This window comes from Pseudomonas saxonica (assembly GCF_007858365.1).
Classification (GTDB): domain Bacteria; phylum Pseudomonadota; class Gammaproteobacteria; order Pseudomonadales; family Pseudomonadaceae; genus Aquipseudomonas; species Aquipseudomonas saxonica.
In genome coordinates, this window is sequence record NZ_VFIO01000009.1 from 1 (window position 1) to 57,671 (window position 57,671).

Sequence of the window (57,671 nt, forward strand, 5' to 3'; positions counted from 1 at the left end):
TGAAACGATGCATCGCCGATGGTAGTGTGGGGTTTCCCCATGTGAGAGTAGGTCATCGTCAAGATTAAATTCCAAACCCCCTGTCTGCTCACGCAGACAGGGGGTTTGTTTTTGTGCGCGAAAAAGCCCGAGCGATCGACAAGCAACACGTTTGAATACCCTCTGCATGCCCCACGCTGTTCGCTTGCAGCTTGCGCAACTCCCCCCCATGCAATGTTAAGGTTCGTCTTTGGATATTGCCTTCCCTAAGGATGCCTTCATGCCGGTCGCTACTTCTCTGAATCCAGGTTTTATGGTCGTTCACGGTAATCGCCTTGATGAATTGCGAGGCTTGGTCGTGAGCTGGATGCGGCGCTATCCCTTGGCACCTCTGGAGAACGAAATTGCACTGGTACAGAGTAATGGCATCGCTCAATGGCTGAAGCTCGCTCTGGCCGAAGATGCTCAGGATGACGACTTGGGTGGCTGCGGGATTGCCGCCGCTGTTGATGTACAACTGCCCGGCAGTTTCATGTGGCAGCTCTATCGCATCGTATTAGGCACAGAGCACATTCCCGCCAAATCCTTGCTTGATAAAGCCCCGCTCACTTGGCGTTTGATGCGTTTGCTGCCTGCGCTTATTGATCAGCCGCACTTCGAACCGTTGCAGCGGTTTCTGACCAACGACTCTGATCTGCGAAAGCGCTATCAATTGTCAGAGCGCCTCGCCGACCTCTTTGACCAATACCAGGTTTATCGCGCTGATTGGCTTGAAGATTGGGCGGCAGGCCGTCACCAGCTGCGCAATGCACGAGGCGAAACCCCCGCCCTGAGTCCGGCCAATTGCTGGCAAGCGGAGCTATGGCGTGCACTTCTGCTCGACGTAGGGGAAGAGGGCATGTCGCAGAGTCGTGCCGGCGTGCATCAGCGTTTTATGGACAGGATCAATAGCCTCGAACAAGCGCCGCCCGGCTTGCCGGCCCGAGTCATCGTTTTTGGCATCTCATCGTTGCCTGCTCAGGCACTCGAAGCGTTGGCAGGTCTGGCCCGCTTTAGTCAGGTGTTGCTGTGTGTGCACAACCCTTGCCGTCATCATTGGTCTGACATCGTGGCGGACAAAGATCTGCTGCGCCACCAGTACAAACGCCAAGCCCGCAAAGCCGGAATGCCAGCCGCGCTGGATGTCGATATCCTGCATCAACATGCTCACCCTTTATTGGCTGCGTGGGGCAAACAGGGCCGTGACTACATCAACCTGTTGGACAGTTACGACGATCCGAACAGTTATCGGGCCGCCTTTCGCGATGGACGGATTGACCTGTTCAGTGAAGTAGAACCACTCAACCTGTTGAACCAACTACAAGACGACATTCTTGAGCTGCGTCCTCTCAATGAAACACGTGAGCTATGGCCTGCTGTTGATTTAGATACGGATCGTTCAATCCGTTTTCACATCGCCCACAGCGCGCAGCGTGAAGTTGAAATCCTTCACGACCAATTGCTGGCCCGCTTCAGCGAAGATCCTGGGTTACAGCCACGCGACGTGATTGTAATGGTGCCGGACGTCGACAGTTACGCCCCTCATATTCGAGCCGTATTTGGCCAGATTGACCGCGACGATCGCCGTTTCATCCCCTACACCCTCGCCGACCAAGGCCAGCGGGGCCGTGATCCTCTGCTGATTGCCATCGAGCACTTGCTCAAATTGCCTGACAGTCGTTTCCCGGTCAGCGAAATCCTCGACCTTCTGGATGTTCCCTCTCTACGAGCACGCTTCAACGTTAAAGAGCGCGACCTACCAACCTTGCATCGCTGGATCGAAGGCGCAGGGATTCGCTGGGGATTGAATGCGCAACAACGCGCCGGCCTCGGCTTACCGGCGCAACTGGAGCAGAACAGTTGGCGATTCGGCCTGCGCCGTATGCTGCTTGGCTATGCCGTAGGCAGTGGTCAAGCCTGTGATGGCATTGAACCTTACGATGAAATCGGCGGCCTGGATGCGGTATTGATTGGCCCGCTGGTGGCTCTGCTCGATGCGCTGGAAATTGCCCATCAGGAACTCTCGCAACCGGCCTTGCCTCAACAATGGGGCGAACGACTGCAAGCGCTGGTTCAACTCTTCTTTCTGGCGGAAACCGAGCACGACGACTACCTGCTGGCCCAGCTTGAAGAACTTCGAGAGAACTGGCTCGAAACCTGTGAGTTGGTTGGCCTGCAAGATGAGTTGCCGCTCACGGTTGTTCGTGAGGCGTGGCTGGCAGGTCTCGACCAAGGCAAACTGTCCCAGCGATTCCTGGCCGGTGCGGTCAACTTTTGCACCCTGATGCCGATGCGTGCCATCCCGTTCAAACTGGTGTGCTTGCTCGGTATGAATGACGGCGACTACCCACGTGCGCAACCGCCGCTGGATTTCGACTTGATGGGCAGTGACTATCGCCCCGGCGATCGCTCGCGCCGTGAAGATGACCGTTATTTGTTGCTTGAAGCGCTGCTCTCGGCACGTGATCAGCTGTACATCAGTTGGGTAGGGCGCAGTATCCGCGACAACAGCGAGCGCCCGGCCTGCGTTCTGATCGGACAACTGCGCGATCATATCGCCAGTGGCTGGAAACATCAGGGTGGCAGTGATCTGCTTGAAGCCATGACGCAAGAGCATCCGTTGCAACCTTTCAGCACCCGCTATTTCCATGAAGGTAACCCCAGCCTCTTCAGCTACGCCCGTGAGTGGCAGCAATTGCACGAATTTCAGGATGCCCCGGCTCAACCCGGGTCACTCACGGCACACGAACAAGAAGAACCCCTGAACCTGACTCAACTGCAGGACTTTTTGCGCAATCCGGTGCGCCACTTCTTCAGTCAACGTTTGAAAGTGTTCTTTGAAGCCGCAGAAGTGCCTCTTGCGGATGAAGAGCCTTTCGTCCTCGATGCTTTACAGCGTTACACCCTGAGCGACAGCTTGCTCGAAGCCGCCTTGGCGCAGCCCGATCAACTGGAGCAAGCCTTGCACAACCGCGCCCTGCGCCTGCAAGGCAGCGGCCTGTTACCGATGGCCGGGTTTGGAGAGTGCTTGCAGCACGAATTGATAGAACCGTTGCCCGACGTATTGCAGCGCTATCAACAGTTGCTGACGCTTTGGCCTAAGCCACTGAGCAGCGCCTTGCCTGTCAGCCTCGAAGAACATGGGCTGAAACTGGAAGGGTGGCTCGGCAATCTGCATCAGCGAAGTGACAACGGCCTACTCTCCGTCACCACGATTCCCAACAGCATTGGCGCGATCAAAACCCGTAAATGGCACCGCTTGACCCGTCCGTGGGTGAATCATCTGGTTGCCTGCGCCAGCGGCTTGCCCATGTCCACTGCATTGGTCGCCAGCGATGACACCTTGTTGCTTGAGCCTATGCAGCCTCAACAAGCCCGGGACATTCTCGGCAATCTGTTGCTGGCCTGGAAGGTCGGGATGAGTCGCCCGCTGCCTATCGCGGTCAAAACAGCCTTCGCCTGGTTGGCCCAGAGCGATCCGGCCAAAGCAGAGGCGGCAGCACAAAAAGCTTACGAAGGTGATGGGCAGACCAGTAATGGCGAGCGCCGCGAAAGTGCTGCGCTCGCCCGTCAGTTCCCGGACTATGCGGCGCTGATTGCCACCCATGAATTTGAAGACTGGTGCGACGCCCTGTATCGCCCCTTGTTTGACGCCCCTTGGCGTTCACTGACCAGCGAGGTGGCACGCTAATGAATGCGCAAAAAGAACCCTTGGCGCTGGCCTTTCCCCTGCACGGCAGCCAACTGATCGAAGCCAGCGCCGGCACCGGCAAGACCTTCACCATCTCGGCCCTCTATCTGCGTTTGATTCTGGGGCACGGAGCGCAGGGCGCCGGGTTTGGCCGCGAATTGTTACCGCCACAAATTCTCGTTGTGACCTTCACGGATGCTGCCACCAAAGAGTTGCGCGACCGTATCCGCACCCGCCTTGCCGAAGCTGCGCGGTTCTTCCGCGACGAGATCCAGGCGCCGGACGCTTTGGTTGCGCAACTGCGAGACCAATTTTCGCCCGAACAATGGCCAGGATGCGCAGGTCGGCTCGACATTGCCGCACAATGGATGGACGAAGCCGCCGTTTCGACTATCCACAGTTGGTGTCAGCGGATGCTGCGAGAGCATGCATTCGACAGTGGCAGCCTGTTCACTCAGACACTGGAAACCGACCACAGCGACTTGCTGGGCGAAGTTGTGCGCGATTACTGGCGCCTGTTTTGCTACCCCATGCACGGTGACGCGCTGAACTGGGTACGTGCAAACCTGAGTGGCCCTGATGCCTTGTTGCCGCGTATACGTGCGCTGTTTGGCAGTTCGCGGGCGGGCGTAGACCCCGCACAAAACCCCGCGCAGATTATCGAGACGTGCCTGCAGGAGCGCCGTCAGGTGCTCACGCAGCTCAAAACCCCGTGGCTGCAATGGGCCCAGGAACTGCGCGACATTTGCCTGCAAGGTGTAGCCAGTAAAAGTGTCGACGGTCGCAAGATGCAAGCGCGTTACTTTGAGCCCTGGTTCGAGAAACTCAGCTCATGGGCTGAGGACGACACACTGGAACAGTTGGACCTGAGCACGGGATTCACGCGTCTGACACCCGACGGTATGGCCGAAGCCTGGAAAGGGCAGCCGCCTCAGCATCCGGGTCTGGATGCCATGGCCGGCCTGAAAGCCGCACTGGACGCTTTACCCAGCCCTGACGCTGCGGTGTTGGAGCATGCTGCGCGTTGGGTGAGCGCGCGTTTTGAGGAAGAAAAACGCCGCCGTGCCGAGATGGGCTTTGACGATATGCTGCTCAGGCTTGATGCCGCATTGCAGGCTGATGGCGGTGAGCGTCTGGCGACCTTGATTCGCGAGCAGTTCCCGGTGGCCCTGATCGATGAGTTCCAGGACACCGACCCGGTGCAGTACCGCATCTTCGAAACCATTTACCGTATCGAAGACAACAGCCCTGAGACGGGGTTGTTTCTGATCGGCGACCCGAAGCAGGCGATCTATGCTTTTCGCGGTGCCGACATTTACACCTACCTGCGCGCCCGTCATGCCACTCAAGGCCGACTGCACACACTGGACACCAACTTTCGCTCCAGCCACGCGATGGTGGATGCGGTGAACCACGTGTTTGCACGAGCTGAGCAGCGCGACACAGGACGCGGTGCGTTTTTATTCCGTGACGGCTCTGAAAACCCTGTGCCGTTTGTCTCGGTTAAATCCCAGGGCCGAAAAGAAATCCTGCAACTGGATGGGCAGCCGGTGTCCGCCATGAACCTTTGGCAATTGCCCTCCGAACAGCCCGTTTCCGGTGCGGTGTATCGTCAGCAACTGGCGGCCGTGTGTGCCAGCCAGATTGTCGAGTTGCTCAATGGCGGCCAGCAAGGTCGATGCGGGTTTGCTCAGGAGGGACATCCGCTGCGCGGAGTATTGCCGGCTGACATTGCGATTCTGGTTCGTGACGGTAAAGAAGCACAGGCTGTGCGGCGCGAATTGTCGACCCGTGGCGTGCGCAGTGTTTACTTGTCAGACAAAGATTCGGTCTACGCCGCGCAGGAGGCCCACGATGTGCTGGCCTGGCTTAAAGCCTGTGCCGAACCGGATGTCGAGCGCCCACTGCGCGCCGCACTGGCCTGTATCACGTTGGACCTGCCCCTAATTGAGCTAGAGCGTCTGAATCAGGACGAACTGGCGTGGGAACGTCGTGTTATGCAGTTTCGGGGTTACCGCGAAATCTGGCGCAAACAAGGCGTGTTGGCCATGTTGCGACGCCTGCTGCATGACTTTGAATTACCCCGCACATTAATTGCCCGCCCGGACGGTGAGCGCGTGTTAACTAACGTCTTGCACCTGTCTGAACTGTTGCAGCAGGCTGCTGCCGAGCTGGATGGTGAGCAAGCGCTTATCCGCCATCTGGCCGAGCATCTGGCCTTGTCGGGTCAGGCCGCAGAAGACCAGATCCTGCGCCTTGAAAGCGATGAGCAACTGGTAAAAGTGGTCACGATCCACAAGTCAAAAGGGCTGGAATACCCGCTGGTGTTCTTGCCATTTATTTGCTCGACCAAGCCGGTGGATGGCAGCCGTTTGCCGCTGCATTACCACGACGCGGCGGGTAACGCCCAGGTCAGTTTGAAAGCCACACCCGAACTGATCGCTCAGGCCGATGACGAGCGTCTGGCCGAAGACCTGCGTTTGCTTTATGTGGCCCTGACCCGTGCCCAGCATGCCTGCTGGCTGGGCGTTGCCGACCTTAAGCGCGGCAACAATAATCGCTCGACTCTGCACCTGTCTGCGTTGGGTTATTTGCTTGGGGGCGGCGCCGTGCTGGCCGAATCCGTAGGCCTTGCGCGCTGGCTGGCGGACGCACAGCAAGATTGCCCGGCCATTGATTGCCAGCCGGTGCCATTGCCCAGCCCCGCGTACTTTGTTCCGCCAATTAACCAGGCCACATTACTCAAGCCGTTGATCCCGGCTCGGCGCGCAGCCGAAAACTGGTGGATAGCGTCCTACAGCGCGTTGCGTATTGGCGACAGCCTCAGCCCTGCCGAGGCACCGGAAAGCGCATTGGCTCAAAAGCTCTCGGATGATGAGCGACTCGATCCTGATGCGCCCCGTGACGTGTTACTCACCGGCGGCGACATTCACCGCTTCCCTCGTGGGCCCAATCCCGGCACCTTCTTGCACGGTCTGCTGGAATGGGCCGGCGGCGAAGGTTTCAAGGCTGACGCTACCGCCGTCAACGATGCCGTCGCGCGACGTTGTAATCGACGTGGCTGGCAAGGCTGGATTGAGACCTTGAGCGACTGGTTGCTGCATCTGCAACACGAACCCCTGCGCCTGAACAATGGTCAACCCGCAGTGGTACTGAGCGGCTTGAATCAATACCAGATCGAAATGGAATTCTGGTTTGCCAGCCACAAGGTCGACGTGCTGCAACTCGATAAACTGGTGCGCCAACATACCCACGGCGGTGCGCCACGTGCGGCGGCTGAACCGAGCCTGCTCAATGGCATGTTCAAAGGCTTTATCGACCTCACGTTCGAGCATGCAGGGCGCTATTACGTCGCGGATTACAAATCCAATTGGCTGGGTATCGACGATGCGGCCTACACCGAACAGGCGATGACCACCTCGATCCTGGATAATCGCTACGACCTGCAATACGTGTTGTACCTGTTGGCCCTGCACCGTCAACTCAAGGCGCGGCTGATTGACTACGACTACGACCAGCACATGGGCGGCGCGTTGTATTTATTCTTGCGGGGCACTCGCTCCCAAGGGCAGGGGGTGTTCTTTACGAGGCCGCCCAGACACTTGATCGAAAGCCTGGACCTGATGTTCCAGGGCAAACCTCAGCCTCAGCAGGCTGAACCGGCATGGGAACAGGGAGAATTGTTATGAGTCGTTCGTTTGCCGAACTGTTGCCCACGCCGTTGACGGCTGAAAGCCTTGCCCGTTTACAACCTTTGACGCGAGCCGATGATCTGTTGCTGCTATTGGAGCGTTGGGTAGAGCGCGGGTGGCTACGGGCGCTGGATAAAGCGTTTGTCGCTTTCCTGCATGAGCGCGACCCCGAAGGGGATCCGTTGGTGCTGCTGGCGGCGGCGCTGACCAGCCACCAACTGGGTCACGGCCATGTCTGTCTGGATCTGTTCGAAACCCTGAAAGAGCCCGACTTTGCACTGTCTCTGCCCCCTGAAGGCGATGTGCAGACGGGCGCCATGCTGCTGCCTTCGCAATTGCTCGAAGCGCTGGAGGGTGACGCGTGGTGTGCTGCCTTGCAGGCCAGCGCTTTGGTTGAGCACGCAGGACACTGCTCAGAGGCGAGCAGTCGTCCCATGGTGCTGAGCGACCGCCGTCTGTATTTACGTCGTTATTGGGCGTATGAGCGGCGAATCGACAGCGCTTTGCGCCAACGTCTGTCTGCCCCGCAGGTCACGCCTGAGGATTTGCCGGCGCGCCTCAACAGTTTGTTCGGCAGCCCGGCACAGCCTGCACCGATTGACTGGCAAAAACTGGCCTGCGCCTTAGCGACCCGAGGGGCCTTCAGCATCGTAACGGGCGGCCCCGGCACCGGCAAAACCACCACCGTAGTGCGCCTGCTGGCCCTGCTGCAGGCCCCGGCCGTGGAGGCCGGAGCGCCGTTGCGAATTCGTCTGGCTGCACCGACCGGCAAAGCGGCTGCACGCTTGACCGAGTCCATCAGCCTGCAAGTCAAATCATTGGAAGTGGCTGACAGCGTTCGCCAAAAAATCCCGAGTGATGTCACCACGGTTCACCGCCTGCTGGGCAGCCGACCGGGTACACGGCACTTTCGCCATCACGCGGGCAATCGGCTGCCGCTGGATGTGTTGGTGGTCGATGAAGCCTCCATGATCGACTTGGAGATGATGGCCAATTTACTCGATGCATTACCTGACCATGCGCGGCTGGTGCTGTTGGGGGACAAGGACCAGTTGGCCTCGGTTGAAGCCGGCGCGGTGCTGGGCGATTTGTGTCGCGATGCCGAAGCGGGCTGGTACACCCCGCAGACCCGGGCATGGCTGGAGCAGGTCAGTGGGGAAAACCTTGCGGGCAGCGATTTGCAACAAGACCTGGACGGTACTCATCCGCTCGCCCAACAAGTGGTCATGTTGCGTCACTCGCGTCGTTTTGGAGAAGGCAGCGGTATTGGCCAGCTTTCTCGTCTGGTGAACCGGCAACAGTCCCATGACGCGCGGGCGTTGCTGGTCGCGGGCCATCACGAGGATCTGTTTACCTTGCCCCTCAAGGGGGAGCAAGACCGGGGGTTCGAGCGTCTGGCGCTGGAAGGGCGCGGTGCGCAGGCCAAAGGCTATCGGCATTACCTTGAGGTACTGCGTGACCGGCGTCCATCAGCCGATGCAGGCCTTGAAGACCCTTGCTGGTCCGTTTGGGCGGGGCAAGTACTGGAGGCATTCGAAGCGTTCCAGGTACTGTGCGCCGTGCGTAAAGGTCCTTGGGGTGTGGAAGGTTTGAACGAACGCATCACACGCACGTTGTTTGCCCGCAAGTTGATAGACGGTGATCAACAGTGGTACGAAGGGCGCCCCGTGCTAATGACCCGCAATGATTACGGCCTGGGGTTAATGAATGGTGATATCGGCATCGCACTCAAACTGCCGGAGCGTGATGGAGACAAGCAGCGCCATGTGCTGCGGGTCGCCTTTGCCCGCAATGATGGGCAGGGCGGTATTCGTTTTGTACTGCCGAGTCGGCTCAATGATGTCGAAACGGTGTACGCCATGACGGTGCACAAATCTCAAGGCTCGGAGTTTTCGCACACCGCGCTGGTGCTGCCGGAAGCCCTTAACCCGGTCCTGACCAAAGAGCTCATCTATACCGGCATCACGCGGGCCAAGCACTGGTTCAGCCTGATAGAACCGCGGGCTGGAGTGTTTGAGGAAGCCGTCGCACGCAAGGTCAAACGCCTGAGCGGGTTAATGTTGGGGCTCGGGTAGCTCAACACGACTCATTTGCAGGCCCGCGCAGGGAAGCGGTACCCTTTAAACGCAGTGTATAAACAGTACGGTTACCTACTTTTGGATAGCCGGTTATGTGAAGTCTGTCACAGTTAATGCGAAGCCTGTGATACATTCCCGGCATTATTCCTACAATGTTTACCGAGATTTCCTGCATGGATGTGGCTGTTTTCTCGATACGACAAGGTTGGAGAAACGGCCTGAAACGCCTGTCTCTTCACCTCCTATTGCTAGGCACCCCCTGCTTGGCTCAATCCGAAGTGCTTCTGAATCAGGTCGATCAACGTGCCAAAAATGTCGCCCAAGTGGTGCTTGGCATTCTCAGCTATGCGCGTTGGCCCATCGAACCGGCGTATTTGCAGCTGTGTGTGGTTGGCCCGACCGAGTACGCCGATGACCTGCTAAAAGGCGCGACTCAGGCCAGCGGCAGGGCGTTGCAGGTGCGCCGAGTGCTGGTCACTGATCCCTTGCTTATCAAACATTGCAACGCGCTCTACTTAGGCAAACTCAGCGCTGAAGACCGGCGAAGTGTGTTCGATCAACTGTCGGGCCAAGCGGTCCTGAGCATTAGCGAACAGGTGGATTCGTGCAGCGTCGGCAGTTTGTTTTGCCTGAAGGTGGGCGATGAGAACGTGTCGTTTGAGGTCAACCTCGATTCTGTCGCCCGCAGTGGCGTGCGGATCCACCCTCGGGTGTTGCAATTGTCACATCGTCGGGGTGATCAGACATGAGCCGGGATAAAAGGCTGCCTGTTCATCGCCAATTGCGTTCGGTGCTGCGCCGCGGGCATTTGAGCGTGGCATTGGTCGCCGTCGTGCTGGCCAGCACCTCGATGACGCTGTTGGGCACGTTGGCACTCAAGGTGTACGCCGACAACAACGTGCACTTGCTGGCGCGTGCCATCAATTACACCGTCGAAGCGGCAGTGGTGTTCGATGACAAGGCGGCTGCGTCAGAAGCGCTGGCCTTGATTGCCTCCACAGCCGCTGTCGCTGACGCTCAAGTGTTCAAGGCCAATGGTCAGTTACTGGCGCAGTGGCAGCGTCCGGAAAACGGGTTGTTGTCCAGGGCAGAGATGTGGCTGGCAGATCACTTGTTGAATCAGCCGGTAACGGTTCCGATTGAGCGTCAAGGTCAGCAGATCGGTGAAGTGAGGATCCGTACCCACGGAGCCAATTTGTTGCGGTTTTTGATCAGCGGACTGTTAGGTGTATTGCTGTGCACGGCGCTGAGTGTATGGAGTGCACTGCATCTTTCGCGGCGCATGCATGGCGGTATAACCGGCCCGTTACAACAACTGGCCGAAGTGGCGCATGCGGTACGCATCGAGCGCGCATTCGATCAGCGCGTGCCTGCGGCGCAGATTGCCGAGCTGAACAGCCTGGGCAATGACTTTAACGCGTTGCTCGATGAGCTGGAGTCGTGGCAAAGCCATCTGCAACATCAAAACCAGGCGCTGGTGCATCAGGCCAATCATGACTCACTGACCGAATTGCCCAACCGTGCCTACTTTGAAACACAGTTGGCGCGCACGCTGCGTTCTCTAAACACCACCCATGAAAAAGCCGCTGTGCTGTTTCTCGATAGCGACCGCTTCAAAGACATCAATGACACCTATGGCCATGCGGCGGGTGATGTGGTGTTGATCACGGTGGCCGCCCGCATCCGCGCCTTGCTACGTGAAAACGATGTGGTTGCGCGACTGGGCGGGGACGAATTTGCGATTTTACTGACGCCGCTGCACAAGATCGAAGACGCCCAGCGTATTGCGGAGAAGATCATCGCCAGCATGCGTGAGCCTATTTCTCTGCCGGGGCAATTCAGCGTTGTCACCTCTTTCAGTATCGGCATTGCGGCTTACCCTGAGCATGGCACCCACCCGGACTCGCTGCTGTGTGCAGCAGACTCAGCGATGTACCATGCCAAACGCCTCGCCCGTGGCGGCCAACACGTTGCGAAGCTGGAGTGCTCCGTAACCCCCAATACTTCAGGAGCTGTTCCACCATGCGTGAGTTGACTCAGCGTTATGTGCAGTTATTTAGCGTTGCCCTGTTACTGGCCGCAGTGTTGTTAACCGGTTGCCAGACCACACCGCCTAAAGGCCTTACTGCAGCGCAGATCGCGGTGTTGAAACAACAAGGTTTTGAGTTGACTGACGAAGGCTGGGCATTTGATTTGTCGGGCAAGGTGCTGTTCGGCAGTGACCTTGAAGTGCTCAATGCCCAAAGTCAGGCCATCGTGGAGCGCATCGGCACTGCCTTGGTCGCGGCAGACATCCCGCGTGTGCGGGTAGAAGGTCATACCGACAGCTCGGGCAAAGACTCCTACAACCAGCAGCTGTCTTTGCGCCGCGCCAACAGTGTGGCCAACGTGCTAATCAGCGTGGGGATGCGCCCGGAAAATATCCAGACCCTCGGCCTGGGCAGCAGCATACCGGTGGCGACCAACAAGACCCGCGCCGGGCGAACCGAAAACCGGCGGGTGGCCATTGTGGTGATTACGGATTAACACCGATGGGTGAGCCCGCAAACTTGAGCTCCCGCGTTTCCCCCCGCAATAAAGGTGCATTCAGCTCAGTCACCTCACGGATGTAATCCCACAGCAGGGTGATCCGCTTGAGTTTCCTCAGGTCCTCCCGGCAGTACATCCAGAACTGTCGGGTGAGGTTGATTTCGTTGGGCAGTACAGGCAATAGCCGTGGGTCCTGGGCCGCCAGAAAACACGGCAGTATCGCCAGCGAACGCCCTTGCTGCGCGGCCACGAATTGCGCAATCACGCTGGTGCTGCGCAAGGTGGCGCTGGCGCCGGGCACCACATTAGCCAGGTACAGCAGCTCTGAACTGAACGCCAGATCGTCGACGTAGCTAATAAAGGGGTGTTCCTGCAAGTCAGCCGCCCGGCGGATGGGCGGGTGTTTGTCCAGGTAGTCCTGAGTGGCAAACAGTTGCAAGCGGTAGTCGCACAGTTTGCAGCACACATACGGCCCATGCTCCGGGCGCTCCAGCGCAATGACGATATCGGCTTCGCGTTTGGACAGGCTGATGAAGTGCGGCAGCGGCAGGATATCTACCGAAATCGCCGGGTAGGTGTCCACAAAGTGGCTTAACTGCGGGGTGATGAAGAAGCTGCCAAAGCCTTCGGTACAGCCCATGCGTACATGCCCTGATAACGCTACCCCTGAACCTGACACTTGTTCGCAAGCCATGTGCAGCGTGCTTTCAATCGACTCGGCATAACCCAATAAGCGCTGGCCTTCAGGGGTCAGAGTGAAGCCATTGGTGCGCGACTTCTCAAAGAGCAACGTACCCAGCGCGCTTTCCAGCGAACTGATCCGCCTCGACACGGTGGTGTAGTCGACTGCCAGGCGTTTAGCGGCGCTGCTGGCTTTGCGGGTGCGGGCCACCTCCAGAAAAAACTTCAGGTCGTCCCAGTTCAAAGCGCTTAACGAGGTGATGTTTTTTTGCATGTTTGACCGGCTTATATGTGCGTTCTTATTAGAAGAACGCACACCTATACTCCAAAAACTGTCCTGCGACCAATCCGGGCGTACGTACTCATAAAAATAATGTCGGAGACCTCCATGAGCGTTCCTAACACCCCGTATCAAAATGCCCGCTTGCTGATCGATGGCGAATGGATCGAGTCGCAGACCACCGAGTGGCACGACATCGTCAACCCGGCCACTCAGCAGGTGCTGGCCAAAGTGCCTTTCGCGACAGCCTCTGAAGTCAACGCGGCGATTGCTGCTGCCCAGCGTGCCTTTCAAACCTGGAAGCTGACACCGATTGGCGCGCGCATGCGCATCATGCTCAAGCTGCAAGCGCTCATCCGTGAACACTCCAAGCGTATTGCCACTGTGCTCAGTGCTGAGCAGGGCAAAACCATTGCCGACGCCGAGGGTGATATTTTTCGGGGCCTGGAAGTGGTCGAACACGCGTGCTCCATCGGTACGTTGCAGATGGGTGAGTTCGCCGAAAACGTTGCAGGCGGAGTGGATACCTACACCTTGCGTCAGCCCATTGGTGTCTGTGCGGGCATCACGCCGTTTAACTTCCCGGCCATGATTCCGCTGTGGATGTTTCCGATGGCGATTGCCTGCGGTAACACGTTCGTTCTGAAACCTTCTGAGCAAGACCCGCTGTCGACCCTGATGCTGGTGGAGCTGGCGCTGGAAGCCGGTGTGCCACCGGGTGTGCTGAACGTGGTGCACGGCGGCAAGGATGTAGTGGATGCCCTGTGCACGCACACTGACATCAAGGCCGTGTCCTTTGTCGGCTCGACAGCCGTGGGCACCCATGTGTATGACCTGGCGGGCCGTCATGGCAAGCGGGTGCAATCGATGATGGGAGCCAAAAACCACGCCGTGGTACTGCCCGATGCCAATCGTCAACAAACCCTCAATGCGCTGGTCGGTGCGGGTTTTGGCGCAGCCGGCCAACGCTGCATGGCTACGTCGGTGGTGGTGCTGGTGGGCGCGGCCAAGCAGTGGCTGCCCGACCTCAAGGCGCTGGCGCAAAAGCTCAAGGTTAATGCCGGCAGCGAAGCGGGCACTGACGTTGGGCCGGTGATTTCCAAGCGTGCCAAAGAGCGCGTACTGGGGTTGATTGAAAGCGGGATCAAAGAAGGGGCAGTGCTTGAACTGGACGGGCGCGACGTCAACGTGCCGGGGTTTGAGCAGGGCAACTTTATCGGCCCGACCTTGTTCTCGGGCGTGACCACCGACATGCAGATTTACACACAGGAAATCTTTGGCCCGGTACTGGCGGTTATAGAAGTGGATACCCTCGATCAAGCCATCGCGCTGGTCAACGCCAATCCGTTCGGCAACGGCACGGGGCTGTTTACCCAAAGCGGCGCTGCTGCGCGCAAGTTCCAGACCGAAATTGATGTGGGTCAGGTCGGTATCAACATTCCGATTCCAGTGCCGGTGCCGTTTTTCAGCTTCACCGGCTCACGTGGGTCGAAACTCGGCGATCTTGGCCCGTACGGCAAACAAGTCGTGCAGTTCTATACCCAAACTAAAACCGTCACCAGTCGCTGGTTTGACGATGACAGCGTGAATGATGGCGTCAACACCACCATCAACCTTCGTTGAGGGCACGATCATGAATATCGCATTTATCGGCTTGGGCAATATGGGCGCACCGATGGCGCGCAATCTGCTCAAAGCCGGACATTCGTTGAACCTGTTCGATCTGAACAAAGACATTCTGGCAGAGCTGGCCGTGCTGGGCGGGCACATCAGTCAGTCACCCCGCGAGGCTGCCCAAGGCACTGAGCTGGTCATCACCATGCTGCCGGCCGCCGCCCATGTGCGCAGTGTATGGCTGGGGGAAGACGGCGTACTGGCGGGTATCGGTGAAGGTGTGCCTGCCGTGGATTGCAGCACGATCGACCCGCAAACTGCCCGTGATGTTGCAGCCGCTGCTGCCCGGCAAGGGGTACAGATGGCCGACGCACCGGTGTCCGGGGGTACGGGCGGGGCACAAGCGGGCACCCTGACGTTCATGGTCGGTGCATCGCAAGCGCTCTTTGACACCCTGCACCCCGTACTTGCGCACATGGGCCGCAACATCGTCCATTGCGGGGATGTGGGCACCGGTCAAGTGGCTAAAATCTGCAACAACCTGCTGCTTGGGATTTCCATGGTGGGCGTCAGCGAGGCCATGGCCTTGGGCGCGGCGCTGGGGATCGACAGCGAAGTTCTGGCCGGGGTGATCAACAGTTCTACCGGGCGTTGCTGGAGCTCCGAGGTCTACAACCCTTGGCCCGGTATTGTCGAAACTGCACCGGCATCACGGGGTTACACCGGCGGTTTTGGTGCCGAACTGATGCTCAAGGATTTGGGACTGGCCACGGAAGCGGCTCGTCAGGCCCACCAACCTGTCGTGATGGGCGCTGTGGCTCAGCAGTTGTATCAAGCCATGAGTTTGCGCGGGGAGGGTGGTAAAGACTTCTCGGCCATCATCAATAGCTATCGCAAACCCGAATAGGGTTTTTTCCGGGAGTCCGCGTCGGGCGGATTTCCCGGGTTTTTGCGTTCACTGACATTTGTTCCCTCACCCCAACCCTCTCCCAGAGGGAGAGGGGGCTGAGCTGTGGTGCTACACCTATCCGCTTTTGCTTGAGTCCCCTCTCCCTCTGGGAGAGGGCTAGGGTGAGGGGCTTTTGATGTGACGTTAGCGCCTGGACAGTGGCCTGCCGGTGCTCAAGCGCACCTGATAAAACCCATAAATGATCAGCAACCATACCGGGATGGCGTACACCGAGGCGCGAACGTCGGGGATCATCCAGATAACCGCAATAATCACGGCCATAAAGGCCAGGCACAGAATGTTGCTGAACGGCGACCAGAACGCTTTGAACCCAGGCGTCACACCTTTCACGGCCATGGCTTTGCGGAACTTGAGGTGGGTGAGGCTGATCAACGCCCAGTTGATCATCAGCGAGGCAACCACCAGCGCAAACAGCAGTTCCAGCGCTTTATGCGGCGCCACGTAGTTGACCACCACGCACAGTAACGTCACCAGCGCTGACAGACCCAGTGCGCGTAAAGGCACGCCGTTTTTGGTCAGTTTCATCAGCGCTTTAGGCGCATCACCTTGCTCGGCCAGGCCGAACAGCATGCGGCTGTTGCAGTACACACCGCTGTTATAGACCGACAGGGCTGCAGTCAGCACCACGAAATTGAGGATTTGCGCGGCGGTGTCGCTGCCGATCAAGGCAAAAATCTGCACAAAGGGGCTGCTGCCATAGGCATCGCCACCCGCACCCAGTGTGACCAGCAACTGATCCCACGGGTACAGGGCCAGCAACACGGTCAGGGCACCCACGTAGAAAATCAGGATGCGGTACACCACCTGGTTGATGGCCTTGGGGATGACCTTTTTCGGTTCGCTGGCCTCGGCTGCCGTGATGCCCACCAACTCCAGACCACCAAACGAAAACATGATGAAGGCCATGGCCATCAACAGCCCAGTGCCGCCATTGGGGAAGAATCCGCCGTGGCTCCACAGGTTGCTGAAGGATGCTTGCGGGCCGCCCGTACCGCTGATCAGCAGGTAGCAGCCCAGAACGATCATGCCGACAATCGCCACGACCTTGATGATGGCAAACCAAAACTCCATCTCGCCGAAGACTTTTACATTCAAGGTATTGATCAGGTTGACCAGTACGAAGAACACCACGGCACTGACCCACGTAGGGACTTCGGGCCACCAGAACTGGATGTATTTACCGACTGCTGTCAGTTCGGCCATGCCCACCAGCACGTAGAGCACCCAATAATTCCAGCCCGACAGAAAACCCGCATAGCCGCCCCAGTACTTGTGGGCAAAGTGACTGAACGAGCCGGCGACGGGCTCCTCGACGATCATCTCGCCCAGCTGGCGCATGATCAGAAAGGCGATAAAACCGGCAATGGCATAGCCCAGAATCATCGACGGCCCGGCCGATTTGAGTACGCCCGCCGAACCCAGAAACAAGCCTGTACCGATAGCGCCGCCCAAGGCAATCAGCTGGATATGGCGGTTTTTTAAACCGCGTTTGAGTGTGACCGGGGGGGAGTTAGTGTCAGCCATCAAGTGTCCTGCACGTTGTTGTTATCGGTAGTTGATCAAATCACCCACGGCGCCTCGCGCCCCGGGTGGCGGGAAGCCCCGGATATTACTCCGGCTAAAAATTCAGGCATACAGGCGAAAACGACTCTGAGAAATTTCCTACGTAGCCCGGGGGCGGCGCCAGCGCATCAGCGCGACGGTGTTCAAGCGGGTGTTCTTTATCGGCATGGCCATGCCGGGGCCGCATTTGCTGAACGGTGGCTAGGTCACTTTGGCAACAATCAAATATTGATTTGTGACTACAGGGCAAAAGCTATTTGTCCGGGCGCGGGTTTTTCTGTGGTGCAAGGCTCTATATCCTGCTTCTCATGATTTAAACCTTTAACGCCCCAAGTCGCTCAACAGCGCTGAGGGTTAACTCCTGATGAGGCTGACGATGAAAAAGATTCTTCTACTAAACGGCGCTAAAAAATTTGCACACTCCGATGGCCGCTACAACCTGACGATGCATGACACGGCCTTGGCGTTTTTTGATCGCCAGGGTTTTGAAGTCAAAGTCACCCACATCGACGAAGGCTATGACGTTGCCGAAGAAGTCGAAAAATACCTGTGGGCGGACGTGGTGATCTACCAAATGCCAGGCTGGTGGATGGGCGCACCCTGGATCGTAAAAAAATACATCGATGAAGTGTTCACCCAAGGGCACGGCAAGCTCTACGCCAGCGACGGGCGCACCCGTTCCGACGCTTCGCAGCGCTACGGAAGCGGTGGTCTGATCCACGGTAAAAAATACATGCTGTCACTGACCTGGAATGCACCGCAGCAAGCGTTTGACGATCCGGCGGACTTCTTTGAAGGCAAAGGTGTGGACGCGGTGTACTTCCCGTTCCACAAAGCCAACGAGTTCCTTGGTATGACCGGTTTGCCGACCTTCCTGTGCGTTGACGTCATGAAGCGTCCGCAGCCAGACGTTGACGCGGCTCGTTACGAGCAGCACTTGGCTGAAGTGTTTGGTCTGAACGGTTAACAGATTGCCGCCAAGGTGCAGATTTACACTCGTTTCGCTCCTCAGCGACTACGCTACGTCGTTATTCAATGAGGGGCACGTGTGAAAGCCAGATCCGATGAGCTGCAAATCTTTGTCTCGGTGATTGAGTGCGGGTCCATTTCCTCAGCCGCCGAGCAGGCCGGGCAAACGCCTTCAGCCGTCAGCCGCACGCTGTCACGGCTGGAGGCCAAGCTCGATACCACGCTGATCAATCGCACCACCCGGCGCATGGACCTGACTGAAGAAGGCAAATTCTTCTTTGAGCGTGCCAAGGTGATCCTGGCGCAGATGGAAGAGCTGGAAGAGCGCCTGATTTCGCACCAGCGCACGCCGTCCGGGCGTTTGCGGATCAATGCCGCCGCGCCTTTTGTGCTGCACGCCATCGTGCCTTACATCCCCGAGTTTCGTGCGCTCTACCCCGAGATTCAGCTTGAGCTCAACAGCAATGACCTGATTATCGACTTGCTGGAGCAAAGCACAGATATTGCCATTCGCATTGGTCCTTTGGCCGACTCGACCTTGCATGCCCGCTCGTTGGGGTGCAGCCCGCTAAACATTCTTGCCAGCCCCGACTACATCGCCCGTCACGGCGCGCCCACCAGCGTGGCTGAATTGGCCAATCACACCCTGATCGGCTTTACCCAGAACGATGGCCTCAACCAATGGCCCCTGCGTTATGCACAGGGTGATCGCTGGGCGATTCAACCCGCCATCAGCGCTTCCAGTGGTGAGACGGTGCGTCATCTGGCGTTGCAAGGGCAGGGCATTGCCTGCCTGTCGCACTTTATGACCCATGAAGACATCAGTACCGGCCGGTTGCAGGTGGTCTTGGCTGATTTCAACAGCGGCTACCGCCAGCCCATCCATGCGGTGTACTACCGCAACTCGCAGTTGGCGCTGCGCATTCAGTGCTTTCTGGACTTTATCCAGACCAAGCTGGCCAGTTACGCGGAATGTGACGGCCGAAAATAACCCTCGTGCCTACACATATGGCAACGTCTGACCCGACGCTTCCCTTTCTATTGAGCGACGTTTCCTAGAGAATCCTGACCGTCTTGCGGCTCTCGAAAAGCGTGGATAGTCTCGCCGAGTCACTTGCAAAAGTGACCGGTTATGACAGACCGCTGAGAATCATTAAGACAGCGTTAGAACACTTCAACGTGTTATGGCGGTTGCGTGTAGGGCACTTTCGAGTGCGCCGAGTCTTGCTGGTTCTCTTCGGTCTGTCACCTGCACGCAACTGCCACCTTCTCCGAATGACAGCGGATTGGTAGCAGTTCCATTCGCCCGTTTTGAGAATCTTTGATATGAACAAAATCGTCCCTGACCCACCTCTGCTGACCTGCGCCCACAAGGGCACCGCGTTATTCAGCACCAACCCCGGCATTACCCTGCAAGACGCCCTCACACACGCCTCTTTGTTGCTCAAGGGCGCAGAGCTGACGGCCGATGACATCCGCTCTCACCTCAACGGCTACGACGCTGAACAGTTATGGAGCGTCATTCATGGCGTCGAGATGGCGCGCAGTCTGGTGGAATCGCTTCTGGTCGAGACTCGCTTGCCTGACTGAACCCGGCGCGCCGTTCTGCATTTTTATTTCTTGTTTGAAAACGTGTCTGAAATGAGACAAGGTTTGGGCACGTTTTAAAAACAATAAAAGGAAGTGTTGAATGCGCATTGTGTGGTTTAAAACCTTGGCCCTGACGGCGGCTATCGCAGCCAGCTCATCCGTGTTTGCTGTCACGCTTGAAGGCGGCGCGGTGGCGGCTCCCAATCAATACGGCGCTGATGTCGCTGAGCAAATTCTCAAAAAGGGCGGCAATGCCGTTGACGCAGCGGTCGCCACCGCTTTTGCACTGGCCGTGACCTACCCTGAAGCCGGCAACATCGGTGGCGGGGGCTTTATGACCTTGTTTATCGACGGCAAACCCTACTTTCTCGACTATCGCGAAACGGCGCCCAAGGCGGCCAGTCGCGACATGTACCTGAATGACAAAGGCGAGATTGTCGAAAACATGAGCTTGGTCGGCGCGCGAGCTGCGGGGGTGCCGGGTACGGTGATGGGCTTGTGGGAGGCGCATCAACGGTTTGGCAAATTGCCCTGGAGTGAGCTGCTGACCCCTGCTGTGGGCTACGCGAAAAACGGCTTCACGGTGGCCGACAAGCAATACCAGTACCGCGAAGATGCGTTAAAGCTGTTTAACGGCACGACCAATTTCGCTGACTACTTTGGCAGCATGAAAAATGGTCAGACCTTCAAGCAGCCTGAGCTGGCCGAAACCCTGGAGCGCATCGCCGACCAGGGCGCCAAAGATTTCTACCACGGCAAAACCGCCGACCTGCTGGTTGCACAAATGCAGCAGGACAAAGGCCTGATTACTAAGGACGACCTGAACGAGTACAAGGCCCAATGGCGTGAACCGATGCGGGTCGACTGGCGCGGTAATACCTTGTACACCGCGCCGCTGCCCAGCTCGGGCGGGATTGCGCTGGCGCAACTGATCGGCATCAAGGAAGCCCGCGCTGCCGATTTCAAAGGCGTTGAGCTGAACTCCGCGCCGTATATCCACCTGCTCGCCGAAATCGAGAAACGCGTGTTTGCAGACCGCGCCGACTACCTGGGTGATCCGGGTTTCGGCAAGATGCCGGTGGCCGCATTGATTGACCCCGTGTACATCGCCAAGCGGGCGGCTGAAATCAACCCGAAGGCGATCTCGCCGACGGCCAACGTCAAAGCGGGGCTTGAGCCGCATCAGACTACGCACTTCTCCATCGTCGACAAAGACGGCAACGCGGTCAGCAACACCTACACGCTGAACTTTGATTACGGCAGCGGGGTGGTGGTTAAAGGCGCGGGTTTCTTGCTTAACGACGAAATGGACGACTTCAGTTCCAAACCGGGCGTTGCCAATGGTTTCGGTGTGGTGGGTGGCAGCGCCAACGCCATCGAACCGGGCAAGCGCATGCTGTCGTCGATGAGCCCAAGCCTGGTCACGCGAGACGGCAACGTTACGTTGGTGTTGGGCACGCCAGGCGGTTCGCGGATCTTCACCTCGATCTTTCAAGTGTTGAACAACGTCTACGACTATGACCTGCCGCTGCAAAAAGCCGTGGCTGCGCAGCGTGTGCATCATCAGTTGCTGCCTAAAGACACGATCTACTACGACGCGTATGCACCCATCACCGGCAAAGTGGCGGATGAGCTGAAAGCCATGGGCTACACCCTGGAAGATCAGGGTTGGAACATGGGCGATATTCAAGCCATCCGGGTCAACGGCACCCAGCTCGAAACCGCCTCCGACCCCCGTGGTCGCGGAGTGGGTAAGGTGGTGAAGTAACCCTCCACACACATCACCCGTAGCAGCTGCCGAAGGCTGCGTCCGGCGGCGCAGCCGTCGTAAATTCAGCCATTGCGGTGTAACCAGTACACCGTGATTGCAGAATTTACGATCGCTTTGCAATCGGACGCAGCCTTCGGCAGCTGCTACGGGTTGATATATCCCTGTAAGGATTTGTTACCATCCGTTTCTCGATACTCCCCTCCGTTTGTCCTGTCTTTTAGGTACTCCATGAAATTCAAACGTCTGCGCGCTGATGTACTGGCCGGGCTCACGACGTCGTTCGCCCTGCTGCCCGAGTGCATCGCCTTCGCGCTGGTGGCGCATCTCAACCCTCTGATGGGGCTGTACGGTGCGTTCATCATCTGCACCCTCACTGCACTGTTCGGCGGTCGGCCCGGCATGGTCTCTGGCGCTGCGGGTTCGATGGCCGTGGTCATCGTCGCGTTGGTGGTGCAACACGGCGTGCAATACCTGTTGGCCACCGTGCTGCTGAGCGGTCTGATCATGTTGGCGTTCGGCTTGCTCAAACTCGGCAAGCTGGTGCGCATGGTGCCGCATTCAGTGATGCTGGGCTTCGTTAACGGGCTGGCGATTGTGATTGCGCTGGCCCAGCTCGATCACTTCAAGGACGGCGGCACCTGGCTGAGCGGCATGCCGTTGTACCTGATGATCGGTCTGGTGGCGCTGACTATGGCCATCGTCTATCTGCTGCCGCGTCTGACACGTGCTGCGCCGCCCGCCTTGATAGCGATTCTGGGTGTGGGGCTGGCGGTTTACCTGCTGGGTTTGCCGACCCGTACATTGGGCGACATGGCCCATATCGCCGGCGGTTTGCCAACGTTTAGCCTGCCGCAGGTGCCGTGGAATCTGGAGACCCTGAGCACCATCGCTCCCTATGCATTGGTGATGGCAATGGTCGGTCTGCTTGAGACCTTGCTGACCCTCAATCTGACTGACGAAATCACTGAAAGCCGAGGTTTTCCCGACCGCGAGTGCGTAGCACTGGGCGCGGCGAACATGGTATCTGGCGTGTTTGGCGGTATGGGCGGCTGCGCGATGATCGGCCAAACCGTGGTCAACCTCAGTTCGGGCGGTCGCGGCCGTTTGTCGGGGGTTACGGCGGGGGTCATGATTCTGTTGTTCGTGCTGTTTTTGTCACCGTTTATTGAGCGCATTCCGCTGGCGGCTTTGGTCGGGGTGATGTTCGTTGTGTCACAGCAGACCTTCGCCTGGGCCTCCCTGCGGGTGCTGAACAAAGTGCCGTTGAACGACGTGTTGGTCATCATCGCGGTGACGGTGATTACCGTGTTCACCGATCTGGCGGTGGCGGTGATGTGCGGAGTGATCATTGCGGCGCTTAATTTCGCCTGGCAACACGCGCGCCAACTGTATGCCGACACCGAGGTGCAGAGCGATGGCAGCAAGCTGTACCGCGTTCACGGCACGCTGTTTTTCGCGTCCACCACGGCCTTTCTCAAGCAATTTGATCCGGCTAACGACCCGGCCCACGTGACCCTCGATTGCAGCCATTTGAGCTTCGCCGACTACTCGGCCATTGCCGCACTCGACACCTTGCGTGAGCGCTACAAGAAGGCCGGTAAACACCTGCGGGTGGTGCATTTGTCGCCGCGCAGCAAGAAGTTGCTCAAGCGGGCGCGCATTGCGGATGAGTAGCTTCAGGGGATGAAAATACAGGTGGGTGATTTTCATTTTGGGCGCTGGCTCATACCTGAATGCGACAGCACATGCCGGTAAACGAAAATTAGTTTCAGAAAGATTGAAAAATAGCCTCGGTAATGCTTTTTAAGTTTCAAAGGAACTTAAAAACATTGCCGAGGGTACATCGCATGACGCCATCTTCGGGCTACGGGCTGTTGCTCTATGCCGCCATCGCCATCATTGCGCTGATCGTTTTGATTGCGCGTTACAAGATCAATCCTTTTATTGTCATTACCCTGATTTCGGTAGGGCTCGGCCTCATGGCGGGCATGCCGGCGGGCAGTGTGATTGGCGCTTACGAAGGGGGCGTTGGCAAAACCCTGGGGCATATCGCACTGGTGGTCGCGCTGGGCACGATGCTGGGCAAGATGATGGCCGAGTCAGGCGGTGCCGAGCAGGTGGCGCGCACGCTGATTGATCGCTTCGGTGAGCGCAATGCGCACTGGGCCATGGTTTGCATCGCCTTTCTGGTGGGCTTGCCGCTGTTCTTTGAGGTCGGTTTTGTTCTCTTGGTGCCCATAGCGTTCACCGTCGCCCGCCGGGTTGGGGTGTCTGTGCTCATGGTGGGTTTGCCGATGGTCGCCGGTTTGTCGGTGGTGCATGCGCTGGTGCCGCCGCATCCGGCAGCGATGCTGGCCGTACAAGCCTATGAAGCGTCTGTTGGGCAAACGTTGATGTATGCCATTTTGATTGGCATACCCACAGCGATTATCGCGGGCCCGATCTTTGCCAAATTTATTGTGCCGCGTATCCACCTGCCAGCGCTTAACCCGATGGAACAGCAATTCATCAACCGTGAGCCGCGAACACGCTTGCCGAGTTGCAGCCTGACGCTGGCCACCATTTTGTTACCGGTGGTGCTGATGCTCATCGGTGGTTGGGCCAACCTGATCTCAACACCGGGCAGTGGCTTTAATCAGTTTTTGCAATTTATCGGCAACTCGGTCATGGCCTTGCTGATCGCCACGGTGGTGAGTTTCTGGACGCTGGGCTTGGCACAAGGTTTTAGCCGCGAGTCGATCCTCAAATTCACCAATGAATGCCTTGCGCCGACAGCCAGTATCACCTTGCTGGTGGGCGCGGGCGGTGGCTTGAATCGCATTTTGATTGACTCGGGTGTCACCACTGAAATTGTCGGGCTGGCGCAGGAATTTCATTTGTCGCCGTTATTCATGGGCTGGGTATTTGCGGCGCTGATGCGTATCGCCACGGGCTCGGCGACCGTTGCCATGACCACGGCCTCGGGGATTGTCGCGCCGGTGGCCATTGGCATGGGGTATCCACATCCAGAACTCTTGGTGCTGGCGACGGGGGCAGGCTCGGTGATTTTGTCCCACGTGAATGACGGTGGCTTCTGGCTGGTGAAGGAATACTTCAATATGACGGTCGCTCAAACCTTCAAGACCTGGACGGTGCTGGAAACCTTGATTTCAGTCGTGGCGTTCGGTTTTACCCTGGTCCTCTCGGAGCTGATCTAAATGGACATCCTGTATCAAATTCGAGTTCGTCAGGACACCTTCAGCGCGGCTGAGGCTCGGATTGCCCAACTGATACTGAGCGATATCGGCTTTGCCGCCAGTGCCAGCCTGGATGAGCTTGCCGTACGTGCAGACGTCAGCAGCGCCACCTTGTCGCGCTTTGCCCGCAGCGTCGGTTGCCGCGACTTGCGTGACTTGCGCCTGCAGTTGGCGCAGGCCAGCGGGGTGGGCAAGCGCTTTTTCGACACGGGCAGCCGGCCAGAGCAGTCCGCGTTTTTTCGCCAGATTGTCAGTGATATCGAATCGACGCTGCATGAGCATTTAGCCGGGTTCAACGGTGGGCATTTCGCGGATGCGGTCAAGCTGCTCGGCGAAGCCGACATGATTCACGCGTTCGGCATGGGGGGCTGTTCCAGTGTGTGCTGCGATGAGCTGCAAGTGCGTTTGGTGCGCTTGGGCTATCCCATCGCGGCTTGCCGGGACGGGGTGATGATGCGGGTGACAGCGGCCACGCTCGGCCCGCAACACGCGTTGATAGTGTGTTCACTGACCGGCCTGACACCCGAGTTGATCAAGGCGGTACAGCTGGCCCGTAACTATGGCGCCAAAGTCATCGCGATTACGCGGCCCGATACACCGCTGGCTGACTTGGCCGACGTGGTGCTGGCGTTGCAAGGCGTGGAAACCAGCTTTATCTACAAACCGACGGCAGCCCGTTACGGCATGCTGCTGGCTATTGATGTGCTGGCCACTGAGCTGGCGCTGTCGATGCCCGAAGCCAGCCAGGAACGCTTGCGCCGGATCAAACTGGCTTTGGATGATTATCGAGGCGGCGACGACGGTTTGCCGTTGGGGGACTGAGATGAACTACGACACGTTGATTAGAAATGCCCATGTGATTGATGGCAGTAATACGCCGGGTTATGTCGCTGATGTGGCGCTGCGCGGCGGGCGTATCGAGTGCATTGGCGACTTGAGCGGTAGGCAGGCCACACACGAAATCGATGCGGCGGGGCGGGTGCTGGCTCCGGGGTTTATCGATGTGCACACCCACGATGACACCGTGGTCATTCGTCAGCCCCAGATGTTGCCCAAGCTCAGTCAGGGTGTGACGACGGTGATTGTGGGTAACTGTGGCATCAGCGCGTCGCCGGTGACCTTGCGCAATGAGCCGCCTGATCCGATGAACCTGCTGGGTAACAAGGCGGCCTTTTCGTACCCGCGATTTGCCGACTACCGCACCGCGGTGCAAGGGGCCCGACCGGCGCTCAATGTTGCCGCGTTGATTGGCCACACCGCGTTGCGCAGCAACCATATGGATGACTTGCAGCGCACCGCCACGGCCACAGAAATTCAAGCCATGCGCCTGCAATTGCGAGAAAGTCTGGAAGCGGGTGCGCTGGGCTTATCCACAGGGCTGGCCTACGCCAGTGCGTTTAACGCCGACACGGACGAGGTGCTGCAACTGGCCGAAGAGTTGACCGCGTTCGGCGCGCTGTACACCACGCATTTGCGCAGTGAGTTCGAGCCGGTGCTGGAAGCAATGGACGAAGCTTTCTTGATCGGTCGTACCGCGCGCGTGCCGGTGATCATCTCTCACCTCAAATGCGCGGGGGCCGGGAATTGGGGACGCAGCCCGCACCTGTTGGCGGCCTTGGAGCAGGCGGCGAAGGATCATCCCGTGGGCTGCGATTGCTACCCCTATGCTGCCAGTTCGTCGACGCTGGATCTTAAGCAAGTGACCGATGCCTTTCGTATCACCATTACCTGGTCAACGCCGCATCCGCAGATGGGCGGGCGGGATTTGCAGGACATTGCAGCGCAGTGGGGTGTGTCCTTGATGGCTGCTGCGCAGCGTCTGCAACCGGCGGGTGCGGTGTATTACGGGATGGATGAAAGCGACGTGCGTAGAATTCTGGCGCATCCGTTATCGATGATTGGCTCGGATGGTTTGCCTGATGATCCGTTCCCGCATCCTCGATTGTGGGGCGCGTTTCCCCGAGTGCTGGGGCATTTCAGCCGGGATGTGGGGCTGTTCCCGCTGCACACGGCGGTGCACAAAATGACTGGTATGTCGGCGACTCGTTTTGGTCTTACCGAGCGAGGGCAGATACGCGAAGGGCATTGGGCGGACTTGGTGTTGTTTGATGCTGAAAAGGTGCGCGATGTGGCGGACTTCAGCGCACCGCAACAGGCGGCTGAAGGAATAGACGGGGTGTGGGTCAATGGTGTGTTGAGCTATCAACAGGGTGGCGCGAATGGTCAGCGTGCCGGGGTGTTTTTAGCCCGCTGAGCAAAGGCCCCTCACCCCAACCCTCTCCCGAAGGGAGAGGGGGCAGATGTGTGGTGTTGCGCAAATCTGCTTCTGCTTTTAGTCCCCTCTCCCTCTGGGAGAGGGCTAGGGTGAGGGGGGCACCTGCTTCACACCTTAAAGTGGCTCACCATCTCTTGCAGTTGATTGCCCAGACGCGCCAGTTCAACACTGGACTTGGCCGTTTCATCACTGGCCGCTGCCGTTTGTTCCGACACGTCGCGAACATTGACGATGCTGCGGCTGATCTCTTCAGCCACCGCGCTTTGTTGTTCGGCCGCTGCTGCAATCTGCTGGTTCATCGACTGAATATTCGACACGGTACGGGTAATACCTTGCAGCGATGTTCCCGCCTGACGGGTCAACGTCACGCTGCTGTCAGTCAGCACGCGGCTGTTGTTCATGACCGACGCCACGTGCTGGGTGCCGCTTTGCAGGGCGGCTACCAGTGTTTGAATCTCCTCAGTGGACTTTTGCGTGCGCTGTGCCAAACCACGCACCTCATCAGCCACCACCGCAAAACCGCGTCCTGCTTCACCGGCACGGGCCGCTTCAATGGCCGCGTTGAGTGCCAACAGGTTGGTCTGTTCAGCCACCGCCTTGATCACGTCCATCACGCTGCCGATTTTGTCGCTTTCCTGTTGCAGCACGGCCATCGCTTCGGTCGAACGGCCGACTTCTACCGCCAGGCGCTCAATCTGATCAATCGCCTGGTTGACCACGTTGTCACCTTCACGGGCTTCGGCGTCAGCACCGGCTGCCGCTTGCGAGGCTTGTTCGGCATTACGCGCGACTTCTTGCACGGTGGCGGTCATTTCATGCATGGCGGTGGCCACTTGATCGGTTTCGATCTTCTGGCTGTTGACCCCGGCACTGGTCTGTTCCGTCACGGCTGACAGCTCTTCAGCTGCGCTGGCGATTTGCGTCACGCCATCGCGGATGCCGCCGATCAAATCGCGCAACGTGGTGCCCATACGCGCAATGCCTTGTTGCAACACCCCCAGTTCATCGCGACGGGTCACGCGCAGATCATGGCTCAGGTCGCCACTGGCAATGCGCTCGACCACGTCCAGCGTTTCACGCAGCGGGCGAGTGATCTGGCGGGTGATGATCACGGCCGCGGCAATACCGAACAGCAAGACCAGCAGGGTGGTGATCAGTTGCAGGCGGTTGGCCTGCGCACTTTCGATGTCACGACGCTCCAGCTGAAGGTTGTACAGCGCATCACTGCGGCTCAGCACGTTGGTGCCGTAGTCAGTCATGTCTTTGCGCACAGCAATGATGGTGTTGTCCGTGTCGGCGTACACCTGCAAAGCGGCTTGGTACTGATCCATGGTCTGGGTCAGTGTGCGCAGGGTGTCGGCGGCACTGGCTGCGAACCAGGTGTTCAGTTTGCCGAGGCTGGCGACCGTATTGCTCAACTGGTCGCGCGCTGCTTTCTCGGTGGCCTTGGTGGGTGACGCTATATAAGCGCGGACCTGATAACGCGAGAGCAGGAATTGTTCGCGCATCTCAGACACTGCCTGATACATGGCGAAACGTGTCTCATCACCTTCCGGCACTTGCAGGGCGCGGGCCAGCAGGTTGGCGATAGCATCCTGTGCGACCAGCGCGTTACGGTCCATGGTGGCCCGAGCGCTTGCGGAGTCGATATAGGCTTTGCGCATGACGACCAGCGCGGCCTCGTAGCGGCTAATGATGTCTTGCTGCTCGTTGAGCAGTTTGAGATTTTCCGGGCTCTTGAACGTGCTGATCAGCTGTTTTTCCAAGTCCTGAAACGCATTGATACTGTCTTGAACTTTTTGCGCGGCCGTCTCATCGCCATCGGTGAGCATGTACTGCAAGCGTGTCACCCGTAGGTTGGTGAACGCGGTGTTGAGGCGTGTGATGTCGCTCATCCAGTTACTGCGATCAATCAGTTTGTCCAGACTGAACCAGTTGCTGATTGCCATCAGGCAGGTGAGGCCCAGTACCAGGCCGAAGCCCAGGGCCAGTTTTAGATTGACGCTGATGTTGTTCAGCCAACGGTTCATACAGTTCTCCAGGAACGTGCGCGCAGGATCGAAATTCGCTGGAGTTTTTTGTTATTTAGCCCAGCAGAGTGCTTGTGTTGGCTTGTATCGGCGGCTGAGCGCAGAGCTGAAACGTTTTATTTTTTAACGCGATGAAAGGCCATCCGCGCCCGGGTGAGCGTTTCGCGCTTGAGCTTTTTTTCACATCCGTTTCACTCCCCACTGACCCACCTTTTTTTAGACTGCGGTTCAGCAAACAGACGCCATTGGTGTGTGAGGCTTTTTGCAGCTCAAAGGTTGCGCATCAAGTCAGGGTCATCGTCGCGTTAAAGGTGGGGGGCAATTTGTGATACTAAATTTTCAGTTGGCCGGGACTCTGCGCGCCAAACTGCGCAGCGGTCTGATCCGCCATAGAAATACATTGGTGGTGGTCGCTGCCAGTGTGCTGACGGTGATGCTCACCTTGCATCTGCTGGCGCCTGTCGCGGTGCCTAATCTGGCGCAGCCGGTTAATGCAACCCGAGCGCTGGACCTGGCCCAGAGTTGGGCAAAAGGCGATGTGATCGCCTTGGTGCGCCATGCCGAGCGCTGCGACCGTTCATCGAAACCGTGTCTGGGCCCGTTGGACGGCATTACCGAGCGAGCAGTACGCACGGCACAAGTCGTGGGCGCAGACTTCAAACAACTGGGCCTCAACAAGGTCGACATTTACAGCAGTCAAATGACCCGGACCCGGCAGACCGCCAATGCCATGTTTACCCGGCCTGTTGCCGCGCAAGACTGGCTATTCGATTGTCGGGGTTCGATATTGCACGATGCGCTCAAGCACAAAGTGGCGGGGCGCAATCTGGTCCTGATCACCCACAGCGAATGCATGGATGCCTTGGTGTCCGACCTGCACGCCGCCACGAACACATCGTTCGGTTATGCGACTGCATTGTTTATCAACGCCGATGGCGCGCAAGGGGGGCCGCAGATGTTGGGGTACATCGAGCCCGAACATTGGTCAAAGGTTATCCCCCTCGCCGGCACGCCGAGCCCCTATGCAATCGAGGCTTCGCAGTTCTAAGCACCGTTTAGCAGGCGGTCCCAGTTGTTATCTTGCGGCAGTGATTGCTCGCTGAGTTCACGCGCCACGACCCGTTCAATATCGCTGGCGCTGAGCGTTTGCTCATCAAGCCAGGGCCATGTGGCATCCGCATCGCGAAAATTGAGGTGGCTGTTGAGTTGCTCACACGCCGTTGCCAGTAAATGCATCAACACCCAAAGGCTAGTGATATAAGGCCGCTGCTCGGCCGGGGCACGGTTAATCAACTGAGTCGCTTCGGGCAACGGTGGGTTTGGCAGCGCTCGGGTGTGCAGGCTCCATACCATCTCGCCCTTGTTCGAGGCATCTTTATTGGCCAGCCCCGGGTCGCTGCTGACGTCCAGGGTGAGCGTTACCCGTTGCTGCTCAAGTTGATCAATCAAATAGTGGGCAAGATCAGACTGGCGTAAAAAGGCGGTCGCCGTATTGACGGCCAGATGAGCGTCATAGTCGCTCAACGTGCTGCTGGTGATGGTGATGGTCATGTCGGCTCCTTGGCTGGAAAGTACCCAGCACAGGGAGCGTAGCCAATCGAACGCGATCGGCCACGGCAACTGATGTTCTATTGTCCGGGATCAAGTGTGGCCAGGCTGACAAAGTAAAAGTGATGCCGCCCGACGCTGACCTTATCCACGACCGTCACAGGCAGGCCCGGTATTACCGGATCTTCGACCACCGCAATATTGTCGGGCGACGCGGCCAGAAAAGCCTGCAATTGAGCTGTTGAATCCAGCGTGTGTTGCAACTGCTGGCTATAAAACACCACGGCGCCCAAACGCTCGTCGGGTTTGAGCAAGGCAACGTGCTTGCCCTCGGTTTGCAAACGGATGACCTGGGCGGCCACCGGCTGGAACGATTCGGCCCGGTCAGCGCGGGGTGCCCACAGCGCCGCCCCGAGATAAGTCGCCACCACCCCGAGCAGTACCGCCACCGCGAGAGGGCGATGATAGTCACTGAGGAATTTGGCGACGGCCGAGCGCTGGCTGTGAGCGCGCAGCCACGCCAGTACAACGCCCGCATATTCCGCAGCGACGACGGCCGCTGCCGGCGTCAGCGCCATCAGGTACACGATGCGTTTGCTGGACGCGATATTGAGCAGCACAAATTGCGCCACCAGCCACACGCAGAAAAACAGCAAGTAGGGGTTGTTACGCAGGTGTTTACGGAAATGCCAAAGCCCCAAGTAGGTCAACAGGTTCCACGGCAAGAAGGATTCGGGCAGTTTTCTTAAGTAGTAATAAAACGGCTCATAATGGCCTGCCTCCACAAATGACCCGCTGAAACGTCCCACGCTATTGGTCCATAACACCTCACCAACGGCGTGCAGCCCCCCGCGTTGATACAGAACGCACAACCAGATCAGCAGCGGGATCAACCCCAGCAGGGTAAACAGCGCAGGTCGCAACCAATTGCGCAGCACCAGTCGCTTGTCGATCAGGCTTTGGCACAGCAGGTAGACGAAAATCACCACCCCCGGCAACGCCAGTCCCAGTACCCCTTTGCTCAACGTTGCGATGGCGATCCCCGCGGCAAACATCAACCAGCTGCCAAGGTGCAGCCGGGTGTGGCGACTGGCTTGATAAAACGCCAACAAGGCGAGCGTAACGCCCAATGTGAGTAGCGCGTCCTCACCGACTTGCCGCGCGTTATCCCAAAAGCTGGCCATGGTTGCCAGCATCGCCGCGGCGGTCCAGGCCAACGCCACAGGGCGGCCCATGCGGCGCAGCATGGCGTACAGCAACATCACACATGACAACCCGGCTAACGCCGATACCAGCCGCACGGCCCACAACTCGCCGCCGAACAGGTCAATGGCCGTTGCGTCCAGCCACAGGCTTAGGGGTGGTTTTTCCAGAAAGGGCTCATTGAGCAGCGAAGGCGTGACCCAATCTCCGCTCACCTGCATCTGCATGGCAATCCCCGCCACCCGTGACTCGGTAGAGCCTTGCAAGTGGTGATTGCCAAGGGCGAAAAACAACAACAAACCGGTAAGCAGCAATAACAGTAGAGCGGGACGAGTCAGGCGCATGGGTCTACCAACGGGCATTGGGGGATGTGCAGGGGCGAGAGTATAGAAGGGCAATCCTGTACAGAACGTGAAAATGGGCAGCGGTTTCTTTCATGTTCCTGATGGGCATTGGGTGCGTTTTACCTGAGGGATTTAAGACCTTTAAATGTAGGACTCCTCCTGATTTTCCCGGTGATGATCCAGAGGGGAGAGGGGCTGGTAGGGTCGCGGCATTCCCGTCGGATCCTGCCCATGACTCAGTGCTTTAAAGACCATCCAAGTGATAACGAAAAGCTAAACGAGAACATCAAACCTCTGGATGAATGCAAGACTCACAAGATGGAGGTCTTGGGCGTCGAGATGATGATCACCGACGTTCCAATCCTGACCTGTGATTGTCTGTGGCGCATCTACCAGCAAGAAGCCGAAGAAATCGTGGCCCCTGGCGGCGTGTTGATTGCCGACCCCATCGAACGTAACCGCGCCATCAATGCGGCCTATGCTCGCTTGTGGTTGCACGATTCGCGCTTTCAATGGGCCGGGTTGGCAGCCTTTGCGTCCAAGCAGGTCGGGTGTGGATTGCTGCATGCCACAGAGTCGATGGAGAAACTTGAGGTGGAACTCAAGGCCGTCGCCAAGTTCATGAAGATCACTCCGTTTTTGAGTAGGATTTATAGGCAAAACGATCTCATAGAGTTGATCTATAACCTGACTAAACTCAACGTTGAGGATTTTGCTGAGTTTCGTATCGAAGATTTGAATGACCTGACGGATGAAAAAATAAAATCCATCATTGATGATTTAAAAACGTTGGGTGGGCGATTTAATACGCTGACCTTTGAAGAGGTTAAAGAGCAGGTTGTCGATAAGTTTAAAGAACTCACAGTTGATAGGGTCGATGCTGTCGTCAGCGCATTTGAAGAGTTTCAGGCCGCCAATGCGGATAATCCTATTCCCGTGGATGTGCGTGTGGGGGCCATGAAACTGGGTGCGGTTCAAAGGCAATTGAAATATGTGCACGATATGCTGGCGCTGGGTAATACCACGCTGTTTCTAGATATATATCCGCTTCATCAGTTTTATGCAAAACGTGGGTTGGCGGAGTTGAAAGGGTGTTTAGACGAGCGGGCAAAAATATATGATCATTCAAGATTTCCTGTGTTGTGGCCGGTGGGGCAGGAAATCGTAAAGTTTGGACTCGCCCATGAGAAAATTCTGGAGGCTTTTAAAGCGGTAGATGATGGTCGAGTTTCAGAGAGCGTGGAGCAGTTTGCAGCGCACGAACAAAGAAATATATTGCAACCCGCAATTTACAAAGACGCGCACTTTGTAATTCTACTTCGTGGTAATCAATTTTTTTATGTGACTGATATTCTCCCTGGTGCGGCTCCCGCAATTGAGCTTACCCTAACTAGCCAGTGCCAATCAGTCCAAGATGACCACACCATCGGCTTTAGTTCAGAATCGAATGCCGATCTGTCTGATATTGAGCAAAGGATGGCATTCGTACTTCGGGCGGCAGATAAATTTGACAAAATATTAAAGGGGGATGGCCGTAAATTTTTAGAGTCGTCAATTAATGAAATTGCTATTGCAAAAAAATGAAATGGAAAATTTATGACTGTCTGTCGAAAAAAAGATGGTTATTCTTTGTACTGCTTGTGCTGTGTTCAACTGCGATCGTGCATTTTACGACACAGGTCTTATCTGACGACCCAGAAATCACCTTGAGCCTTGGCGAGCCTTGGGAAGATATGCGCCAGCGTTCAAGTGCAGCAATCAGTCCTGCACTGCCTGGTCGAGTTTGGTTCGGTATGCCTAAATCAGATGCGAGATTACGGTTTATTGATCCTCAGTATGGATTTGAGACGCCACTGGCGCGTTTTTTGACTATTGGTTATAAAAATGAATGTGTAACTGATGTTCGTATGTCTCCCCAAATTGAACCGCTGTTACTGGATGATGCTTTGAAAGTCGTATTGGACTTACAGGATCAATGGCTCCAGCAGGGATGGTTTGTTAGCAGTCCACGTAATGATCCGCCCATCACAGATACCCCGCAGGGGCGTAATAAGATTCGAGGGCTATTAGGTAGCAGGACATTTTGGCAGGCTAGCGATAAATACCAAGTCATGTTGGACATCGGACGTTTCAAAGACAAAAGATACCCTGATCAAGAGCGGTTTCTAATTACTTTAGAACTTGCGAAGCCCTGGATTCCTATCAAGACAAAATGACAGTTTTACTTCTGCAACCTTTTAGCCTTCTTCATACCCAAAAAGGAACCACACCATGCCAACTCCCGCCTTTTTAACCCTCGTTGGTAAATCCCAAGGCTTGATCAGTGCCGGCGCACTGGGCAAGGAGTCCGTCGGCACCGCCTGGCAAATGGGTCGCGAGGATCAGATCATGATTCAGGCGCTGACCCACGGCATTACAGTCCCTGGCGGCGCTAAAGCCAGTCAGCGCATACATAAGCCCTTGATCATCACCAAGGTGATCGATAAGTCGTCGCCTCTGATCAATATTGCCTTGTGCAATGCTGAAATGCTCACCACCTGCCGTGTGGAATGGTACCGGCCTGCGGGCAGTGCGGGGCTGGAGCATTTCTACACCATGGAGTTGGGTGACGCCGTGATTGTCGGCGTCGATATTGCTTTGCCTCATTGTCAGAGCATGGAGACCGCGCAATTCACGCAACTGGAAACGGTGCAGTTTGCCTATCAGACCATTACCTGGCGGCATGAAATCGCAGGGACCTCGGGCTATGACTTTTGGCAAAACGAGGGCCACTGATGAAGTTGATCTGCGCTCGATTCCCCTTACCCACCGAGTTGAAGCACGCTTACAGCGCAGAAGAAGCGGTAGGCGTAGTCAAACAACATCTGGACGGCAGGATCGCGTTGGATGGGCTGGCGCATTTGCGCAGCTTTCTGGCGCTGAATTTCGACGATCAGGTGCTGAATAAGGTCAGAGATGGTGAATGGCTGCTGATCAAACCTGAAGCCTATTACTTCGACTATTCGCCGTTCAAAGAAGCGTTCAAGCAGCAGCGGGTCATGGAGATGCTGGCGTCACCGCCCCCTCAGGTTAAAGAAGTAATGAAGCACATGCGCATCATTACCCGCTTTACCGAGGACGTGCTGCCCAGTCGACGCTATTACGCCACCATCAATGGGCAGAAAGGCCAGCGTCGGGTTGATGCGTTGGGCATCGCACAAATCCCGGAGCCCGCAAAGGGCGCGCAGGTCAACCTGCACGTCCTTGAGAGTTAAGGTGCGCGTGATTAAAGGGTTTCGGTATGAGCGAGGTCGCCGGTTAGAACGTCGCTTTGATCTGTACACCTGCGACCAACGCATTGCCCCGGCTTTTGCCGTAGAACGCACCGGGTTCGATGATGTATTGCACGTCCGGGCGCACGAGCAGCCACGGGGTGACTTGCGCACCGTAGTTGAGTTCGAGCAACTGTTCGCCGCTGTCGAGGCTGGCGATCATGTCGGCTTGCTCCGGCGTAGAGGCTGCCGCTTCCTGGACGTCACGTGAACGTGAGTTGAACACCGCTCGGCCATAGGCAAAGGCGATGCTGTCGTGCGGACGGCTGGCAAACGGTTTTTGTTTGACCAGACCCACCGAGTACCAACGGCGCATGGCCGAGGTCGCGGCATTGCTGGTGGCCGCCTGACCGAACGCGCGCAGCACGCTGTCCGGGTCTTGCTCATCCCGCCAAATCGCCTGATCAATCAGCACGTAGGCACCGGTGCGATTGTTGGCCTTCTCGCTGCTGCCAATTTTGGTGGTGTTGGACGTGTCGTAGTACCAGCCCACTTTGTATTGGCCATTAAGGTAGGCGTTGTTATTAAAGATCGCCTCCAATGGCATGATCGCGCCCGTGGTGCCTTTGGTGGTCATGGTGAAGGCTTCGGAGGAGCGGCTGTTGTACTCCGGGTTCACTTGGAACAACGCCGTTTGCAGGGTCAGTTGCGGGCTGACGGTGTAACGCAATTCGCCGCCCCAATGCCCGGTCGGGTAGTTGGTCCAGCCGCTGCCGTTGGACATGGTCAACGGGTGCGCGCAAAAGCCAGCGTTCACAAAATTGGTCAGCAAGGGCATGCCGCCAAAGTCATTGCCCATCGGCAAAAAACCGACCTTGGCGTTCAGTGCGGGTGAAAACAGAGTGTTCTCGTAACTGAACTCGGACAACCGGGTGTACATGCCGCCGTAGTTTTCCTGCACCGGCAGGCGATTGCCTACCAAGTCTTCGGACGCACTGTGGCCGCGACGGTCGTTGAGGGTGATTTGCACCCGGCCTGCGTTGGGAGTGTCGAGCAGTTTGCTCAAGTCAAACTGGGCCCCAATACGCACTTGTTGTGAGTAACGAGTGCCGTGTTTGATTCCGCCATGCAGGTTGGAAAACGTCTCGGAGTTGTAGTCACCCGTCAGCTTGATGCCTTTATCGGCCAGCTTTTGGCGTTCGCCGCCCCAGTCGCCCGTCAGGGTTGAGCGGTGCATCAGGTCATCGGCGCTGTCGGCCTGTGCATAACAAGGCAACAGGGCCAGAAGCGATAAACCGCTGCACACGCCGGAGGTCAGCAGGGCGCGGGAAGAGAAAAACATCGAAGGGTGCTCCTTTACGTAATAGGCCCGCTCTACGGAGGGCGCGACATGATGCCGCACATTATGAACTATTTAGTACAAAGTTTTCATGTTTCGTTACATAAGCCCCTGAGCACAATGTCTGAGAGCGTCTACCCGCGCCATCCGCTAGACTGCCGCGCTTAACGTACGTCTTCACTCTCTGTCGCAAAGGATGTTCATGATCTGGTTTCTTGAAGGGCAATCCAGCCAACGCGATGTGATTGCCGGTGCCCGTGCGGCATTGCCCGAATCGGTTCGGATCTTCGCTTCTCACCGACAAAATCGCCCTGAAATCACTGGCCTTGCAGACATCGCCTGGCGCGAGCCGCTGGATAATCAAGCGCGCATTGCCTGGGTGATCGAGCAAGCGCGAGCGCAGCAAATCAAGGTGGTGTTAGCCGGTCGGGTGGGGCAGGTGTATGAAGCCCACCGTAGCGAATTCGAGGCTGCGGGCCTGCAACTGGTGACGGGCGCGCTGGATCTGGACACCTTTGAACGGGTCGATGACAAGTCGGTGTTCACCCGCGAAGCGCTGGCCGCCGGGCTTGCGTGCATTCCGGCGATGACCGTGCGTACTGAGGCTGAGTTGCTGGATGCCTATGCCCAACTGTCCCGTGATGGTCAGGTGTGTGTAAAACCTACTCGCGGCATTTACGGGCAGGGCTTTTGGCGTTTGGCAGAGGACGTCGATCCGTTCCGCAGCTTTGCCAACGCAGATGCCCATGAAGTGAACGTCACTGTATTTGCCCAGGCGTACGGCCAGTCTGTTAGAGCCAAGCCGTTATTGGTGATGCCTTATATGCCCGGTACCGAGTGTTCGGTGGACATGGTGTGTGAGGCGGGCGAGGCAGTGGCGTATGTGGGACGGCGCAAGCAAGGGGTGATGCAGTCATTCGAACGCGACGGTGCCGCGGTGGAGCTGGCGATCAAGGCGGCACGGCACTTCAAGTGCGATGGCATCATTAACGTGCAGACCCGCGATGACGCGAGCGGCCAGCCCCATTTGCTGGAGATCAATCTGCGCTTTTCCGGCGGCATTGGTTACACCCGTGAAGCAGGGGTCAACCTGCCGGGTATCTTTGCTGCGCGTCGCCTGGGCTTGCCTGTACCTGCCAGCGTCTGGCGCGAGAATATCCAGGTCAAAGCCATCACCACCGTCGTTTCGGTTCGCGGAGAAGAACTGTTAAGGTGATCGGCTCTTGTTTGTCGCGGGCACAGGGGAGTCACAAGCGATGATATTGATGCCGGGCGCCAATGCGGCCCTTGAGTCTTTGCGCTGTGAAATGAGCCTCACCTGCTCTCGAGCCGGGGCATTAGGCGAGTACGCGGGCTTGGCGTTGCTGGCCGTTGATGACAAGCGCCAACCCGTTGCAGAACCCGCGTTAATGCATGCCCCGCAACCTTGGGTGGTGTGGCATGACACGCTCGGCCTGGCCCGTTTCAGCCTTGCGCTGGAGCAATTGCCGGCACACTGCGAACGGGTATTGCTGGTGCTCTATGTGTTTGGCGCTCTGGGGCCTTTACGGGAACTCGGCGCTTTCCAGCTCAAGGTCGGCGAACAGATCGAACACGGGCTGGCACTGGAGGAATACGGCGATGGCGCTATGGTCATTGCCGAGGTGTACCGGCGCAACGATCAATGGAAAATCCGCGCACTGGCTGAAGCTTCAGCCTACGGGTTGAGCGCGTTTGCCCGACGCATGGGGCTGACTCTGGATGATCGTCATCCCCTGCGAACAGGCTCTGAGGCGTCAGACGACAAGGCTGCGCGTCAAGGCTCCACGGGCACAGGCTTTGCCGTCAGCGCTCAGCATATTTTGACCTGCGCCCATGTGATTGAAGGCCTTGATCACGTGTCGATCACCTCGTTTGAGGGTCGATACAAAGCGGAACCGGTAGTGGTCGATCGCAAGAACGATCTCGCCTTGTTGCGCATAATTGGCGCGCCGCCCTTGAGTCCGGTGACGTTTCGCGAGGGTATGGGCTGTGAGCTGGGCGAAAGTGTCGTCACGCTGGGGTTCCCGCTGGCCGGGCTTGCGGGCGGTGGCGTACAAGTCTCCCAAGGCGTGGTCTCCGGCCTGTTTGGCCTGCGCGATGACGCCAGCCTGATGCAGTTCACCGCGCCGATTCAGCCTGGTTCCAGCGGCAGTCCGGTGTTTGATCCGCAAGGTCTGGTCAGCGGTCTGGTGACCTCGACCATGGCGGATGCGCAGAACATGAATTTTGCCGTCAAATCGGCGCTGCTGCTGGCGTTTCTTGAGGCGGCCCGAGTGCCAGCCCAGCGTGGGCGCAGCGAGCGCTCATTGAGCACGCCCGAATTGGTGCGAGCGGCGCAATCCGGATTGTGGCGGATTGACGCCAGCCATCTCCAGTAACCATTTTTTCCTTGTCTTAAACCACCGTCTCACTAATCGTCCCCCCCATTTTAAGTATGTTCAGGTAGTAAACATTGATGAGCAGCGGTAATTCCAAGACCCAAACCAAGGTTTTGCATGCAAACCTTAAGCGCGGTCGCCTGGAGGTTGAGGTCAATGCATCGACTTTTGATCCACAGGCATTGTTCAGTTTTGCCGAGCGCCGAAACCCCAAGCGCGCTTTTTTATTCGTTTCCCGCGTGCTGGGCCGTCATATACCGGCTCGCCCGTCGCTGATGGCTGAAAGCTTTAATGCGCTGGCCGCCAAGATTCCCGCCGACCTGCCCGGCCCGGTGCTGGTCATCGGCATGGCTGAAACTGCAGTAGGGCTTGGCGCCGGAGTGCATCGTGCGCTCAGCCAGACCCGCCAGGACAGCGTGTACCTGTGCAGCAGCCGCCACCCGACGGGCACAGAGTTGTTTGCCCGTTTTGAAGAGGAGCATAGTCACGCCAGTTCCCATCTATTGCACCTGCCGCAAGACACGGTCACTCGCGAACTGATGCTAAACGCCCGATCGCTTGTGCTGGTGGATGACGAAGCCTCCACGGGCAATACCTTTATCAATCTGACCAAGGCATTGGCCGAGGCCGGGTTGAACTCGATTGAACGGATCGTCACCGCGACGCTGACCGACTGGTCCCAGGGTGCCGTGCGCCATGCGATGGGTGAGCACGTCACCAGTATTTCCTTGCTCGATGGTTGCTACACGTTCACCGAAGACCCAGCCGCTGAACTGCCGGACATGCCCGAAGTGGGCAGCGTGGCCCCAGGCGACTGGCCGCTGGACTCGAGCCGGGACTGGGGGCGCATGGGCGTGCGTGAACACGCCGATACGCTGGCGCCGGGCTTGCAGGTTCAGCCAGGTGAGCGCGTTTTGGTGATCGGCACCAGTGAGTTTGTCTGGCCGCCGTTTCTGCTGGCCGAACGTCTGGAACGGGCTGGCGCTGATGTGCATTTCAGCTCCACCAGTCGCTCGCCGATTGCGCTGGGGCACGCCATCGACCATGCCTTGTCGTTTTCTGACAACTACGGTCTGGGTATCCCCAACTTCCTTTATAACGTGGCCCCCGGCCAGTTTGACCGGGTGCTGATTTGCAGCGAAACCCCGGCGGCTGCAGTTGATCCGGCGCTGCTCAACGCCTTGAATGCGCAGGTAATCGTCGATGGCCATTAATCGCCCGCTGGTATTTGTCGATCTTGACGACACCCTGTTTCAGACTGCCCGCAAGATGGGTGACGAGCCGCGTTTCACGGCCACGCTGGATGTCGACGGTCAGCCCAACGGTTTTATGAGCGCGACGCAAAAAAGCTTTGTCGAGTGGCTGCTGGCCACCGCCGATGTGGTTCCGGTAACGGCCCGCAGCGTTGAGGCCTATCAACGCGTGCAGTTGCCGTTTGTCCACGGAGCTATTTGCGCCCACGGTGGCGTCATGCTCAATGCACAGGGCGCGCTCGACGCGCCGTGGCATGCGCGCATGGCAGATGAATTGGCCCTGGAGCAAACCCGCCTGCATCAATTAAGCGAGTTGACCCTGGCGATTGGCACCGAGCTGGGCTTCTCCCTGCGCGGCTGGGTCGTAGAAGAACAAGGGCTGGCCAATTACGTGGTGACCAAGCACAACAACGAAACCGATGAAGCCCTGTTGCTCGTTATGAATGAGGTCAAGGCGCGTGGGTTGCTCGACGGGCTGTATGTGCATGGCAACGGCAACAATCTGGCCTTCTTGCCAAATGCTTTGCAAAAGCAGGTGGCGGTGCGTGAGTGGATCCGTCGCGATCAGGCGATCAACGGTAAACGCCCGATACTGGGCTTCGGCGATAGCGTGTCGGACCTTGGCTTTATGACCGAATGCGACTGGTGGGGCACGCCCAAACGTGGGCAGTTAGCCAGTCACGTAATGTCGAGTGTTATCGATGAGTAATGCTTTTGCAGGGCTGCACACCGTTGGCAGTGGCAGCTACGACGCCGATGACGTGCACTTTCTGCTGCGCGCCATGGAAATCGAAGTCACCGACGTGCAGGAAAAAGAGCGCCTGATCCAGACTCAGCAGCGCCACTACTCTGAAATGATCAGCCAGGAAGATGCGCCCTCCGACACCCATAAGCGTTTGTATCAGTTAGCGCTGGCGCAGAACGGTGCACGAATGGCTGCTGATGTGCAGTCGCTGGCTCAGGCGTTGAACGAGCGCTACACAGGCGCCTCTATTGCGCTGGTGTCGTTTGTGCGTGCCGGTTTGCCGCTGGGCGTGCTGTTGCGTCGGGCGCTAGTCGGGTTGGGGCGTGATGCGCGGCATTACGGCATCAGCATCATTCGCGACCGAGGCATCGATAACGTCGCACTCGAAGCGATCATCAAGACCCACGGCGCCGACAACATCGTCTTTGTCGATGGCTGGACGGGTAAAGGTGCGATCAGCGGGCAGATTCGCGAGAGCCTGGCTGGCGATTCGCGTTTTCCGGTTGATCCTCGACTGGTGGTGCTGGCCGATCCGTGTGGGCGTGCCTGGCTTGCGGCTTCGGCCGAGGACTGGCTGATTCCCTCCGGTATTCTGGGGGCTACGGTTTCGGGCCTTGTGTCGCGTTCAATCTGGCCACAAGAGCCTGGCCTGCATGGCTGTGTGGTCTATGGCCATCTGGCTGAACATGACGTGACCCGGCCTTTTATTCACAGCATTGAAACCGAGCGGGCGCAATTGGCCCCGCTGGCATCGGCCCAGCCCTGGACGACTGATCAGGCCGCAGCGTTGCAACACTCGGCGGTGGCGGCTGTCCAACGGATCTCTACTCGCTTTGGCGTGACCAACCCCAACCGGGTTAAACCGGGCATCGCCGAAGCGACCCGCGCCGTGATGCGTCGGGTGCCAGACCATGTGCTGGTGCGCAATCGTGACGACCAGGATGTGCAATTGCTGCTACACCTAACCCGGCAGGCGAATATCGAGGTCGAAGAAGTCGGCGATGAGTTGGGGCCTTATCGCGCAGTGACAGTAATCAGGAGTGTACGCTGATGATCAAGCATTCAGCCTATGCCTTGGGCGCCACGCTTTATATGCCGGCTACTCGTCCCGACATTCTTGACGTGGTCATGGGCGAAAAGATTCATGGCTTGCGTTCGCTGGTGGTCTGCCTTGAAGACGCCGTGGCCGAAACCGATGTGCAGCAAGCACTCAATAACCTGAAAAACCTGTTATTGGGGATTGATGCGCGTGGCGGTCGGCCGCCGGGCAGCCCGATGGTCTTCGTGCGGCCGCGCGATGCAGCCATGGCCGCGGTGCTCAACGACTGGTCGTTGATGCGTTATGTCGACGGGTTTGTGGTGCCCAAACTGCGGTTGAGCAATATCCACCAGTGGCAACAGGCGGTAACACGCGACGAATTGATGCTGATGCCTACTTTGGAAACGCCTGAGGTTTATGACCCCAGCGCCATGGTTGAGCTGCGCGGTGCCATGCTCGAACTGTTGCCCGAGCGGATCATTGCTCTGCGCATCGGCGGCAACGACTTGATGGGCTGTCTGGGCTTGCGCCGTAACCCCGCGATGACGCTCTACAGTACGCCCATGAGTTATGTCATACCGATGCTCTGCGGAATTATGGGCTCGGCGGGCTTTGCCCTGACGGCGCCGGTATTTGAACAACTCAATGCACCGCAATTGCTGGAGCATGAGCTGGCGCTGGATCTGGCCCACGGGCTAGTGGGCAAAACAGCGATTCACCCGTCACAAATAGCCATTATTCACAACGCGCTGCAAGTCAGCCTTGAAGACCTCACCAGCGCCCGCCACATTGTGAGTGAGGCCGCACCGGCGGTGTTCAAGTTCAATGACGCCATGTGCGAACCCGCGACCCATTACACCTGGGCGCAAAAGACGATTGAGCGAGCGCATTGGCAGGGAGTTCGTCCTGAATGCAGCTCAGCGGATATTTTTGGAGGCAGCCTGCGACTGGCTGAAGTAGTGGGGTGAATAACGTTTTGAAAACATCGAGTAATGGCAAAAAGGTTTTAGCTGCTTTCGATTTTGATGGCACTTTGACATATCATGATTCGTTCGTGCCCTTTTTGCGCTTTGCGTACGGCAATCGATTGTTCGCCATGCGCTTGCTTCGGATGATTCCTGCGACCTTGTCTTACTTGCTGGGGCGGATATCGCGTAATGATCTGAAGGAAAAGTTGATCACGGTTTACCTTACCGGTACGAAGGAAGCGTGGGTAAAAGAGCGTGCGGAAGCATTTTGTGACGTTTCGTGGCAGCGCCTCATGCGCCCTTTGGGCTTAACATCTGTCGCCAACCAGCTGGAGCAGGGCGCTATTGTCACTATTTGCTCGGCGTCGCCTGAGCTGGTGCTTGCCCCCTTTGCCAAAAAATTGGGTATCGGCCTCATTGGTACCCGTCTGGCTTCGGTCGACGGTGTACTGACCGGAGAGATCGATGGCACTAACTGTCGTTGCGAACAAAAAGTCATCCGTTTAGAGGCGCAATACGGGCCTTTGGACCAATACACGTTGCGCGCCTGGGGTGATACCCGGGGCGATGAACAAATGCTGGGCGCCGCTCAAGAGCCACATTGGCGCGAATTTCACGCGCTGTGGCGTCGCAAGCGGCCACTTGACGTGTGCTTGCGTGAAGAACTGTAAGCAAGGCGTAAGCAAAGCACGTCAATAATCAGCAACACCCTAAATGTGCATCAGTGCAGACAAGGAGACGCTACATGGCCATTTCGCTGTCCAAGAACCAAACCATTTCCCTTGAGAAAGAAGCCGGCACCGGCCTCAAAAAAATCCGCATGGGCCTGGGCTGGGACCCGGTCAAGCCGAGCGGCTTCTTTGCCAAGTTGCTGAACAGTGACACTGCCATTGACCTGGACGCTTCCTGCATCTTGCTAGACAGCAGCAAACAACCCGTGGATCTGGTCTGGTTCCGCCAGCTCAAATCCAGCGACGGTTCCATCGTTCACTCCGGCGACAACCGCACGGGCGAGGGTGATGGTGACGATGAGTCGATCCTGGTCAACCTTGAGCAATTGCCGGCCGGGGTCAAGCATCTAGTGTTTACCGTCAACTCGTTCACCGGGCAAAATTTTGAAGCAGTAGAAAATGCCTACTGCCGAATTGTTGATGAGCTGACGGGCAAAGAGCTGGCACGTTTCAACCTGTCTGATAAAGGTCGTCATACTGGCGTGGTCATGGCCTACCTGAGCCGCACATCGGCAGGCTGGGACCTGACCGCAGTGGGCTCCGTTGCCAACGGCCGTACCGCCCAGGACTTGAGCAGCGAAGCTGCCCAGGCGGTGCGTGCATGACCACTCTGACCCCTGGCGCCAACACGGCCGTCACCTCAGGCACTCTGAGCGTCACCATCAGCTACACGCCCGTGCCAGGCGCTGACCTGGACGTCTCGGCGTTTTTGCTCAATGAGTCGGGCAAGGTACGTGGCGATAACGACATGTGTTTCTTTGGTCAGCAAAGCGTCAACAATGGCGCGGTCAAGCTGGCAGAGTCGGCCGCTGGTCGCAGCGTGTTCAGCGTCAATCTGGACGCCCTTGACCCGGCCATCGATAAAGTCGCACTGACCGCGACCATTTACGAAAATAAAGCCAAGTTCGCCGCCTTCCCGCAGCTGAACGTGTCGGTGACCGGTGGCATTGAAGCGCCGATTCCGACAGAAGGCATGCAAGAAACCGCGCTGATTCTGGGCGAGTTCTACCGCCGTCAGGGTGCCTGGAAGTTCCGCTGCGTGGCACAAGGCTTCGCGGGTGGTCTGGCACCTTTGGCCCAGCACTTTGGTGTTGAGATCGCCGCACCAGCACCAGCACCAGCACCAGCACCAGCACCAGCACCCGCCGCGGCGCCAGCGCCAGCGCCAGCGCCCGTGCCTACGCCGCCACCTGCGGCACCTGCACCCAAGATCAACCTGTCGAAAATTACCCTCGACAAACAGCGCCCTACCATCAGCCTCGACAAAAAAGACGGCGATTTTGGCGAGATCAAAATCAACCTTAACTGGAACCGTACATCGCCAAGCGGCGGTGGTGGCTTCTTCGCTTCGTTGCGCGGTAAGTCTGGCGGTATCGACCTGGACGTCGGCTGTCTCTACGAAATGGAAAACGGCCGTAAAGGCGCTGTTCAAGCCTTGGGCAATGCCTTTGGCGATTTCCGTGACGAGCCGTTTATCCAGTTGATGGGCGATGACCGCACGGGCTCAGTCAGCGACGGCGAGTGGTTACGTATCAATGGTAAGGAGTGGCGCAAGATGCGCCGCGTGCTGGTGTACGCGTTCATCTACGAAGGTGCACCCAACTGGCAGGCCACTGATGGTGTGATCACCTTGTACATCCCGGGTGAGCCTCCGATTGAGGTGCGTCTGAGCGAAGAGGGTGGCACCAAGGGTATGTGCGCTATTGCCCTGCTCGAAAATATCGGCGGCAGCGTGAAGGTCAACCGCAAGGTCGAATTCTTCAAGGGCCATTCCGATATGGACAAAGCCTACAACTGGGGCATGCGCTGGTCAGCGGGCTCCAAATGAGCGTTTTGTAAGTGGCCGCCTGCCGAGGCAGGCGCCGATCCCGCAATTTCTGACAAGGTGAACCCAATGCTCGAATGGCTGAAAACCAATGCAACGGCTGCCCGCGACAAGCTTTCGACGGAAGTCAGCAAGTTCAAGAATCGCGAGTTCATGGAAGCGGTGGTCAGCGGCTGCGCACTGGTGGCTGCGGCTGACGGCTCTATCAGCAGCGAAGAAAAACAGAAGATGGTCGGGTTTATTCAAAACTCGAATGAGTTGAAAGCCTTTGACGTCAAAGACGTTATCAAGTCCTTCAATGCCGTCTGTGAGAAATTTGAGTTTGATCAGCAGATCGGTCGTGCAGAAGCTCTGAAGTCGATCGGTCAGCTACGTAAAAAAGAAGATGCGGCGCGTCTGCTGGTGCGTGTTTGCTGCGCAATCGGTAGCGCTGACGGCAACTTTGATGAAAGTGAGCGGGCTGCTTGCCGCACCATCTGTAATGAGCTGGGGCTGAACCCTGGCGATTTTGATCTCTGAGGACATCATGGAAAACACGGTAAATACGGCAATTGGCTTTCCGCCAATGACCATCGCTGTATTTGTGGCGCTGGCGGTGATTGCCTTGGCAATCGACCTGTTCACCCACAAAAGCGATAAACCGGTCACTTTGGCCAATGCGGCCATCTGGTCGATCTTTTGGGTACTGATCTCGCTCGCGTTTGCGGGTTACCTGTATTACGCCCACGGCCCAAGCGTGGCGAGCCTGTTCGTTACGGGTTATGCACTGGAAAAAGTGCTCAGCGTCGACAACTTGTTCGTATTTATGGCGATTTTCGCCTGGTTCAAGATTCCCGATTCGCTGCGTCATCGCGTGCTGTACTGGGGCATCATCGGCGCCATCGTCTTCCGCTTGATCTTTGTTGCCATCGGTACTGGCCTGTTGGCGTTTGGCCCTTGGGTCGAAGTGCTGTTTGCGGTAGTCGTGGCCTGGACCGCAGTGATGATGCTGCGCAGTAAGGAAGAAGACGAAGAAGAGGACTATTCGCAGCACATTGCCTACCGTTTCGCGAAGAAGCTGTTCCCGGTATGGCCAAAGCTGCATGGTCATAATTTCTTTGTTTCACGCACAGAGCTTGAAAAAGAGATCACCAAGCCTCAGAACAAGGGAATGACCCTTGTAGGCAAGGGTGCGTTGTTCGCGACCCCGCTGTTTTTGTGTGTGGTGGTGGTCGAGGTCTCGGACATTCTGTTCGCCTTCGACTCCGTACCGGCCGTGATTGCAGTCAGCCGTGAACCTCTGATCGTTTACTCGGCCATGATGTTCGCCATTTTGGGCTTGCGGACCATGTACTTTGTGCTTGAAGCCCTGAAGCGCTACCTGGTTCACCTGGAAAAATCGGTCATCGCGCTGTTGTTCTTTATCGCCGGCAAGCTGGCCCTGAACGCAACCGATCACCTGTTTGGCCACGGTTATGAAATTGATCCAAACACCAGTCTGATAATCGTGCTGGTGGTATTGGCCATAGGTATCGTGGCCAGCATCATCTTTCCTGGTAAAGATGAAGAACCTGCTAAAAACGACACGAATGCTTGATCGCAGATTACTAAGGACTTAGGAGAACTACACATGGCACTTTCCCTTTCCAAAGGCGGCAACCTGTCCCTGACCAAAGAAGCTCCAGGGATGACTAAAGTACTTGTGGGTCTGGGCTGGGATGCCCGTTCCACCGACGGTCAGGACTTTGACCTGGATGCGAGCGCTTTCCTGCTCAAGGCTGACGGTAAAGTTCGCGCAGACTCCGACTTCATTTTCTACAACCAGCTCAAAAGCACCGACGGTTCGGTTGAGCACACCGGCGACAACCGTACCGGTGAAGGCGACGGCGATGACGAGGCGATCAAGATCGACCTGTCCAAAGTGCCTGCTGATGTCGACAAAATCGCCATCACCGTGACCATCCATGAAGCTGACGCCCGCCGTCAGAACTTCGGTCAGGTGCGTAACGCATTTATCCGTCTGGTCAACCAGGACAACAACAACGAAGTTGTTCGTTATGACCTTGCAGAAGACGCGAGCACTGAAACCGCGATGATTTTTGCCGAGCTGTATCGCAACGGCTCCGAGTGGAAATTCCGCGCTGTAGGCCAAGGCTTCAACGGTGGTCTCAAGCCGTTGGCTGAAAGCTTCGGTCTGAAGTTTTAATCCGTACCCATTCATCTTTTTATATAAGGGTTTACGAACATGGCAGTAAGTCTGAGCAAAGGCGGTAACGTCTCCCTGACCAAAGAAGCGCCGGGCCTGACCGACGTGATTGTCGGTCTGGGCTGGGATCCTCGTGTGACTGACGGCCAGGAATTCGACCTGGACGCCTCGGTATTTATCGTGGGTGAGAACGGCAAAGTGCTGAACGATGGCAGCTTCGTGTTCTACAACAACAAGACGTCTCCGGACGGTCACGTTGTGCACCAAGGCGATAACCGTTCGGGCGCTGGCGAAGGCGATGACGAGCAGATCAATGTCAACTTGGCAGGTCTGGGGCAAGACGCTAAAAAACTGGCGTTCGCCGTGACCATTCACGACGCTGAAGGCCGTAAACAAAGCTTCGGCCAAGTGTCGAATGCTTACATCCGCGTTGTGAATAAAACGGATAACAAAGAACTGGCGCGCTTTGACCTGAGCGAAGACGCTTCGACCGAGACCGCGATGGTGTTCGGCGAACTGTATCGCAACGGCGAAGAGTGGAAGTTCAAGGCAATCGGTCAAGGCTTTGCAGGCGGTCTGGCACCGTTGGCATCGAACTTTGGCGTTAACCTGGGCTAACCCTCGGCGTTAATCGAAAGGCCCTTCCCGGTTTCGGGGAGGGCCTTTTTTTGTGGGCGCGGATAATCAATTCAAGGCGATAAGGTGTCTGAATCCCTTGTGAACCGCTGTATCGTGTTGGTCATTGTAAGAATTTTCGCTTTTACTCGGTGCTTCTGGACTTTCCTGGAGTATCCCATCACCTAAGTGGTTCAGCTCACACATGGATACAGTACGTGCCCGTCTCGCCGGTCTGATTGAATTTGTAAAACAGACCGCTCTGATGCAAAAGCGGCCTGCGCTAACCGTCAACCAACACAGTGCATTCAGTGCCAGCGAAGAAAAACTGCGAGCGTTGCCCGGTGTTAGCCTGGACGTGCAAACCGGCGAAGAAGATGAAGTCTGGCTGCGGCTGGAGCGCTTGCACGAGATCAAACCGCCTGCACCGCTCAGCCCGTTGTTGGGCTTGTGGTTAGACCTCAAAAGCACACCGCAAACCGAGCCAGTCCTTAAACTGCAGGTGGCTCGCGAGCTGCTGTTGGGCTGCGGTGCACTCAGCGATGCCGAGTTGGCCCGTCTCACGCCAGATGCTTTGCAGTTGGACGAAGAAGTCCTGCTGGATGAATGGGTCAGTCTGGAGGATTGCCTGGATGCGGGCGAGATCAAGGTCCAGTTCAAATCCTACTGCCAAACGGCATGGCGACGGTGGGCGGCTGAAGAAAAGCAGCGACGCAAAAGCATTGAGCTGTATGCCGAGCTGTTTTTACTAGTGCAGCAGATGCAGGGCAATCTGGGAGATGCACAACTGGAGCTGGTCTGGGGGCTGGGTGTTTCGACGTGGGAGCATCCCCAGATTGGTGTCATCCATTACCCTTTGATCAGTCAGTTGGTGGAGCTGGCCATTAATCCGGACAGCATGGCGATTGAAGTGCGCCCGCGGGCGGCTGAGCCGCGTCTGGAAGTGGACGCTTATGTGGCGGCGGACATTGCCGGTGTTGGGCCCTTGGCAACATTGGCCAAGGATTTTTTCAAGCAGGAGACGGCGGGTCTCAGCCCGTTTAGCCCCTCAAGCTATGAACCCGTGATTCGCTCCGCCTCAACCTTGCTCGATGCTCAAGGGCAGTTTATGCCGGCGACGAATGCCGCGCAGGATCGCTCAGTTCCCAAAGCTGCAGAGCACCTGTGCGTCACCGACACTTGGTGCCTGTTCGCCCGTGCGCGCGACAGCAATATGTTTATCGAAGACCTGAGTCGATTTGAGGGTGAAATTGAGGGGCTCGAAGTGCTGCCGGGAGCCTTGCAGGCCGTTCTGACTGAACCGTCTTCTGTGCTTGAAGACGTGGATTTGCCTCCGTTTCGTGGTTTGTCCTACGTCAGTGGTTCACAACGTGCAGAGGCACCGGCCGCGAAGGTTCTTGAGCTGTATTTCCCCAAGCCTTACAACGACGAGCAGGTGCAGATCATCCAGCTGCTGCAAGTGCACGATGGGGTCGTGGTACAAGGCCCGCCAGGTACAGGCAAGACTCACACCATTGCTAACGTCATCAGCCACTATCTGGCCAACGGTAAGCGTGTGCTGGTGACATCGATGAAAGACCCGGCTTTGGCCGTGTTGCAGGAAAAGCTTCCCGAAGCTATTCGTCCACTGGCGATCAGTTTGCTGAGTAGCGAAGCGGACGGCATGAAGCAGTTTGAGTTCGCCATTCAAAAGATTTCGGCCGAAGTGCAGCGCATTGATCGGGCGCTGTATAAGCGAGAAATCGATCAAATTGATGACGAAATAAACACCCTCCACGGTCAGATGGCCAGTGTCGATCGCGAGATTACCCACTGGGCTGAGCGCAACCTGTCAGACCTTGAAATCGACGGCGAGCGGCTTAGCCCCACACATGCGGCGTTACAGGTCGCAGCGGCACACGCCGAGGTCAGCGCTTTTGGCGATCAAATCGGGATCGGTGACGCGCATCGGCCGCGCTTCAATTTGCAAGACATCGTCGTGCTGCGCGAAGCCCGTCTTGAACTGAAGGATTCGCTGGCCTATCTGGGCCAAAAATTACCGAAGCTGGCTGATTTTCCAGACGCTCAGACGCTGATTCAGGTGCATCAAGATCTGGCTCAGGAAAGCCAGTTGCAGCTCAAGGAGAGCACCGGCGAGGTGCCTCGTCTGTTGGACAATAGCCCGCAGACGCTTGAGCAGGCACATGCACTGGTTGAGCATCTAGAGCATTTGCAAGCATTGCGCACGCAAATCAGTACAACCTCGCACAGTTGGGTTGCGCCGATGCAGGCCTGGCTAATGCGCGTCGGTAACGGCGATGTGCTGGCGCTTTTCGACGGCCTCAAAGCTGAAATCGCAGAGGCATTGGCGGGGCGTAAGGTCTTTGTCGCCCGCCCGGTGAGTTTATCGTTCGAGCTGCACGCGCAACCCGAAGTGTTAACGGCCATCGACAACTTGGCTGAAGGGAAACGCCCGTTCGGGTTGTCCGGATTGATCGGAAAGGGTGCACAAAAACAGCTGCTGGACGTCATCGAGATACTGGGCAGCAAACCGCAAAGCGAACAAGACTGGCAGCACGTGCAAGCCTTTGTGCGCTGGCAGCAACACAGCCGTACGTTGTTGCTGCGCTGGAATGCACTGGCCGCAGAAATGCCGCTGCCGATGTTGGCCGCGGACACTGAGCAACTGATGGCGGCGGCGCGGGCTGTCGAACAATTTGATGCCCTAGTGCTGACAGAGCAGAGCGAAAACCGTGCCTGCCTCGAACTGAAACACGTGCTCCCAGAGTGGGCTGACGTGAGTCGGTTGCGCATCGATGAGGCTGTATTGGGCCAAGCGCAAACTATCCTGCGCCATTACTTGATGCGCCATCGTTTGGCGGCCACATGGGTCATCAAAGAAACCTTCAACAAAGCCTTGGCCGGTTGTGGTGGCGAGATCAGTTCACGCCTGCAAGGGTTTTTGGATCTGACTCTGGGCCAGCCGCAGGTAGACACCGCCGAGCTGCAAGCGCAGTGGTCCTCGCTGATGGACGAGTTGCGTCGGGTACTGGCATTGGCCGATGCGCTCGACACCGTGCAACGGGTCACGGAACTGATCGCACACAGTGGCGGTATGATTTGGGCCGCCCGCTTGCGCGAAGAACCCAATACAGATCCCGTAGACGGGTTGCTCCCGGACAACTGTCTGGACGTCTGGCGCCTTTGCCGGCTGGCGAACTACCTCGATAGCATTGATGGACGCGAGGATCTCAAGCGTCTGTTTAGCGTTCGAAGCGAACTGGAACTGAGTCTGTCGCGCCTGTACCAGGACGCGGTGGTTAAGCGCACGTGGTTGCGTCTTTCTGAAAACGCCACGCCGAGTGTCAGGGCGGCCCTTGAACTGTATCGCACGGCGATTCGAAAAATTGGCAAAGGCACTGGGGTACGGGCGGGCCGTTATCGACAGGATGCACGGTTGGCCGCCGATGTGGCGATTTCGGCGATACCCTGCTGGATCATGCCGCACTACCGCATTTGCGAAAGCTTGCCGGCACAGTACGGCGCGTTCGACCTGGTGATCATCGACGAAGCGTCGCAGTCTGATCTGACGGCCCTGCCGGCGTTGTTGCGGGCTAAAAAAGTGCTGGTGGTAGGCGATGACAAACAAGTCTCGCCGGACGGCATCGGCATGGAAGAGGAGCGCGTGCAAAACATGATGACGCGCTTTCTGGGCAATCAGGTAGGGCTGTACCGGCCTTTGATGTCCCCCGAGCGCTCGCTGTATGACCTGTTCAAAGTGGTCTTTGCTAAAAGCGGCACCATGCTGCGCGAGCATTTCCGCTGTGTGGCGCCGATCATCGAATACTCCAAGCGCGAGTTCTACAACCACGAACTCAAGCCGCTGCGCTTGCCCAAAATGACCGAACGGCTTGACCCGCCTCTGGTCGACTTGCTGGTGATGGACGGGGTGAAAAAAGGCAAATTAAACCTCGGTGAAGCCCAGGTGATCGTCGAGGAAATTCGCCGCCTGATTGCCATGCCACACATCGCGGGCCGCAGCATCGGCGTTGTCTCGTTATTGGGGGCGGAGCAAGCGCAAAAAGTCATGCAAATGCTGACCAAAGAATTGGGTGAAGAAGTCATCAGTCAGTTCCAGATCAGTTGCGGCGATGCACGCACTTTTCAGGGCAAGGAACGCGACATCATGTTTCTATCGATGGTGGCTTCGCCGGGCGATTGCTTTGCCAACAGCCGCGACTCGATTGCCCAGCGATTCAACGTAGCGGCGTCGCGAGCGCGGGACCGCATGTATCTGGTGCGCAGCGTCGAACTGACCGACCTCAGTGCGGCGGACAGCCTGCGCAGAGGCTTGATTGAACACTTCGAAACCCCCTTCACTCAGGACGCGGAACAGGTCAGCGATCTGCGGGAACTGTGCGAGTCCGGCTTTGAACACGAGATGTACGACGAACTGACCCGTCGGGGTTATCGAGTGATTCCGCAGGTGGGTGTGGGCGCTTATCGCATCGACATGGTGGTCGAGGGCGATAACGATAGCCGTCTGGCGATCGAGTGCGACGGCGACCGTTTCCACGGGCCTGACCGCTGGGACAGTGACATGCGTCGCCAGCGTATTCTGGAACGCGCGGGCTGGCGTTTTTGGCGTTGCTTTGCATCGGCATTCACTCTTGATCGTGCGCGGATCATGGAAGACTTGATGGCCACCTTGAAGGCGATGAATATCGAGCCCGCCAGTGGCGCCGGGGCAGCGCCGAGCATTCATGTGGAGCGCCGCAGGGTGTACGGGTTTCCCCGTGCAGGTGAGTTGAATGAGGAGCACCAGGTGCGGCCTTACGATAATCGTCCCGCCAAGGACCCTTTTTTGATTTGGGTGCCGGAGCCGCTGCCATCCTTGAACGATGAGCGTGAACACGTGGATGTGTCACTTCAGACAAGTTGAATCAGACACGCCCCATCGTTTGAAGTCCGGTTAACCGTGACCCCCTTTAAGTGCGCAAAAAGTTGCGCACTTAAAGGGGGTTTTTCTGTGGGTAAAGGGCTGAACGCTATATGGGAAAAGGGCTGTAGCTGAATGCGCAAGAAGTTGCGCAATACTGCGCAACTTCTTGCGCACTTTTATCCAATTAAGTAATGGGTTGATACAAATAAAGAGGTCTATCCGTGTGCAGGCTTTGATTTATAAGGGCAGCTAACAACTTGGCATAAGTCTTGGAATGGTTGATGTTGCCCCATGTGTAATGACACATGGGTGTACCTCAATTCTTTAAGGAGAAATTCATGGCTACGCCAGCGTATATGTCCGTCACCGGTGAAAAACAGGGTTTGATCACCTCAGGCGCCTTCACCGCAGACTCAGTGGGTAATACTTATCAGGAAGGCCATGAAGACCAGGTCATGGTTCAAGGTTTCTCCCACGAAGTCATCATTCCGCGCGATCCTCAATCGGGTCAGCCAACCGGGCAGCGGGTTCACAAGCCCGTGTGCATCACCAAGGTTTTCGACAAGGCTTCGCCGCTGCTGCTGCAAGCATTGACGTCCGGTGAGCGTATGACTGAAGTCGTTATTCAGTGGTTTCGGACCTCTGCTTCGGGCACCCAGGAGCATTACTACACCACCAAACTTGAAGACGCGATTATCGTTGATATCAAGGACTACATGCATAACTGCCAAGACCCTGCCAATTCGCACTTCACTCACTTGGAAGATGTGCATTTTACCTACCGCAAAATCACGTGGACTCACGAAATCAGTGGCACTTCCGGTTTTGACGACTGGCGTGCTCCGGTTTCCAGTTAAGTCTGGATAGCCCTGTGCAACATCGGCCCGCGCAAGCGGGTCGATGGCTGGTATTCGGAATACAGGAATCATGACAAATGAGCCCGATTAAGAAAACTGTTGTTCAACGCGCAGGAGATGTCGAATATTTCCCCTCAGGTCGCCAATCTTATTTAGCCCCCTTGCCTTTACCAACCAGTGAGCATCCCTTCTGTCCCTATATCAGTGGATATGACGATATTCACTTGGATTTCGGAGGTGGGCAGCCGAAAGTTTTTCCGTATCAATTTAACTTGGGAGTGCCATTTACATTTTCCTGTCTCGTAGCTTTTGGAGTACCTCTTTTAGGTGGGCTTTTGATGTTGATGTTAGGTGATACCTTTCAGGACGGGTGGGAATCTGCTAAAGGGATTTTCTTGGTGTCTGGACATTACGCATTCATAGCTTGGTTTTTTTTCTCAACCATGTTTTTCCTCATCTGGCTTTACCACCACAACCTCTTCACAAAAGTTATCCCCACCCGTTTCAACCGTCAGCGCCGCGAAGTGTGTTTTATGCCCGATGGCGCTACTGAACCCTTATTCGTCCCCTGGGAATCTCTCTCCGCATGGGTCGTGCAAGCACAAGGCGCCACCCAATATGGCGTCATCCGCCAATACGGCATGGGCATGGGGTTTGAGCACGAGGGTGAGTTAGTCCGGGTTGAATTCCAATGCGGCAGTGTGCAGTTGGCAATTTCCAACTGGGAGGCTGTTCGCGGCTATATGGAATATGAACTCCACGACCTCTCTACCCTTCAAGATCCCCTCGGGCTGCAAGAGCCCGGCGACCCGCCCCACGAAGGCCTTCACACCTTCCGCAATGCCCGCGCCGGTTTGCATCGGCGCTTGCGCGATAAGGAAGTGGGCCGGATCTACGCTTTCTTTTGGTACGTCTACCACGTGATGACGCTGTGGACGCTGCCCAACCATTTGGTGGAGTGGGAAATAAAACGCATCGCCAAAGTCGGCCGCCGGGCGTTGCCGCCCGCCATGCAAGCATGGTCCGAGCCGTTGCCGCCCGAACAATGGGCCAAGCCCAGCAGCGAACTGTTGCGACTGAGCGCCAAGGTCAAAGCCCTGATCAAACGCTACCCGCGCAAGCCTATTACCGAGGTCTATGCCGAGGTGTATCGCAGTGAGCGGTAAGGCTTCACTACGGCACTGAGGTATGGGCTTGCCCGCAACAACGCTCTGCGCTAGCGCAGGCAAACCCGCTGTGAAACTTTGCTTAAAACTCGAACTGATACTGCGCGTTAACGCTCTGTTCCCGGGATCGGTTGCCGCGCTGGTTGGTAATGCTCAGGCTCAAGGCGCTGTCACGGGTGAGGCGTGCCACTGCGCCTGCATTCATGTTCACCACTGAGCGGTTCAAAGGCGCTCCGGCAATGCGCATGCTGCCGGCGCCTTGCCATGAAGCATCCACTGTCGGGCTCAAGTCGCCACTGGCGCGGGTGTACGCAACACCGCCGTTGAGGCTGAGCCACGACGGGCCCATGGACGTCTTGCCCATGTCGAGACTGAGGCGTACACCGCCTGTGTTCAGGTTAACGGCCTGGCTGGCTGGTTTGCCCTTCAGGGCACTGATACCTGCGGTCTCGCTGAAGCCAGCGCTACGCGTGCTGACATGTGCAAATTGCAGGTAGGGCTGCACGTCCCATGGGCCAAGCTCCCAGCGGTAATTGCCTTCGGTAAAGAGTTGTCGTGTGTGATTCACGTACCGGGTGGACAGGCTGTCATCAATATCGCTGAAGCTCACCCGACGCTTGGTCTGAATCGGGTTCCGGGCGTAGGCGACCCCGCCATACAGGCCGAACGCGCCCCACGTGTGACCCGCATGCACGCCTATCTGGTAGGTGTCGATCGTGGCTTTGCCTGCATTCGCACTGGTCACGCTGCCTTCTGTGCTCGCCAGCACTACGCCTGCACGCGTGCCGTGTTCGAAGTCATGGTCTGCACCGATCATCACGCCTTTGCGCGAATGGCTGATACGTGCAGCGTTGCCGTCACCGTCGAGCCGACCGTTACTGTGGATCGACTGCACCCATACGGCTTGACCCGCAGAGCCAGGCGGTCGCGAGGTGTTGTCCCCCGCGCTCCGTGCCCGCTGCAAGGCAGCTTCGCGTATGACGCGGCTGTCTTCGATCATCACCGACTGAATGCCGGGGTGCAGGTCGCCGCTTAATTGATCCAGCGCGCGGGTGGCTTCATTCGGGAAGAGCGAGGTCAGGCGCTGCGCCAGGGTGTGCGATATGTCCAGCCCGTCGGCTGCGTGCGCCGTGGCGCGTTGGTTGGCGTTAGTGGCCGCCGCAACCAGTGGCAGGCCTCGACCCACGTCAAACCCTAATGTGTGAGCCTCACGGGTCTGGGTAAAACTCAGAAATGGTGAGAACTGCCGATGGTCTATCGAGGTGAATTGACCGTTGATGCCAGCATCTGCTTGCAATACGCCGTAGTGCTTACCGAGCGCAAAGGCGTCGGGCAGGTGTGTCAGGCGTAATGTCCCGCCCTCAATGTGTGCCAAACCGCGCACTTGTAGCGAGATTGCCGCCGGGTTAAGGGCAGGGCTCAGTATCAGGGTTGACCCTTCGAGCTGGCGATACTCGCCGTTGATCGTCAGCGGACGCTGTTCACTGCCGGGCACAATAGTGCCTTGAACGTGGGTATCGGAGAGCTGGCCATCGCCACTGAGCACGCCGGCCACGCTGACTCGAGTCAGCCCCTGCTGCTGCCTGCCATTGATCTGTGCGATACCCCCTTTTACGTTCAGATCGGTGTCCTGCAAGGTGCCGTTAAGGCGCAGTAACCCACCTTGAATCGTCACATCGCTAGTAAGGCGGTTGTTTCCGTCCAGCTCCAAAAGGCCGGAGTAAAGAGTGGCACCGGCAAAACTGTTGTCACCGCTGAGCCTGAGCCAACCTTCACCGGCTTTGCTCAGGCGTCCGGGACCACTGATGTTGTTGCGCCAATCGTCCCAGGCGTGCCCTTGCCAAACCACGGCGCCGCCCGCACGGCGATCCATCACCACGGTGGTATCGACGCGTATTTGGCCGGGACCGTCGATGGCTTTTTTCAGGTCTATCAAACCCCAGCCATAGACATCATCGACGCCAGGTTCGCCCAAGTCCTGCGCGGTGGTCAGTAACACGTCACGGATTTGCGGGTTGTCGAGGTAAGGGAATCGTTCTATTAGTAACCCCAGCGCGCCGGTGACATGCGGCGCTGCCATAGAGGTTCCCGTATAGGTGTCGTAATCAAAGTCCAAGCGCTCATCTATTACCTTGAATCCTTCCACCTCATCATTTTTGTCGTAAATGTTTTCGACCTTGATCTGGCTATCGACGACAGTAGAAGTGATGCGGGTACCTGGCGCAGCCACGCACCACTCTTTGCTGTAGCCGCAACGGAATGAGCTGGGATCAAGCGTCAGGTTTTGATTCAGAT

The 57,671-nt window shown here is 57.3% G+C and carries 44 protein-coding genes and 2 pseudogenes (1 of these 46 running past the window's edge); 38 read left to right on the forward strand and 8 right to left on the reverse strand.

The genetic code is table 11. The annotated features are described in order from the left end of the window. Positions 1-259: 259 nt before the first annotated feature. From recC to yfiB, 6 genes are all read left to right on the forward strand, one after another. Positions 260-3,709 carry an exodeoxyribonuclease V subunit gamma gene (gene recC / locus FJD38_RS19060; protein ID WP_146386904.1) on the forward strand — a complete coding sequence of 1,150 codons (3,450 nt, stop codon included), beginning with the start codon at positions 260-262 and terminating at the stop codon, positions 3,707-3,709. Continuing rightward, positions 3,709-7,398, forward strand: coding sequence for an exodeoxyribonuclease V subunit beta (gene recB / locus FJD38_RS19065; RefSeq protein WP_146386906.1), 3,690 nt, complete (start codon positions 3,709-3,711; stop codon positions 7,396-7,398). Before recC ends, recB begins: the two co-directional genes overlap by 1 nt. Beyond that, complete coding sequence (gene recD, locus FJD38_RS19070; protein ID WP_146386908.1) at positions 7,395-9,476, forward strand: exodeoxyribonuclease V subunit alpha; 2,082 nt, start codon at positions 7,395-7,397, stop codon at positions 9,474-9,476. Before recB ends, recD begins: the two co-directional genes overlap by 4 nt. Positions 9,477-9,652: 176 nt before the next feature. Further along, the gene (gene yfiR, locus FJD38_RS19075; RefSeq protein ID WP_146386910.1) at positions 9,653-10,228 is read left to right on the forward strand and encodes a regulatory sequestration protein YfiR; all 576 of its coding nucleotides are present in this window, start codon (positions 9,653-9,655) and stop codon (positions 10,226-10,228) included. After that, a complete protein-coding gene (gene dgcN, locus FJD38_RS19080) occupies positions 10,225-11,514 on the forward strand; it encodes a diguanylate cyclase DgcN/YfiN (protein WP_122783799.1) in 1,290 nt (429 codons plus the stop codon). The genes yfiR and dgcN overlap by 4 nt, the downstream gene beginning before the upstream one ends. Further along, positions 11,502-12,005, forward strand: coding sequence for an outer membrane lipoprotein YfiB (gene yfiB / locus FJD38_RS19085; RefSeq protein WP_122783798.1), 504 nt, complete (start codon positions 11,502-11,504; stop codon positions 12,003-12,005). The genes dgcN and yfiB overlap by 13 nt, the downstream gene beginning before the upstream one ends. Here yfiB and FJD38_RS19090 read toward each other — a convergent pair. After that, positions 11,995-12,963, reverse strand: a complete 969-nt coding sequence (locus tag FJD38_RS19090) for a LysR family transcriptional regulator (RefSeq protein ID WP_146386912.1) — start codon at positions 12,961-12,963, stop codon at positions 11,995-11,997. The two genes, yfiB and FJD38_RS19090, sit on opposite strands and share 11 nt — an antisense overlap. A gap of 114 nt (positions 12,964-13,077) precedes the next feature. Here FJD38_RS19090 and FJD38_RS19095 point away from each other — a divergent pair, with 114 nt between their 5' ends. Both FJD38_RS19095 and mmsB read left to right on the forward strand, forming a co-directional pair. Continuing rightward, positions 13,078-14,592, forward strand: coding sequence for a CoA-acylating methylmalonate-semialdehyde dehydrogenase (locus FJD38_RS19095; RefSeq protein WP_146386914.1), 1,515 nt, complete (start codon positions 13,078-13,080; stop codon positions 14,590-14,592). 10 nt (positions 14,593-14,602) lie between these two features. Then, the gene (gene mmsB, locus FJD38_RS19100) at positions 14,603-15,490 is read left to right on the forward strand and encodes a 3-hydroxyisobutyrate dehydrogenase (protein WP_146386916.1); all 888 of its coding nucleotides are present in this window, start codon (positions 14,603-14,605) and stop codon (positions 15,488-15,490) included. A 186-nt stretch (positions 15,491-15,676) separates the two neighbouring features. On the opposite strand, the gene FJD38_RS19105 is transcribed toward mmsB, so the two are convergent. After that, on the reverse strand, positions 15,677-17,077 hold the full coding sequence (locus FJD38_RS19105) for an amino acid permease (protein WP_122783794.1): 1,401 nt from the start codon (positions 17,075-17,077) through the stop codon (positions 15,677-15,679). A gap of 157 nt (positions 17,078-17,234) precedes the next feature. On the opposite strand from FJD38_RS19105, the pseudogene FJD38_RS24825 reads away from it, so the two are divergent. The 9 genes and pseudogenes from FJD38_RS24825 to FJD38_RS19150 form a co-directional block, all read left to right on the forward strand. Further along, a pseudogene (locus tag FJD38_RS24825) lies at positions 17,235-17,321 on the forward strand (sulfite exporter TauE/SafE family protein); the annotation flags it as partial. 171 nt (positions 17,322-17,492) lie between these two features. Beyond that, positions 17,493-18,083, forward strand: coding sequence for an NADPH:quinone oxidoreductase MdaB (mdaB, locus tag FJD38_RS19115; protein WP_122783793.1), 591 nt, complete (start codon positions 17,493-17,495; stop codon positions 18,081-18,083). 81 nt (positions 18,084-18,164) lie between these two features. Next, positions 18,165-19,076 (forward strand): LysR family transcriptional regulator, encoded by a 912-nt coding sequence (locus FJD38_RS19120; protein WP_122783792.1) that lies wholly within the window; start codon positions 18,165-18,167, stop codon positions 19,074-19,076. A gap of 335 nt (positions 19,077-19,411) precedes the next feature. After that, positions 19,412-19,675, forward strand: a complete 264-nt coding sequence (locus FJD38_RS19125) for a DUF3077 domain-containing protein (RefSeq protein ID WP_122783791.1) — start codon at positions 19,412-19,414, stop codon at positions 19,673-19,675. Positions 19,676-19,775: 100 nt separating this feature from the next. After that, positions 19,776-21,443 (forward strand): gamma-glutamyltransferase, encoded by a 1,668-nt coding sequence (ggt, locus tag FJD38_RS19130; RefSeq protein WP_122783790.1) that lies wholly within the window; start codon positions 19,776-19,778, stop codon positions 21,441-21,443. A gap of 231 nt (positions 21,444-21,674) precedes the next feature. After that, on the forward strand, positions 21,675-23,120 hold the full coding sequence (locus FJD38_RS19135; protein WP_122783789.1) for a SulP family inorganic anion transporter: 1,446 nt from the start codon (positions 21,675-21,677) through the stop codon (positions 23,118-23,120). A 173-nt stretch (positions 23,121-23,293) separates the two neighbouring features. Beyond that, positions 23,294-24,643: a GntT/GntP/DsdX family permease gene (locus FJD38_RS19140; RefSeq protein ID WP_122783788.1), complete on the forward strand. Its 1,350-nt coding sequence runs from the start codon at positions 23,294-23,296 to the stop codon at positions 24,641-24,643. Continuing rightward, a complete protein-coding gene (locus tag FJD38_RS19145) occupies positions 24,644-25,504 on the forward strand; it encodes a MurR/RpiR family transcriptional regulator (protein ID WP_122783787.1) in 861 nt (286 codons plus the stop codon). A 1-nt stretch (position 25,505) separates the two neighbouring features. Further along, entirely contained in the window at positions 25,506-26,936 is a 1,431-nt protein-coding gene (locus FJD38_RS19150) for an N-acyl-D-amino-acid deacylase family protein (protein WP_146386918.1), read from the forward strand. 128 nt (positions 26,937-27,064) lie between these two features. Here the strand turns inward: FJD38_RS19150 and FJD38_RS25170 are convergent, their stop codons facing one another. After that, positions 27,065-27,928, reverse strand: coding sequence for a methyl-accepting chemotaxis protein (locus FJD38_RS25170; RefSeq protein ID WP_405591520.1), 864 nt, complete (start codon positions 27,926-27,928; stop codon positions 27,065-27,067). Continuing rightward, positions 27,920-28,987 (reverse strand): annotated as a pseudogene (locus FJD38_RS25175) (methyl-accepting chemotaxis protein); the annotation flags it as partial. The gene FJD38_RS25170 and the pseudogene FJD38_RS25175, both read right to left, overlap by 9 nt. Before the next feature lie 325 nt (positions 28,988-29,312). Here FJD38_RS25175 and pmrG point away from each other — a divergent pair. Next, positions 29,313-30,035 (forward strand): lipopolysaccharide core heptose(II)-phosphate phosphatase PmrG, encoded by a 723-nt coding sequence (gene pmrG / locus FJD38_RS19160; RefSeq protein ID WP_244302766.1) that lies wholly within the window; start codon positions 29,313-29,315, stop codon positions 30,033-30,035. On the opposite strand, the gene FJD38_RS19165 is transcribed toward pmrG, so the two are convergent. Together FJD38_RS19165 and FJD38_RS19170 are read right to left on the reverse strand one after the other, a co-directional pair. Continuing rightward, the gene (locus FJD38_RS19165) at positions 30,032-30,538 is read right to left on the reverse strand and encodes a hypothetical protein (RefSeq protein ID WP_146386922.1); all 507 of its coding nucleotides are present in this window, start codon (positions 30,536-30,538) and stop codon (positions 30,032-30,034) included. The genes pmrG and FJD38_RS19165 overlap by 4 nt on opposite strands. 77 nt (positions 30,539-30,615) lie before the next feature. Beyond that, positions 30,616-32,082: an ArnT family glycosyltransferase gene (locus tag FJD38_RS19170; RefSeq protein WP_146386924.1), complete on the reverse strand. Its 1,467-nt coding sequence runs from the start codon at positions 32,080-32,082 to the stop codon at positions 30,616-30,618. Positions 32,083-32,313: 231 nt separating this feature from the next. Here FJD38_RS19170 and FJD38_RS24830 point away from each other — a divergent pair, with 231 nt between their 5' ends. The 4 genes from FJD38_RS24830 to FJD38_RS19190 are packed head-to-tail and all read left to right on the forward strand — an operon-like array spanning position 32,314 to position 35,336. Then, positions 32,314-33,666: a DUF2515 family protein gene (locus FJD38_RS24830; protein ID WP_244302767.1), complete on the forward strand. Its 1,353-nt coding sequence runs from the start codon at positions 32,314-32,316 to the stop codon at positions 33,664-33,666. After that, the gene (locus tag FJD38_RS19180) at positions 33,663-34,298 is read left to right on the forward strand and encodes a hypothetical protein (protein WP_146386926.1); all 636 of its coding nucleotides are present in this window, start codon (positions 33,663-33,665) and stop codon (positions 34,296-34,298) included. The genes FJD38_RS24830 and FJD38_RS19180 overlap by 4 nt, the downstream gene beginning before the upstream one ends. A 55-nt stretch (positions 34,299-34,353) precedes the next feature. Continuing rightward, complete coding sequence (locus FJD38_RS19185) at positions 34,354-34,857, forward strand: Hcp family type VI secretion system effector (RefSeq protein ID WP_146386928.1); 504 nt, start codon at positions 34,354-34,356, stop codon at positions 34,855-34,857. Next, positions 34,857-35,336, forward strand: coding sequence for a hypothetical protein (locus FJD38_RS19190; RefSeq protein WP_146386929.1), 480 nt, complete (start codon positions 34,857-34,859; stop codon positions 35,334-35,336). The genes FJD38_RS19185 and FJD38_RS19190 overlap by 1 nt, the downstream gene beginning before the upstream one ends. A 43-nt stretch (positions 35,337-35,379) precedes the next feature. On the opposite strand, the gene FJD38_RS19195 is transcribed toward FJD38_RS19190, so the two are convergent. Beyond that, positions 35,380-36,675: a carbohydrate porin gene (locus tag FJD38_RS19195; protein WP_146386932.1), complete on the reverse strand. Its 1,296-nt coding sequence runs from the start codon at positions 36,673-36,675 to the stop codon at positions 35,380-35,382. A 199-nt stretch (positions 36,676-36,874) separates the two neighbouring features. Between FJD38_RS19195 and FJD38_RS19200 the strand changes: the two genes are divergently transcribed. The 16 genes from FJD38_RS19200 (at position 36,875) to FJD38_RS19275 (ending at position 55,376) form a co-directional block, all read left to right on the forward strand. After that, positions 36,875-37,888, forward strand: a complete 1,014-nt coding sequence (locus FJD38_RS19200; RefSeq protein WP_146386934.1) for an ATP-grasp domain-containing protein — start codon at positions 36,875-36,877, stop codon at positions 37,886-37,888. Between the two features lie 40 nt (positions 37,889-37,928). Next, positions 37,929-39,071 carry a trypsin-like peptidase domain-containing protein gene (locus FJD38_RS19205; protein WP_122783774.1) on the forward strand — a complete coding sequence of 381 codons (1,143 nt, stop codon included), beginning with the start codon at positions 37,929-37,931 and terminating at the stop codon, positions 39,069-39,071. 77 nt (positions 39,072-39,148) lie between these two features. Next, a complete protein-coding gene (locus tag FJD38_RS19210) occupies positions 39,149-40,285 on the forward strand; it encodes a phosphoribosyltransferase domain-containing protein (RefSeq protein WP_122783773.1) in 1,137 nt (378 codons plus the stop codon). Next, positions 40,275-41,033: an HAD family hydrolase gene (locus FJD38_RS19215; protein ID WP_122783772.1), complete on the forward strand. Its 759-nt coding sequence runs from the start codon at positions 40,275-40,277 to the stop codon at positions 41,031-41,033. Before FJD38_RS19210 ends, FJD38_RS19215 begins: the two co-directional genes overlap by 11 nt. Further along, positions 41,026-42,120, forward strand: coding sequence for a cysteine protease StiP family protein (locus FJD38_RS19220; protein ID WP_146386936.1), 1,095 nt, complete (start codon positions 41,026-41,028; stop codon positions 42,118-42,120). Before FJD38_RS19215 ends, FJD38_RS19220 begins: the two co-directional genes overlap by 8 nt. Further along, positions 42,120-43,076, forward strand: coding sequence for an HpcH/HpaI aldolase/citrate lyase family protein (locus tag FJD38_RS19225; RefSeq protein WP_146386938.1), 957 nt, complete (start codon positions 42,120-42,122; stop codon positions 43,074-43,076). The genes FJD38_RS19220 and FJD38_RS19225 overlap by 1 nt, the downstream gene beginning before the upstream one ends. After that, positions 43,073-43,747 carry an HAD family hydrolase gene (locus FJD38_RS19230; protein ID WP_122783769.1) on the forward strand — a complete coding sequence of 225 codons (675 nt, stop codon included), beginning with the start codon at positions 43,073-43,075 and terminating at the stop codon, positions 43,745-43,747. The genes FJD38_RS19225 and FJD38_RS19230 overlap by 4 nt, the downstream gene beginning before the upstream one ends. 74 nt (positions 43,748-43,821) lie before the next feature. Then, complete coding sequence (locus FJD38_RS19235; protein WP_146386940.1) at positions 43,822-44,412, forward strand: TerD family protein; 591 nt, start codon at positions 43,822-43,824, stop codon at positions 44,410-44,412. Beyond that, entirely contained in the window at positions 44,409-45,635 is a 1,227-nt protein-coding gene (locus FJD38_RS19240; RefSeq protein WP_146386942.1) for a TerD family protein, read from the forward strand. The genes FJD38_RS19235 and FJD38_RS19240 overlap by 4 nt, the downstream gene beginning before the upstream one ends. 66 nt (positions 45,636-45,701) lie before the next feature. Then, entirely contained in the window at positions 45,702-46,151 is a 450-nt protein-coding gene (locus tag FJD38_RS19245; RefSeq protein WP_122783766.1) for a tellurite resistance TerB family protein, read from the forward strand. Between the two features lie 7 nt (positions 46,152-46,158). After that, positions 46,159-47,208 (forward strand): TerC/Alx family metal homeostasis membrane protein, encoded by a 1,050-nt coding sequence (locus tag FJD38_RS19250; RefSeq protein WP_146386944.1) that lies wholly within the window; start codon positions 46,159-46,161, stop codon positions 47,206-47,208. A gap of 33 nt (positions 47,209-47,241) precedes the next feature. Continuing rightward, entirely contained in the window at positions 47,242-47,817 is a 576-nt protein-coding gene (locus FJD38_RS19255) for a TerD family protein (RefSeq protein ID WP_122783764.1), read from the forward strand. A 39-nt stretch (positions 47,818-47,856) separates the two neighbouring features. Next, positions 47,857-48,435 (forward strand): TerD family protein, encoded by a 579-nt coding sequence (locus tag FJD38_RS19260; protein WP_122783763.1) that lies wholly within the window; start codon positions 47,857-47,859, stop codon positions 48,433-48,435. Positions 48,436-48,637: 202 nt separating this feature from the next. Then, positions 48,638-53,353 carry an AAA domain-containing protein gene (locus tag FJD38_RS19265; RefSeq protein ID WP_146386946.1) on the forward strand — a complete coding sequence of 1,572 codons (4,716 nt, stop codon included), beginning with the start codon at positions 48,638-48,640 and terminating at the stop codon, positions 53,351-53,353. Between the two features lie 338 nt (positions 53,354-53,691). Further along, entirely contained in the window at positions 53,692-54,210 is a 519-nt protein-coding gene (locus FJD38_RS19270; RefSeq protein WP_122783761.1) for an Hcp family type VI secretion system effector, read from the forward strand. A 443-nt stretch (positions 54,211-54,653) separates the two neighbouring features. Continuing rightward, the gene (locus FJD38_RS19275) at positions 54,654-55,376 is read left to right on the forward strand and encodes a hypothetical protein (protein WP_244302768.1); all 723 of its coding nucleotides are present in this window, start codon (positions 54,654-54,656) and stop codon (positions 55,374-55,376) included. A gap of 82 nt (positions 55,377-55,458) precedes the next feature. Here the strand turns inward: FJD38_RS19275 and FJD38_RS19280 are convergent, their stop codons facing one another. Continuing rightward, positions 55,459-57,671, reverse strand: the 3' portion of a protein-coding gene (locus FJD38_RS19280; protein WP_158637866.1) for a S8 family serine peptidase. Its footprint extends 961 nt past the window's final position; the window shows 2,213 of its 3,174 coding nt (coding positions 962-3,174); the start codon falls outside the window, past its right edge; it ends in the stop codon at positions 55,459-55,461.

Excerpts from the sequence above, each read along its gene's own strand:
- recC (WP_146386904.1), top strand. The coding sequence starts at position 260 with ATGCCGGTCGCTACTTCTCTGAATCCAGGTTTTATGGTCGTTCACGGT.
- recB (WP_146386906.1), top strand. The coding sequence starts at position 3,709 with ATGAATGCGCAAAAAGAACCCTTGGCGCTGGCCTTTCCCCTGCACGGC.
- recD (WP_146386908.1), top strand. The coding sequence starts at position 7,395 with ATGAGTCGTTCGTTTGCCGAACTGTTGCCCACGCCGTTGACGGCTGAA.
- yfiR (WP_146386910.1), top strand. The coding sequence starts at position 9,653 with ATGGATGTGGCTGTTTTCTCGATACGACAAGGTTGGAGAAACGGCCTG.
- dgcN (WP_122783799.1), top strand. The coding sequence starts at position 10,225 with ATGAGCCGGGATAAAAGGCTGCCTGTTCATCGCCAATTGCGTTCGGTG.
- yfiB (WP_122783798.1), top strand. The coding sequence starts at position 11,502 with ATGCGTGAGTTGACTCAGCGTTATGTGCAGTTATTTAGCGTTGCCCTG.
- FJD38_RS19090 (WP_146386912.1), bottom strand. The coding sequence starts at position 12,963 with ATGCAAAAAAACATCACCTCGTTAAGCGCTTTGAACTGGGACGACCTG.
- FJD38_RS19095 (WP_146386914.1), top strand. The coding sequence starts at position 13,078 with ATGAGCGTTCCTAACACCCCGTATCAAAATGCCCGCTTGCTGATCGAT.
- mmsB (WP_146386916.1), top strand. The coding sequence starts at position 14,603 with ATGAATATCGCATTTATCGGCTTGGGCAATATGGGCGCACCGATGGCG.
- FJD38_RS19105 (WP_122783794.1), bottom strand. The coding sequence starts at position 17,077 with ATGGCTGACACTAACTCCCCCCCGGTCACACTCAAACGCGGTTTAAAA.
- mdaB (WP_122783793.1), top strand. The coding sequence starts at position 17,493 with ATGAAAAAGATTCTTCTACTAAACGGCGCTAAAAAATTTGCACACTCC.
- FJD38_RS19125 (WP_122783791.1), top strand. The coding sequence starts at position 19,412 with ATGAACAAAATCGTCCCTGACCCACCTCTGCTGACCTGCGCCCACAAG.
- ggt (WP_122783790.1), top strand. The coding sequence starts at position 19,776 with ATGCGCATTGTGTGGTTTAAAACCTTGGCCCTGACGGCGGCTATCGCA.
- FJD38_RS19135 (WP_122783789.1), top strand. The coding sequence starts at position 21,675 with ATGAAATTCAAACGTCTGCGCGCTGATGTACTGGCCGGGCTCACGACG.
- FJD38_RS19140 (WP_122783788.1), top strand. The coding sequence starts at position 23,294 with ATGACGCCATCTTCGGGCTACGGGCTGTTGCTCTATGCCGCCATCGCC.
- FJD38_RS19145 (WP_122783787.1), top strand. The coding sequence starts at position 24,644 with ATGGACATCCTGTATCAAATTCGAGTTCGTCAGGACACCTTCAGCGCG.
- FJD38_RS19150 (WP_146386918.1), top strand. The coding sequence starts at position 25,506 with ATGAACTACGACACGTTGATTAGAAATGCCCATGTGATTGATGGCAGT.
- FJD38_RS25170 (WP_405591520.1), bottom strand. The coding sequence starts at position 27,928 with ATGGGCACCACGTTGCGCGATTTGATCGGCGGCATCCGCGATGGCGTG.
- FJD38_RS19165 (WP_146386922.1), bottom strand. The coding sequence starts at position 30,538 with ATGACCATCACCATCACCAGCAGCACGTTGAGCGACTATGACGCTCAT.
- FJD38_RS19170 (WP_146386924.1), bottom strand. The coding sequence starts at position 32,082 with ATGCGCCTGACTCGTCCCGCTCTACTGTTATTGCTGCTTACCGGTTTG.
- FJD38_RS24830 (WP_244302767.1), top strand. The coding sequence starts at position 32,314 with ATGACTCAGTGCTTTAAAGACCATCCAAGTGATAACGAAAAGCTAAAC.
- FJD38_RS19180 (WP_146386926.1), top strand. The coding sequence starts at position 33,663 with ATGAAATGGAAAATTTATGACTGTCTGTCGAAAAAAAGATGGTTATTC.
- FJD38_RS19185 (WP_146386928.1), top strand. The coding sequence starts at position 34,354 with ATGCCAACTCCCGCCTTTTTAACCCTCGTTGGTAAATCCCAAGGCTTG.
- FJD38_RS19190 (WP_146386929.1), top strand. The coding sequence starts at position 34,857 with ATGAAGTTGATCTGCGCTCGATTCCCCTTACCCACCGAGTTGAAGCAC.
- FJD38_RS19195 (WP_146386932.1), bottom strand. The coding sequence starts at position 36,675 with ATGTTTTTCTCTTCCCGCGCCCTGCTGACCTCCGGCGTGTGCAGCGGT.
- FJD38_RS19200 (WP_146386934.1), top strand. The coding sequence starts at position 36,875 with ATGATCTGGTTTCTTGAAGGGCAATCCAGCCAACGCGATGTGATTGCC.
- FJD38_RS19205 (WP_122783774.1), top strand. The coding sequence starts at position 37,929 with ATGATATTGATGCCGGGCGCCAATGCGGCCCTTGAGTCTTTGCGCTGT.
- FJD38_RS19210 (WP_122783773.1), top strand. The coding sequence starts at position 39,149 with ATGAGCAGCGGTAATTCCAAGACCCAAACCAAGGTTTTGCATGCAAAC.
- FJD38_RS19215 (WP_122783772.1), top strand. The coding sequence starts at position 40,275 with ATGGCCATTAATCGCCCGCTGGTATTTGTCGATCTTGACGACACCCTG.
- FJD38_RS19220 (WP_146386936.1), top strand. The coding sequence starts at position 41,026 with ATGAGTAATGCTTTTGCAGGGCTGCACACCGTTGGCAGTGGCAGCTAC.
- FJD38_RS19225 (WP_146386938.1), top strand. The coding sequence starts at position 42,120 with ATGATCAAGCATTCAGCCTATGCCTTGGGCGCCACGCTTTATATGCCG.
- FJD38_RS19235 (WP_146386940.1), top strand. The coding sequence starts at position 43,822 with ATGGCCATTTCGCTGTCCAAGAACCAAACCATTTCCCTTGAGAAAGAA.
- FJD38_RS19240 (WP_146386942.1), top strand. The coding sequence starts at position 44,409 with ATGACCACTCTGACCCCTGGCGCCAACACGGCCGTCACCTCAGGCACT.
- FJD38_RS19245 (WP_122783766.1), top strand. The coding sequence starts at position 45,702 with ATGCTCGAATGGCTGAAAACCAATGCAACGGCTGCCCGCGACAAGCTT.
- FJD38_RS19250 (WP_146386944.1), top strand. The coding sequence starts at position 46,159 with ATGGAAAACACGGTAAATACGGCAATTGGCTTTCCGCCAATGACCATC.
- FJD38_RS19255 (WP_122783764.1), top strand. The coding sequence starts at position 47,242 with ATGGCACTTTCCCTTTCCAAAGGCGGCAACCTGTCCCTGACCAAAGAA.
- FJD38_RS19260 (WP_122783763.1), top strand. The coding sequence starts at position 47,857 with ATGGCAGTAAGTCTGAGCAAAGGCGGTAACGTCTCCCTGACCAAAGAA.
- FJD38_RS19265 (WP_146386946.1), top strand. The coding sequence starts at position 48,638 with ATGGATACAGTACGTGCCCGTCTCGCCGGTCTGATTGAATTTGTAAAA.
- FJD38_RS19270 (WP_122783761.1), top strand. The coding sequence starts at position 53,692 with ATGGCTACGCCAGCGTATATGTCCGTCACCGGTGAAAAACAGGGTTTG.
- FJD38_RS19275 (WP_244302768.1), top strand. The coding sequence starts at position 54,654 with ATGTTTTTCCTCATCTGGCTTTACCACCACAACCTCTTCACAAAAGTT.